Origin of the sequence: Haliea sp. E1-2-M8 (genome assembly GCF_030649675.1) — a bacterium.
Classification (GTDB): Bacteria; Pseudomonadota; Gammaproteobacteria; order Pseudomonadales; family Halieaceae; genus Haliea.
This window is the reverse complement of record NZ_JAUTDR010000004.1, coordinates 172351-230021: the sequence shown is the minus strand read 5'-3', so window position 1 is coordinate 230021 and position 57671 is coordinate 172351. Positions and strand designations below refer to the sequence as shown.

Annotated in this window: 54 protein-coding genes and 1 tRNA gene (2 of these 55 only partly in view); 37 read left to right on the top strand and 18 right to left on the bottom strand. The window is 60.5% G+C overall.

All coding sequences use genetic code 11. The features are described 5' to 3' along the window. Positions 1 to 80, top strand: the 3' end of a protein-coding gene (locus Q6D67_RS05235) for a glycosyltransferase family 1 protein (protein WP_304704528.1). It extends 1108 nt beyond the left edge of the window; 80 of the gene's 1188 nt are visible here — the last part of the coding sequence; its start codon lies beyond the left edge, outside the window; its stop codon occupies positions 78 to 80. Here Q6D67_RS05235 and Q6D67_RS05230 read toward each other — a convergent pair. After that, positions 77 to 868, bottom strand: coding sequence for an ABC transporter ATP-binding protein (locus Q6D67_RS05230; RefSeq protein WP_304704527.1), 792 nt, complete (start codon positions 866 to 868; stop codon positions 77 to 79). The two genes, Q6D67_RS05235 and Q6D67_RS05230, sit on opposite strands and share 4 nt — an antisense overlap. Continuing rightward, positions 865 to 1641 carry an ABC transporter permease gene (locus Q6D67_RS05225; RefSeq protein ID WP_304704526.1) on the bottom strand — a complete coding sequence of 259 codons (777 nt, stop codon included), beginning with the start codon at positions 1639 to 1641 and terminating at the stop codon, positions 865 to 867. Before Q6D67_RS05225 ends, Q6D67_RS05230 begins: the two co-directional genes overlap by 4 nt. 102 nt (positions 1642 to 1743) lie before the next feature. On the opposite strand from Q6D67_RS05225, the gene rsmA reads away from it, so the two are divergent. The 4 genes from rsmA to Q6D67_RS05205 are packed head-to-tail and all read left to right on the top strand — an operon-like array spanning position 1744 to position 5021. Continuing rightward, complete coding sequence (rsmA, locus tag Q6D67_RS05220; protein WP_370551923.1) at positions 1744 to 2544, top strand: 16S rRNA (adenine(1518)-N(6)/adenine(1519)-N(6))-dimethyltransferase RsmA; 801 nt, start codon at positions 1744 to 1746, stop codon at positions 2542 to 2544. 5 nt (positions 2545 to 2549) lie between these two features. Beyond that, positions 2550 to 2948 (top strand): Co2+/Mg2+ efflux protein ApaG, encoded by a 399-nt coding sequence (gene apaG / locus Q6D67_RS05215; protein ID WP_304704524.1) that lies wholly within the window; start codon positions 2550 to 2552, stop codon positions 2946 to 2948. Between the two features lie 10 nt (positions 2949 to 2958). Then, positions 2959 to 3795, top strand: a complete 837-nt coding sequence (locus tag Q6D67_RS05210; protein ID WP_304704523.1) for a symmetrical bis(5'-nucleosyl)-tetraphosphatase — start codon at positions 2959 to 2961, stop codon at positions 3793 to 3795. After that, a complete protein-coding gene (locus tag Q6D67_RS05205) occupies positions 3792 to 5021 on the top strand; it encodes a multifunctional CCA addition/repair protein (protein ID WP_304704522.1) in 1230 nt (409 codons plus the stop codon). Before Q6D67_RS05210 ends, Q6D67_RS05205 begins: the two co-directional genes overlap by 4 nt. A 45-nt stretch (positions 5022 to 5066) precedes the next feature. On the opposite strand, the gene folK is transcribed toward Q6D67_RS05205, so the two are convergent. From folK to tsaD, 3 genes are read right to left on the bottom strand one after another with little or no spacing between them, the layout of a single operon-like run. Further along, positions 5067 to 5570 (bottom strand): 2-amino-4-hydroxy-6-hydroxymethyldihydropteridine diphosphokinase, encoded by a 504-nt coding sequence (gene folK, locus Q6D67_RS05200; RefSeq protein ID WP_304704521.1) that lies wholly within the window; start codon positions 5568 to 5570, stop codon positions 5067 to 5069. Then, the gene (gene folB / locus Q6D67_RS05195) at positions 5567 to 5926 is read right to left on the bottom strand and encodes a dihydroneopterin aldolase (RefSeq protein WP_304704520.1); all 360 of its coding nucleotides are present in this window, start codon (positions 5924 to 5926) and stop codon (positions 5567 to 5569) included. The genes folK and folB overlap by 4 nt, the downstream gene beginning before the upstream one ends. A gap of 2 nt (positions 5927 to 5928) precedes the next feature. Continuing rightward, positions 5929 to 6972, bottom strand: a complete 1044-nt coding sequence (gene tsaD / locus Q6D67_RS05190; RefSeq protein ID WP_304704546.1) for a tRNA (adenosine(37)-N6)-threonylcarbamoyltransferase complex transferase subunit TsaD — start codon at positions 6970 to 6972, stop codon at positions 5929 to 5931. Positions 6973 to 7216: 244 nt separating this feature from the next. On the opposite strand from tsaD, the gene rpsU reads away from it, so the two are divergent. The 12 genes from rpsU (at position 7217) to Q6D67_RS05135 (ending at position 21890) form a co-directional block, all read left to right on the top strand. Further along, positions 7217 to 7432 (top strand): 30S ribosomal protein S21, encoded by a 216-nt coding sequence (gene rpsU, locus Q6D67_RS05185; protein ID WP_304704519.1) that lies wholly within the window; start codon positions 7217 to 7219, stop codon positions 7430 to 7432. 54 nt (positions 7433 to 7486) lie between these two features. Then, entirely contained in the window at positions 7487 to 7942 is a 456-nt protein-coding gene (locus tag Q6D67_RS05180; RefSeq protein ID WP_304704518.1) for a GatB/YqeY domain-containing protein, read from the top strand. A gap of 77 nt (positions 7943 to 8019) precedes the next feature. Continuing rightward, positions 8020 to 9873: a DNA primase gene (dnaG, locus tag Q6D67_RS05175; protein WP_304704517.1), complete on the top strand. Its 1854-nt coding sequence runs from the start codon at positions 8020 to 8022 to the stop codon at positions 9871 to 9873. 209 nt (positions 9874 to 10082) lie between these two features. Then, on the top strand, positions 10083 to 11897 hold the full coding sequence (gene rpoD, locus Q6D67_RS05170; protein ID WP_304704516.1) for an RNA polymerase sigma factor RpoD: 1815 nt from the start codon (positions 10083 to 10085) through the stop codon (positions 11895 to 11897). A gap of 10 nt (positions 11898 to 11907) precedes the next feature. After that, positions 11908 to 12453 carry a hypothetical protein gene (locus Q6D67_RS05165; protein WP_304704515.1) on the top strand — a complete coding sequence of 182 codons (546 nt, stop codon included), beginning with the start codon at positions 11908 to 11910 and terminating at the stop codon, positions 12451 to 12453. A 122-nt stretch (positions 12454 to 12575) separates the two neighbouring features. Further along, a tRNA-Ile gene (locus Q6D67_RS05160) sits at positions 12576 to 12649 on the top strand. Positions 12650 to 12848: 199 nt separating this feature from the next. Next, a complete protein-coding gene (locus Q6D67_RS05155) occupies positions 12849 to 14081 on the top strand; it encodes an integrase arm-type DNA-binding domain-containing protein (protein ID WP_304704514.1) in 1233 nt (410 codons plus the stop codon). 622 nt (positions 14082 to 14703) lie between these two features. After that, on the top strand, positions 14704 to 15225 hold the full coding sequence (locus Q6D67_RS05150) for a hypothetical protein (RefSeq protein WP_304704513.1): 522 nt from the start codon (positions 14704 to 14706) through the stop codon (positions 15223 to 15225). Further along, complete coding sequence (locus Q6D67_RS05145) at positions 15212 to 17146, top strand: AAA family ATPase (protein WP_304704512.1); 1935 nt, start codon at positions 15212 to 15214, stop codon at positions 17144 to 17146. The genes Q6D67_RS05150 and Q6D67_RS05145 overlap by 14 nt, the downstream gene beginning before the upstream one ends. A 171-nt stretch (positions 17147 to 17317) precedes the next feature. Then, positions 17318 to 17662 (top strand): HGGxSTG domain-containing protein, encoded by a 345-nt coding sequence (locus Q6D67_RS21730; RefSeq protein ID WP_370551921.1) that lies wholly within the window; start codon positions 17318 to 17320, stop codon positions 17660 to 17662. Between the two features lie 295 nt (positions 17663 to 17957). Further along, entirely contained in the window at positions 17958 to 18584 is a 627-nt protein-coding gene (locus Q6D67_RS05140) for a hypothetical protein (RefSeq protein WP_304704511.1), read from the top strand. Between the two features lie 450 nt (positions 18585 to 19034). Then, positions 19035 to 21890 (top strand): DNA methyltransferase, encoded by a 2856-nt coding sequence (locus Q6D67_RS05135; protein ID WP_304704510.1) that lies wholly within the window; start codon positions 19035 to 19037, stop codon positions 21888 to 21890. Between the two features lie 904 nt (positions 21891 to 22794). On the opposite strand, the gene Q6D67_RS05130 is transcribed toward Q6D67_RS05135, so the two are convergent. The 3 genes from Q6D67_RS05130 to Q6D67_RS05120 form a co-directional block, all read right to left on the bottom strand. Next, complete coding sequence (locus Q6D67_RS05130) at positions 22795 to 23001, bottom strand: hypothetical protein (protein ID WP_304704509.1); 207 nt, start codon at positions 22999 to 23001, stop codon at positions 22795 to 22797. 190 nt (positions 23002 to 23191) lie between these two features. Beyond that, a complete protein-coding gene (locus Q6D67_RS05125; protein WP_304704508.1) occupies positions 23192 to 23692 on the bottom strand; it encodes a hypothetical protein in 501 nt (166 codons plus the stop codon). An 11-nt stretch (positions 23693 to 23703) separates the two neighbouring features. After that, positions 23704 to 24537, bottom strand: a complete 834-nt coding sequence (locus Q6D67_RS05120; protein ID WP_304704507.1) for a hypothetical protein — start codon at positions 24535 to 24537, stop codon at positions 23704 to 23706. A gap of 1118 nt (positions 24538 to 25655) precedes the next feature. Here Q6D67_RS05120 and Q6D67_RS05115 point away from each other — a divergent pair. Then, positions 25656 to 26402, top strand: coding sequence for a hypothetical protein (locus Q6D67_RS05115; protein ID WP_304704506.1), 747 nt, complete (start codon positions 25656 to 25658; stop codon positions 26400 to 26402). Positions 26403 to 26625: 223 nt separating this feature from the next. Here Q6D67_RS05115 and Q6D67_RS05110 read toward each other — a convergent pair whose 3' ends face one another. The 5 genes from Q6D67_RS05110 to Q6D67_RS05090 form a co-directional block, all read right to left on the bottom strand. Then, a complete protein-coding gene (locus Q6D67_RS05110) occupies positions 26626 to 28365 on the bottom strand; it encodes a hypothetical protein (RefSeq protein WP_304704505.1) in 1740 nt (579 codons plus the stop codon). 368 nt (positions 28366 to 28733) lie between these two features. Next, the gene (locus tag Q6D67_RS05105; RefSeq protein WP_304704504.1) at positions 28734 to 29282 is read right to left on the bottom strand and encodes a DUF2058 domain-containing protein; all 549 of its coding nucleotides are present in this window, start codon (positions 29280 to 29282) and stop codon (positions 28734 to 28736) included. A gap of 66 nt (positions 29283 to 29348) precedes the next feature. Beyond that, positions 29349 to 30137 (bottom strand): universal stress protein, encoded by a 789-nt coding sequence (locus Q6D67_RS05100; protein ID WP_304704503.1) that lies wholly within the window; start codon positions 30135 to 30137, stop codon positions 29349 to 29351. Between the two features lie 108 nt (positions 30138 to 30245). Next, entirely contained in the window at positions 30246 to 31097 is an 852-nt protein-coding gene (yghU, locus tag Q6D67_RS05095) for a glutathione-dependent disulfide-bond oxidoreductase (protein ID WP_304704502.1), read from the bottom strand. 34 nt (positions 31098 to 31131) lie between these two features. Then, a complete protein-coding gene (locus Q6D67_RS05090) occupies positions 31132 to 31914 on the bottom strand; it encodes a hypothetical protein (RefSeq protein ID WP_304704501.1) in 783 nt (260 codons plus the stop codon). Between the two features lie 203 nt (positions 31915 to 32117). Between Q6D67_RS05090 and Q6D67_RS05085 the strand changes: the two genes are divergently transcribed. The 3 genes from Q6D67_RS05085 to Q6D67_RS05075 all read left to right on the top strand — a co-directional run bounded on the left by Q6D67_RS05085 (position 32118) and on the right by Q6D67_RS05075 (position 35346). Then, complete coding sequence (locus Q6D67_RS05085; protein ID WP_304704500.1) at positions 32118 to 32834, top strand: YebC/PmpR family DNA-binding transcriptional regulator; 717 nt, start codon at positions 32118 to 32120, stop codon at positions 32832 to 32834. Between the two features lie 98 nt (positions 32835 to 32932). After that, a complete protein-coding gene (locus Q6D67_RS05080) occupies positions 32933 to 33886 on the top strand; it encodes a cyclase family protein (protein WP_304704499.1) in 954 nt (317 codons plus the stop codon). 74 nt (positions 33887 to 33960) lie between these two features. Further along, the gene (locus tag Q6D67_RS05075) at positions 33961 to 35346 is read left to right on the top strand and encodes a glycerophosphodiester phosphodiesterase family protein (protein WP_304704498.1); all 1386 of its coding nucleotides are present in this window, start codon (positions 33961 to 33963) and stop codon (positions 35344 to 35346) included. Between the two features lie 16 nt (positions 35347 to 35362). Here Q6D67_RS05075 and Q6D67_RS05070 read toward each other — a convergent pair whose 3' ends face one another. After that, entirely contained in the window at positions 35363 to 36373 is a 1011-nt protein-coding gene (locus Q6D67_RS05070) for an NADP-dependent oxidoreductase (protein WP_304704497.1), read from the bottom strand. A gap of 316 nt (positions 36374 to 36689) precedes the next feature. Here Q6D67_RS05070 and Q6D67_RS05065 point away from each other — a divergent pair, with 316 nt between their 5' ends. The 3 genes from Q6D67_RS05065 to Q6D67_RS05055 are packed head-to-tail and all read left to right on the top strand — an operon-like array spanning position 36690 to position 41166. Then, positions 36690 to 38753 (top strand): BCCT family transporter, encoded by a 2064-nt coding sequence (locus tag Q6D67_RS05065; protein ID WP_304704496.1) that lies wholly within the window; start codon positions 36690 to 36692, stop codon positions 38751 to 38753. Continuing rightward, positions 38754 to 40070 (top strand): hypothetical protein, encoded by a 1317-nt coding sequence (locus Q6D67_RS05060; protein ID WP_304704495.1) that lies wholly within the window; start codon positions 38754 to 38756, stop codon positions 40068 to 40070. It begins immediately after the preceding gene. A gap of 4 nt (positions 40071 to 40074) precedes the next feature. Beyond that, positions 40075 to 41166, top strand: a complete 1092-nt coding sequence (locus tag Q6D67_RS05055) for an ABC transporter substrate-binding protein (protein ID WP_304704494.1) — start codon at positions 40075 to 40077, stop codon at positions 41164 to 41166. Here the strand turns inward: Q6D67_RS05055 and Q6D67_RS05050 are convergent. Next, positions 41163 to 42386 (bottom strand): lytic murein transglycosylase, encoded by a 1224-nt coding sequence (locus Q6D67_RS05050; RefSeq protein ID WP_304704493.1) that lies wholly within the window; start codon positions 42384 to 42386, stop codon positions 41163 to 41165. The two genes, Q6D67_RS05055 and Q6D67_RS05050, sit on opposite strands and share 4 nt — an antisense overlap. A gap of 163 nt (positions 42387 to 42549) precedes the next feature. Here Q6D67_RS05050 and Q6D67_RS05045 point away from each other — a divergent pair, with 163 nt between their 5' ends. The 3 genes from Q6D67_RS05045 to Q6D67_RS05035 all read left to right on the top strand — a co-directional run bounded on the left by Q6D67_RS05045 (position 42550) and on the right by Q6D67_RS05035 (position 44742). Next, entirely contained in the window at positions 42550 to 43731 is a 1182-nt protein-coding gene (locus Q6D67_RS05045; RefSeq protein WP_304704492.1) for a PQQ-dependent sugar dehydrogenase, read from the top strand. Positions 43732 to 43819: 88 nt separating this feature from the next. Further along, a complete protein-coding gene (locus Q6D67_RS05040; RefSeq protein ID WP_304704491.1) occupies positions 43820 to 44068 on the top strand; it encodes a TIGR02647 family protein in 249 nt (82 codons plus the stop codon). A 77-nt stretch (positions 44069 to 44145) separates the two neighbouring features. Beyond that, on the top strand, positions 44146 to 44742 hold the full coding sequence (locus Q6D67_RS05035) for a hypothetical protein (protein ID WP_304704490.1): 597 nt from the start codon (positions 44146 to 44148) through the stop codon (positions 44740 to 44742). 7 nt (positions 44743 to 44749) lie between these two features. On the opposite strand, the gene Q6D67_RS05030 is transcribed toward Q6D67_RS05035, so the two are convergent. Both Q6D67_RS05030 and Q6D67_RS05025 read right to left on the bottom strand, forming a co-directional pair. Further along, complete coding sequence (locus Q6D67_RS05030; RefSeq protein ID WP_304704489.1) at positions 44750 to 45313, bottom strand: SDR family NAD(P)-dependent oxidoreductase; 564 nt, start codon at positions 45311 to 45313, stop codon at positions 44750 to 44752. A 98-nt stretch (positions 45314 to 45411) separates the two neighbouring features. Further along, a complete protein-coding gene (locus tag Q6D67_RS05025) occupies positions 45412 to 45615 on the bottom strand; it encodes a DUF2892 domain-containing protein (protein ID WP_304704488.1) in 204 nt (67 codons plus the stop codon). 139 nt (positions 45616 to 45754) lie between these two features. Between Q6D67_RS05025 and Q6D67_RS05020 the strand changes: the two genes are divergently transcribed. Both Q6D67_RS05020 and Q6D67_RS05015 read left to right on the top strand, forming a co-directional pair. After that, the gene (locus Q6D67_RS05020; protein WP_304704487.1) at positions 45755 to 46606 is read left to right on the top strand and encodes a class I SAM-dependent methyltransferase; all 852 of its coding nucleotides are present in this window, start codon (positions 45755 to 45757) and stop codon (positions 46604 to 46606) included. An 8-nt stretch (positions 46607 to 46614) separates the two neighbouring features. Next, positions 46615 to 47181: a YaeQ family protein gene (locus Q6D67_RS05015; RefSeq protein ID WP_304704486.1), complete on the top strand. Its 567-nt coding sequence runs from the start codon at positions 46615 to 46617 to the stop codon at positions 47179 to 47181. Here the strand turns inward: Q6D67_RS05015 and Q6D67_RS05010 are convergent. Beyond that, positions 47157 to 48491, bottom strand: coding sequence for an alkaline phosphatase (locus Q6D67_RS05010; RefSeq protein WP_304704485.1), 1335 nt, complete (start codon positions 48489 to 48491; stop codon positions 47157 to 47159). The genes Q6D67_RS05015 and Q6D67_RS05010 overlap by 25 nt on opposite strands. Positions 48492 to 48591: 100 nt before the next feature. On the opposite strand from Q6D67_RS05010, the gene Q6D67_RS05005 reads away from it, so the two are divergent. The 8 genes from Q6D67_RS05005 to Q6D67_RS04970 form a co-directional block, all read left to right on the top strand. Further along, positions 48592 to 49095, top strand: coding sequence for a GNAT family N-acetyltransferase (locus tag Q6D67_RS05005; RefSeq protein WP_304704484.1), 504 nt, complete (start codon positions 48592 to 48594; stop codon positions 49093 to 49095). A 5-nt stretch (positions 49096 to 49100) separates the two neighbouring features. Then, positions 49101 to 49751: a thermonuclease family protein gene (locus tag Q6D67_RS05000; protein ID WP_304704483.1), complete on the top strand. Its 651-nt coding sequence runs from the start codon at positions 49101 to 49103 to the stop codon at positions 49749 to 49751. A 108-nt stretch (positions 49752 to 49859) separates the two neighbouring features. Then, complete coding sequence (locus Q6D67_RS04995) at positions 49860 to 51782, top strand: GGDEF domain-containing protein (protein WP_304704482.1); 1923 nt, start codon at positions 49860 to 49862, stop codon at positions 51780 to 51782. Positions 51783 to 51821: 39 nt separating this feature from the next. After that, positions 51822 to 52844 carry an ABC transporter permease gene (locus Q6D67_RS04990; protein ID WP_304704481.1) on the top strand — a complete coding sequence of 341 codons (1023 nt, stop codon included), beginning with the start codon at positions 51822 to 51824 and terminating at the stop codon, positions 52842 to 52844. A gap of 3 nt (positions 52845 to 52847) precedes the next feature. Beyond that, complete coding sequence (locus tag Q6D67_RS04985) at positions 52848 to 53915, top strand: ABC transporter permease (protein WP_304704480.1); 1068 nt, start codon at positions 52848 to 52850, stop codon at positions 53913 to 53915. A 25-nt stretch (positions 53916 to 53940) separates the two neighbouring features. After that, positions 53941 to 55908, top strand: coding sequence for an extracellular solute-binding protein (locus Q6D67_RS04980; RefSeq protein WP_304704479.1), 1968 nt, complete (start codon positions 53941 to 53943; stop codon positions 55906 to 55908). Positions 55909 to 55915: 7 nt separating this feature from the next. After that, entirely contained in the window at positions 55916 to 56887 is a 972-nt protein-coding gene (locus tag Q6D67_RS04975; protein WP_304704478.1) for an ABC transporter ATP-binding protein, read from the top strand. Continuing rightward, positions 56884 to 57671 carry the 5' portion of an ABC transporter ATP-binding protein gene (locus Q6D67_RS04970; RefSeq protein ID WP_304704477.1) on the top strand. The gene runs 190 nt beyond the window's last position, so the window shows 788 of its 978 coding nt (coding positions 1-788); the start codon lies at positions 56884 to 56886; its stop codon lies off the right edge, out of view. The genes Q6D67_RS04975 and Q6D67_RS04970 overlap by 4 nt, the downstream gene beginning before the upstream one ends.

Sequence of the window (57671 nt, the reverse complement as noted above, 5' to 3'; positions counted from 1 at the left end):
TCCAACGCGCTGGCCACTACTCCTGGCAGAACTGTGTCGCCAGTACCATAGAAGCCTACCAGGAGCTGCTCAACCGCTAGCGCGGCCGGTCATTCGATGCGTTACCTCTGCGACTAATTGCTTCTGAGGCCGGCCCCGGCGGCCGATACTGCTTAAGCACCCTCTCCGGATCCCCCTCAGCCCTGACAGCACCCTCCTCTATCCAGACCACCCGGCTGCACAGCTTCTTAACCTGACCCTCCGCGTGGGAGACGAACACCGCGGTGCGGCCGCCGGAGAGGCGGTCGCGCATGGCCTCCTCGGCCTTCTGGCGGAACTCGGCATCGCCCACGCTCAGCACTTCGTCGATCAGCAGGATATCAACCTTGTTCAGCAGGGCGGTGGTAAAACCGAGCCGGGCGTTCATGCCCGAAGAGTAGGTTTTCACCGGCTCATCAAAGGACTGCCCCAGTTCGGAGAACTCCCGGATTTCCTCCAGACGGGACTCCGCCTCGCGCTTGCTGAAACCCTGCAGCATGGCGGAGAGGAGCGCATTGTCCCTGCCCGAAAGCTGGGGCTGAAAACCCAGGCCCAGGCTCAGGAGGGAGACACTGGCGCCGGGCTGGCGCAGGATCTTGCCCGAGGTGGGCGCGAAAATACCGGCCATAATGCGGAGCATGGTCGTCTTGCCGGCACCGTTGCGACCTATGATGCCGAGGGTCTCACCCTCCAGCAGCTTGAGCGACACGCCGTCCAGCACCTGGTGCACGCCGTGTTCAAAGCTTTCCTTGCGCGCGTGGAAGCTGTGGCTGACGTTGCGCAGTTCCAGCATGACCCGTCTGCCGTCTTCCGCCTGGGGTGCCACAGCCTGGATGTCGTCGGCAGTCATGCGGTCAGCACCTTGAGGGCGAGGAAGCGGCTGGCGCGCCGCAGCAGCAGCACCATGCCCAAAGCGAGCAGCCCGAAGCCGGCACCGATGCCAAGCAGGTGCCACGCATCCGGCGCCACCCCCACCATGAGTATCTGCCGATAGGCATCAATCACGAAGGCCAGCGGGTTCAGCAGGAGAATGAGATCCGTGGCCGCCGGGTCCGGCAGGTCGCGCGGGTCCCAGAATATCCCGGACACGAACAGCAGGAAGATGGTGCCCAGCGACACCATGACGATGAAGTCGAACACCAGACACACCAGGAAGGCGCAGACCAGGCAGGAAGCGACAATGACAATGTAGTTGACCAGGATCAGGGGGATCAGCCAGAACCAGGCCGTGGTAATGGGGTAACCGTTGAACAACAGCACCACAAACAACAGCAGGAATACGCTCAGCTGTTTGTACAGGCCCTCCTGAACCATGGCCATGGGAAACAGGCTCTTGCTGATGTTGGCCTTGCTGATCAGGCCACCGCTGTTGACGATACTCCGGGCAGCCTGGTTTACCGACTTGGAAAACCAGATAAAGGTGAGTTTACCCACCATCAGAAAGACCAGAAAGTCCTCCTTCCGGTTCTGCAGGATAAGCTCGAACACCACGTAGAACACCAGCACATACAGCAGCGGCTCCAGCACCCACCAGATGTAGCCGAAGAAGTAGCGCGACGCATCCGCCTTCAGCGACATGCGCGCCATGGTGTCGATCAGGGAAAAATACTGGGTAAGATTCATAAACCCGCGCGGGAGTGCTGCCCGTAGAAACCAGCGGGGGAGTTTATCAGTGCCGGGAATTTTCGGCTACAACAGCTGCGCCCGGGCGCGGGGCCAAGTAAACTGCCGCGCATGACTTCCAAAACCCACACCCCACGCAAGCGCTTTGGCCAGAACTTTCTCCGGGACGATGGTGTGATTGCCGCTATCGCCAACGCCATCCACCCCCAGCCGGGGGAACACCTGGTGGAAATCGGGCCGGGCCAGGGGGCGCTGACGGCGGCGATGATCAGCCGGGAGATCCGCCTGGATGTGGTGGAACTGGACCGGGACCTCATCACCAGCCTGCTGGCCGCCTTCAGCATCTACCCGGGGTTCAAGCTGCACAGTGCGGATGCGCTCAGTTTCGATTTCGCGGCCCTGGCCCTAGACGGCGTGCCCCTGCGGGTGGTCGGCAACCTGCCCTACAATATCTCCACGCCGCTGCTGTTCCGGCTGCTCGAGTTCGCGCCCCTGGTCCAGGACATGCATTTCATGCTGCAACTGGAGGTGGTCAACCGGCTCGCAGCCAGCCCGGGCAACAAGCACTGGGGGCGCCTGGGGATCATGGCGCAGTACCATTGCGCGGTGGAGCACCTGTTCGATGTGCCGCCGGAAGCGTTCTTTCCGCCCCCCAAGGTCCAGTCGGCGATTGTCCGCCTGACCCCCTACCAACGCTCTCCCTGGCCCGACTGCGATGTGCGCGGGCTGAGGACCATCGTCCAGGCCGCTTTCGCCCAGCGCCGGAAGACCCTGCGCAACAATTTGAAGGGTATACTCGACGACACCGCGCTGGCAGGCTTGGGGGTAGACCCCGGCTGCCGGGCTGAGACCTTGCAGCTCGAAGACTTTATCCACATGGCCAATTATCTGGGCAACAACTGAAACACATGAATAGCCAAACAGTCAGCATCGACGTCTTTGCCACCTATCTCGCCCGCCACTCGCGCCCTGAGGACAATCAATATGCGTTTGCCTACACCATCACCATCAGCAATGAGGGTGACGTTCCGGTGCAGTTGCTGTCCCGGTACTGGGTCATCACCGACGCCGATGGCGAGGTACAGGAGGTGCGCGGCGAGGGCGTGGTGGGCGAACAGCCGGTTATCCAGCCCGGCAGTTTTTTCCGCTACACCAGCGGCGCAACGCTGCCGACGCCGGTCGGCTTCATGCAGGGCAGCTACACGATGATCGTACTGGACGGCGAGGATACCGACCCGGGCGCGCTGCCCGCCTTCGAGGTGCCAATCCGCGCCTTTACCCTGCACACTCCAACGGCGCTGAACTGAGGCCGCGGCTATGGCGACCTATGCTGTAGGAGATATCCAGGGTTGTCTGCAGCCCCTGAAATGCCTGCTCAAGCGAGTCGACTTCAACCCTGACCGGGATGTCCTCTGGTCTGTCGGCGACATTGTGAATCGGGGCCCCAAGTGCCTGAAAACCCTGCGCTTTCTTTATGACATGCGAGACAATCTGGTGATGGTACTGGGCAACCATGACCTGCATCTGCTGGCCGTTGCCGCCGGGGTCAGGACCCCTTCGCCCTCGGATACCCTGGGCAAGATCCTGGCGGCACCCGACCGCGACAAGCTCCTGAACTGGCTGACCCACCGCCCGCTGCTGCACTATGAGCACGGCTACACCATGGTACACGCCGGTATCCCGCCGCAATGGAGCGTCGAGGATGCCATGCGCTACGCCTGGGAAGTGGAGGAGGTTCTGCAGAGCCCGGACTGTGTGGAATTTCTGCGCACAATGTACGGCAACGAGCCCGCGGTCTGGTCCGATGATCTCACCGGCATGGTCCGGCTGCGGGTCATCACCAACTACCTGACGAGGATGCGTTACTGCACCAAAAAGGGAGTACTGGACCTGGTCAGCAAAGGCCCCAGCCCCAATCCCCAGCCGGAGGGTGACAGCAAGAAGGTGTCGCCCTGGTTCAGCCATAAAGAGCGCAAGTCCGCCAACGAGAGAATCATCTTCGGGCACTGGGCCTCGATTGAAGGCCACACTGACAGCCCCAACAGCATCGCCCTCGACACCGGCTGCGTCTGGGGCGGCGCCATGACCCTGTTCAATCTGGACACTGGCGAGCTGACCTCCTGCCGCTGCAAGGGCGGGCGCGCGCGAGAATGAAAACCTACCTGGTCGGCGGCGCGGTCCGCGATGCTCTGCTCCGCTACCCGGTCTCGGAAAGAGACTGGGTGGTGGTCGGTGCCACGCCTGAGCAGATGCTGCAACAGGGCTACCAGCAGGTGGGCAAGGACTTCCCGGTCTTCCTGCATCCGGAGACCAGGGACGAGTACGCCCTCGCCCGCACCGAACGCAAGCAGGGCCACGGCTACACCGGCTTTGCCGTCCACTGTGATCCCGCGGTCACCCTGGAGGAAGACCTGCTGCGCCGGGACCTCACCGTCAATGCCATGGCGCAGGACGCGGACGGCACGATTATCGATCCCCATGGCGGCCAGCGGGATCTGGCCCAAAAAGTGCTACGGCACGTTTCCGCGGCCTTTGTGGAGGACCCGCTGCGAGTCCTGCGCACGGCCCGTTTCGCCGCACGCTACGCCCACCTGGGCTTTACCGTGGCGGCGGACACCATTGCCCTGATGGCGGAGATCGTCGCCCAGGGAGAGCTGGCCCACCTGCCCCCGGAAAGGGTCTGGGTGGAACTGGAACGCGCCCTGGGCGAGCGCAATCCAGAGGAATTCATCGCCGTGCTCCGCGCCTGCGGGGCCCTGCAGGCGTTGCTGCCGGAGGTGGAGTCCCTGTTCGGGGTGCCGCAGAGCGCTGAACACCATCCGGAGATCGACACCGGCCTGCACACCCTGCTGGTGCTGCAGCAGGCCGCCCGCCTGAGCCCGGCAACCGACGTTCGCTTTGCCGCTCTACTGCACGACCTCGGCAAGGGCCTGACCCCGGAGACGGAGTGGCCACGCCACATCGCCCACGAGCAGCGCGGGCTGGCCCTGGTGCGCCGGGTGTGTGAGCGCTTGCGTGCGCCCAACCAGCACCGGGACCTGGCGCTGCAGGTCTGTGAGTTCCACCTGCTGGTACACCGCGCCCGGGAACTGCGCGGCAAGACTCTGCTGAAATTGCTCCGCGCCACCGGGGCCCTGCGCCAGCCGGAACGGCTGCAGGCCTTTGTCCAGGCCTGCGAAGCTGACGCCCGCGGGCGCAGCGGGATGGAGGAGCGGCCCTACCCCCAGGCGGAGTATCTGCAGCGGGCCCTGAGGCTGGCGCAATCTGTAACTGCGGCGCCGTTTGTGGCACAGGGAATAAGCGGCAAGGCCCTGGGCGACGCGATTGCGGCAGAGCAGGTTCGACTGCTGGACCGTCTCCGCGCCGAGCACGGCAGTTGAGTGTAGCGGTCCCGGCGGCCTGGCAGTGCGCTCCTGGCCGAGCCGTTAGATCCAGCGCCCCCGCCAGCTAAAGTCCACCCGGTGCAAAGCCTGGCTGCGCTGATCAAACTCCGCCCAGAGTTCCGCATAGCTACGTCCGTCCACGGGGTGGCGCGCACGGGGTGCCAGCTCCGCCAGCGGCCGCAGCACAAAGGCATTTTCCAGGATTTCCCCCCGCGGCAAGGTCACCCCGCCAAACTCGCCGACCAGGTTGCCATAGGTGAGAATATCGATGTCCAGCTGCCGGGCGGAGAAGCGGGTCGCGTTGGCGGGACGGCCGTGCTCGGTTTCGATGTGCCGCAGCCGGGAGGCCAGCTCAGCCAGGGGCAGGCCGGTACTGGCACCCACCACCATGTTCAGGAACGGCTGGCCGTCAAAGCCGATGGCGGGGCTGTCGTACACCGGCGACAGTGCCAGCTCGCCGAGCAGTAGCTGCAACGCATCCAGCCCGGCCACGAGGTAGCGTTCGCGCTCGATATTGCTGCCCAGACCAAGGTAAACGCAGGTCATGCGGGCCTTGCTCCGCGCTCAATCAGCACACCCACGTCCCGCGCCTGCTGCACCGCACCGGGTTTGCACAGGCGCAGGCGCAGCCAGGGCACACCAAACTCGGACAGCACCAGCGCCGCCAGGTTTTCGGCCAGGGTTTCCAGCAACTGGTAGCTGCTACCTTCTATATACTCAATAACCCGGCCGGAAACAGCCGCGTAGTCCAGAGCCCTGCCGATGGTGTCGCCCGCCGCCGCGGGGCGGTTGTCCCAGGCCATTTCCAGGTCCAGCACCAGAGTCTGGCGAATGCTCCGCTCCCAGTCATACACGCCAATGACCGCATCGGCGCGCAGCTCGCGAATGAAGACGGTATCCACAGTCAGCTCACCCCGGATAGCCGCAATGGCGGCAGTTCAGTCATGGGCCAGCGCGGGCGCACGGTCGTTTCCGGGCCGTCGTGCTGCCCAGCCTGCAGGCGCTGGGCACCCGCATAGGCAATCATGGCGCCGTTGTCGGTGCAGAACTCTGGCGCCGGGTAGAACACCTTCGCGCCGAGCTTGCCCAGCTCCCTTTGCAGCCGGGCCCGCAGGTTGCGATTGGCACTGACGCCGCCCGCCATCACCAGGGTGTGCAGGCCCTCCTGCTCCAGCGCGCGACGGCACTTGATCACCAGAGTCGCCACCACCGCCTCTTCAAACGCGCGGGCGATGTCACATTTGTCCTGCTCGGTGAGGCCGGTTTCCTCGCGGCAGGCAGTGACAGTATTGAGGGTGAAGGTCTTGAGGCCGCTGAAGCTGAAATCCAGCCCGGGCCGGTTCACCATGGGCCGCGGAAAGTCGAAACGAGCCGGATCGCCGGACTCCGCCAGCCGCGCGATATGGGGGCCGCCGGGGTAGGGCAACCCGAGCATCTTCGCGGCCTTGTCGAAGGCCTCGCCAGCGGCGTCGTCCAGGGATTCGCCCAGCAGCTGGTATTGGCCAATTCCGTCCACCCGCACCAGTTGGGTATGGCCACCGGACACCAGCAGGGCAACAAAGGGAAATTCCGGGTGCTCATCCTCCAGCATGGGGGCCAGCAAGTGCCCTTCCATATGGTGTACGCCCAGAGCCGGAATACCCCAGGCCCAGGCCAGGGACTGGGCGAGGGTCGCGCCGACCATCAGGGCTCCGACCAGGCCGGGGCCGGCGGTATAGGCAATGCCATCGAGCGCCGAGGCCGCGACACCGGCATCGTCGAGCACCTGCTGCAGCAGCGGCAGGGCCTTGCGAATGTGGTCGCGGGACGCCAGCTCGGGCACCACGCCGCCGTACTCGACGTGGATATCCACCTGGCTGAACAGGGCGTGCGCCAGCAGGCCGCGCCCGGTGTCATACAGCGCCACAGCGGTCTCATCGCAGGAAGTTTCCAGGCCCAGAATCAGCATCGTCGTCTTCAATACAGCAAAGGAGCGCATGATAGCCGCTTCACCCGCCCGGAGTCAGCCCCAAGGATGTAGGAGCCCGCTCCGCGGGCGATGGCCCTTATCGCCCGCGGAGCGGGCTCCCACACTGCGCTCCTACAGGGCTTTGCAAATACCATCAACTGGGTATAGAATGCGCGACCTTTTAAAGCTCTGGTCGCCGCAGAGGCCGGCTGGCGCACTACTTACTGAAACGGGTAAAGAATTAATGCCGCATATCAAGATCAAGGAAAACGAGCCTTTTGACGTCGCCCTGCGCCGCTTCAAGCGCTCCTGCGAAAAAGCCGGCGTTCTGGCCGAAGTCCGCAAGCGCGAACACTACGAGAAGCCCACCACTACGCGCAAGCGCGCTGCCGCAGCGGCGGTCAAGCGCCACCTGAAGAAACTGTCCCGGGAAAACCGCAAGCGCGTCCGCCTGTACTAGGCAATCCCCGAACAGGCGTTCCCAACCAGGCGTCCCCACTAGGCGTACCCCACCATGAGCGATGTCCCGCTGACTGAAACCATCAAGGCCGCCATGAAAGCGGCAATGAAGGCGCGGGAAAAGGAACGCCTCGGCACCATCCGGCTGATCCAGTCGGAAATCAAACGCATCGAAGTGGACGAGCGCATCGAACTAGATGACGCCCGCGTGCTGGTCGTGCTCGACAAGATGATCAAGCAGCGCCGCGACTCGGCACAACAGTACCACGCTGCCGGCCGCGACGAACTCGCAGCCCAGGAAGAGCGGGAAATCACCGTTATCCAGGAGTTCCTCCCCGCCCAGCTCAGCGCTGCCGAACTGGAAGCCATGGTCGACGCCGCCGTGGCGGCCGCCGGCGGTTCCGGCATGCAGGCAATGGGCGCGGTGATGGCCGAACTCAAGCCCAGACTGCAGGGCCGGGCCGATATCGGCGCCGTCAGCAAGCTGGTCAAGGCCCGCCTCACCGCCTGACCCCAGCCGGCCCTGACAAGACCCCCGCACCGTGCTTCAATAAGCGGTCTCCCCAAGAGCACTGCTGACACCCCCTGATGGCTGGACGTATTCCACAAAAATTCCTCGACGACCTGCTCGACCGGGTCGACATCGTCGAAGTCATCGACCGCCGGGTAAAACTCAGGAAAACCGGCAAGAACTACAGCGCCCGCTGCCCCTTCCACGAGGAGAAAACCCCCTCCTTCAGCGTCAACCCGGACAAGCAGTTCTACTACTGTTTTGGCTGCGGTGCCGGCGGCAATGCGCTCGGCTTTGTCATGGACTACGAGAACCTGGACTTCCCCCAGGCGGTGGCGACGCTGGCCGGCAGCCTGGGTCTGGAAGTGCCGCGGGAGGAGACTCGCGGCGGTGCAGCCCAGGCGCAGCGGGAGGACAGCAACAAGGCGCTTTATACCCTGCTGGAGCAGGCTGCGCGCTTCTACCAACAGCAGCTGCGCTCGCACCCGGAGGCTCACCGCGCGGTGAGCTACCTGAAGCAGCGTGGGTTGACCGGGCGAATCGCCAGGGATTTTGACCTCGGCTTCGCCCCGCCGGGCTGGGACAACCTGCTGCAGGCGCTGGGTCAGGACGAGCATCAGCGCAAGCTGCTCTTGGAGTCCGGCATGCTGGTGCAAAACGACGCCGGGCGTACCTACGACCGCTTTCGTGACCGGGTGGTGTTCCCCATCCGCGACCAGCGCGGGCGCGTCGTCGCCTTCGGCGGCCGGGTGCTCGGTGACGACAAACCAAAATATCTCAATTCACCCGAAACCCCCGTATTCTCCAAGGGCCGCGAGCTGTACGGTCTGTACCAGGCCCGCCAGGCCAACCGCAAGCTGGAGCGGGCGCTGGTGGTGGAAGGCTACATGGATGTCATTGCCCTGGCGCAGCATGGCATCAGCAATGCCACCGCCACTTTGGGCACCGCCACCAGCCAGACCCACCTGGAGCGTCTGTACCGGCTGACTCCGGAAGTGGTGTTCTGCTTCGATGGCGACGCTGCCGGGCGCAAGGCCGCGGTCCGCGCCCTGGAGGCGACCCTGCCCTGCATGGAAGACGGTCGCCAGGCCCGCTTCCTGTTCCTGGACGAGGGGGAAGACCCGGATACGCTGGTACGCAAGCTGGGGGAGGATCGCTTCCGCGAACTGGTCACCGGCGCCACGCCACTGGAAACCTTCCTCTTCGACGCGGCAGGCGACGGCCTGGATACCAGCACCCTGGACGGCCGCGCGCGCCTCAGCAAGCTGGCACTGCCCTACATTCGCCAGCTACCGGAAGGGGTGTTCCGGCAACTGATGTTCCGCGCCCTCGCCGAGCGCACGGGGCTGACTGTCGCCGAGCTGATGCACCTGGAGGCCCCGCCTCCCCCACCCCCCGCACCTGAGCCGCCAGCCGAATGGGAACAGGCGCCCGATTCCGGCCAGCCCACCCCGAAGCAGCGGGCAGCCAGCGATCGGGCACGGGCGGGGTTTTCCAACCTGGCTCAGGCCGCCATCGCCCTGCTGCTGCACCAGCCGGACATGTCCACCCGGGTGGACCCGGAACCACTGGCCACGCTGGAGGGCGACGACGTCGCCCTGCTGCGGGACTTGCTGGCCCTGTTGCAGCGACGCCCGGACTCCAACACGGCCATGCTGCTGGGCCACTGGTATGGCACCCCTGAAGGCGAGTTGCTGGGACGCCTGGCGGGCCAGGAGCGGCTGATTCCACGGGAGGGCATCGAACAACAGTTCAGCGACACTCTGGCCGCGCTCGCGCAGTTGCCACAGCGGAGCCAGTTGTCTGCACAGGTCGACAAACTTAAGGTCACCAACTACGCTGACATGAGCGATGCGGAGAAACAGAAGCTGAGAGAGTTGTTAAAACAAAAACAGAGCATGGATGAGGCCCGCAACAAGCGCAAGCCCTGAGGGAATCCGCCGCCACGCCGCAAGCACCTCGGCGCACAACTTGTAACGGGCACCCCATGGCCCCATATATATGGGTACAGTCGTCCGTAATCAGGCGCCAGCGGGATCAGGAGCCGTACATAACAGGGATATGACTGGATAAGTCACTGATTTTCCGGTTATAATCTCCGGCTGAATTTTTTTTGCATTTTTTCGAGGGTGTCTGCTGAATGACCAATGTTGCCCAACAACAGTCCCGGCTCAAGGATCTCATTGCCCGCGGCAAGGATCAGGGTTACCTGACCTATTCCGAAGTCAACGATCACTTGCCGGAGGACATTTCCGATCCGGACCAGGTCGAAGACATCATCCAGATGATCAACGACATGGGCATCCAGGTGTTTGAAGTCGCCCCGGATGCTGATGAACTGTTGATGACCGAGGGTGACAGCGCCGCCGACGATATCGCCGCCGCTGAAGCCGCCGCTGCCCTCGCCGCAGTGGAAACCGAAGCTGGCCGCACCACCGACCCGGTGCGCATGTACATGCGCGAAATGGGCACCGTTGAGCTGCTGACCCGGGAAGGCGAAATCGTTATCGCCAAGCGTATCGAGGAAGGTATCCGCGAGTTGATGGCGGCCCTCGCCCACTACCCCGGCGCCGTGAAGCAAGTGCTGGACGAATATGAACAGGTGGTGAAGGAAGAACGCCGTCTGGGCGATGTGCTCATCGGCTACCTGGATCCGGCGGAGCACGTCCCTTCCGCCGCCGAGGTCGCCGCGGAAATAGCCGAGTCCGCAGACGCAGACAACTCCGATGAGGAAACTGAATCCGGCCCCGATCCGGTGGAAGCCAAGAAGCGCTTCACCGCCCTCAAACGCCAGTTCAGCAAGACCGAGAAGGCCATTGCCACCAGCGGTCGCAATGACAAGGCCGCGATCAAGGAGATGGAAAAGCTGGGGGAACTGTTCAAGTTCTTCAAGTTGACGCCGCGCGTCTTCGATCCGCTGATGGAGAAGCCCCGCCAGGTCCTGTCTGCCGTGCGCGACCAGGAGCGCCAGATCATGACCATCGCGATCCGCGATTGTGGTATGCCGCGCAAGGACTTCATCACTTCATTCCAGGGCTCGGAATCTGACGTCAAGTGGATCACCCGGCAGACCAAGGGCAAGAAGGATTACGTCGCCAAACTGACCGCGCAAAAGGAAACTATTACCCGCCTGCAGCGCCGCATCATTGCGGTGGAAGACCAGTGCGGCCTGCCGGTCAACGAGATCAAGGAAATCAACCGCCGCATGTCCATGGGCGAGGCCCGTGCCCGCCGCGCCAAGAAGGAAATGGTCGAGGCCAACCTGCGCCTGGTGATCTCCATCGCCAAGAAGTACACCAACCGCGGCCTGCAATTCCTGGACCTGATCCAGGAGGGCAACATCGGCCTGATGAAGGCGGTGGACAAGTTCGAGTATCGCCGCGGCTACAAGTTCTCTACCTACGCCACTTGGTGGATCCGGCAGGCCATTACCCGCTCCATCGCCGACCAGGCGCGCACCATCCGCATCCCGGTACACATGATCGAGACCATCAACAAGCTCAACCGCATCTCGCGGCAGATGCTGCAGGAGATGGGCCGCGAGCCCACCCCGGAAGAACTGGGTGAGCGCATGGACATGCCGGAAGACAAGGTGCGCAAGGTGCTGAAGATCGCCAAGGAGCCGATCTCCATGGAGACCCCCATCGGTGACGACGAAGATTCGCACCTGGGTGACTTCATCGAGGACGCTACCATCAGCTCACCGATTGAAGCCGCCACCGGCCAGGGCCTGCAGGAAGCCACCACGGAAGTACTGGCGGGCCTCACCGCCCGCGAGGCCAAGGTACTGCGCATGCGCTTCGGCATCGACATGAACACTGACCACACCCTTGAGGAAGTGGGCAAGCAGTTCGATGTAACCCGCGAGCGCATCCGCCAGATTGAAGCCAAGGCCCTGCGCAAGCTGCGCCACCCGACCCGCTCGGATTACCTGCGCAGCTTCCTCGACGAGTAACAGCGTCTGGATGATTACCCCGCAGTTTCGCTCGGCAGAGTCCGAATTCCACGTTGGCTGGATAGGCGCCTACCAGTCCGCCGAAGATTTTGGCGCCAGCATGGACAAATGGGTCAATGCCTCGGGCAGCGTGTCGCAGACATATTCAGACACGCTGGACTGCACTCACGCCTTGATGGCCTCATACACCGTGGGCGCCCCCGAGGGCCCGCCCGAGGACGGTTTGGTGTGGTTCTCCCGCTGCTCGCTGGCGGATGACGCCAGCTTCGCGGACGCGGCCGCCAGCCACGCCAAGGTCACCGCCATGATGCGGGAGATGGGGGCAAAGGGTTCCAGCTGGATCCTGGTGCCGGGGCTGGGTTCTGGCGACGCCGAGTTCGATTACTATCAGGTGGGCGCCTGGCCTTCCTACCCGGTCTTCGCCAGCGCCTGGGAAATCTTCATCAACGGCGGCGGCATGGCGAAATCAAATGCACTTCAAGACGGCGTCACCCGGTGCAAGAGTCCGAATGTGTATGATGCCAAGCTGATTCTGGCGCCGCCCGCGGCTGATTGAAACAGAAGCACTGAAAGGCTCAGCGCCGACTTCCGGGGGCTGTGCCTCTCCCCCTGCCCAACCAGGGGCCAGGGGCTGTGCCTGCGGCCGCTTCTTCTCTATAATCCCCCATCCCCTGTTGCGGGCCCATAGCTCAGTTGGTTAGAGCATCCGACTCATAATCGGCAGGTCGAAGGTTCAAGTCCTTCTGGGCCCATTACTTACCCCTCCAGCACCATCCAACAATGTCCGAACGCCCCTGTATTTATTGAGTTTTTACCCTATACTGACTCCATTGCGGTCCGGGGGCGTCCATCAACATACCCCCAAAAGCGGGGGTATGACCGGGGGTACAACTGCCAGCCCCGTATCTCATACCCCCAAATGGGCATACCCCAGGGTAGAAGGAGTGCGGCATGGGCAAGCTGACGGCAACCGAAGTTAAACAGGCCAAACCGAGCGCCAAGGACCGAAAGTTGTCGGATGGGGCCGGATTGTTCCTACTCGTCACCAGCACCGGGGGCAAACGCTGGCGCTATAAGTACCGCTTTGCCGGTAAGGAAAAGCTGCTGGCACTGGGCACCTACCCCGACATTAGTCTGGCAGACGCCCGCAAGCACCACCAGGAGGCCCGCGAACGGCTGGCCAAGGGCATCGACCCGGGCGAGGTGCGGAAGGTGGAGAAGCTGACCCGGCACCTGGCTGCAGCTGAAAGTTTCGAGGCAATAGCCCGCGAGTGGTTCAACACGAAAATGCTGGGCCACTCTGAGGGCCACAAGGCGCGCACCATGCGTGCTCTGGAGAAGGACTTGTTCCCGGTACTCGGGGGCCGGCCGATTGCCTCAGTATCCTCACAGGAGCTACTGGCCGCCCTGCGCCGCATCGAAGCCCGCGGAGCGATTGATACCGCGCACCGCGCAAAGCAAACAGCCGGGCAGGTATTCCGGTACGCCGTCGCCACAGGCCGGGCGGAGCGCGACCCATCCGGCGACCTGAAAGGCGCACTGAAAAGCGCCACCACTAGGCACAACCCCGCTATTACTGACCCTGCCGGAGTCGGCCGCCTTATGGTGGCTATCGAAGGGTTCCAAGGCACCCCCGTAGTTAAAACCGCCCTGCAACTGTCCGCCCTGCTGTTCCAGCGCCCCGGAGAAATTCGCGCTATGGAGTGGGCGGAAATCAACTGGGAGGCAGAACGCTGGGAGCTGTCCGCCGATAAAATGAAAATGAAGCAACCGCACATTGTCCCGCTATGCCGGCAGGCGCTGGAGCTGCTTCGGGAGCTGCACCGATTGACAGGCCGGGGGCGCTACGTATTTCCCAGCGCCCGGGGTGGCAGCCGCCCACTGTCTGAAAATGGTGTACGCACCGCCTTGCGGACTATGGGGTATGACAACGACACCATGACCCCGCACGGATTCCGGGCAATGGCCCGTACCCTGCTGGATGAAGTGCTGGCCTATCGGGTGGACTGGATAGAGCACCAGCTGGCGCACGCTGTAAGAGATGCGAATGGCCGCGCGTATAACCGTACAGCACACCTCAAGGGGCGCACAGAAATGATGCAGGGTTGGGCTGACTATCTGGATGTGCTGCGACTGGAAACCCGCGATGCGGGCAATATCAGAAGCCCGTTTAAAAGCGAGTAACGTTTTCAAATGAAGCCGATCGGGAAATTGTCAGTAACTTACAAAAAATAATTTCAAGTCCCTAAGTAAAGCTAACTATATGTTTCTAAAGTCCATTCTTGTGGCAACAAGTTATGGAGAACACGAGAGACAATTCAAGCGGATCTGTGGTTGCCAACCCTCTGCAGGCTCCTATAGTATTGGACAGGAAGACTGCAGAGCCGCCGCCGATCAACGGCACTGGGTGTAAGCACAGCCCTTGGCGCACGTTTAGTGCTTACTGAGCAGTAGCTCAGCCCCCGAATTCGTCTCCCGGGGAGCAAGAAGCTCACTCTTTTTATAGTGGGATTTTTTGTTCCTTTTTGGAGACGAATTTTATGAATCACATTATTTTAAAACTGCCCGCCGTACTTGGTGCTCGGGCACGTTCGCGTAGCGCCCACTATTCAGACATCCAGCAAGGTCTCTACACACCTCCTGTTCCTCTCAGCAGCGGGGGGCATTCCGTCGGGTGGCCTGAGCGCGAGGTTGAAATACTGAACGCCGCCCGAATTGGCGGGATGAATGACGATGGCATCAGAGCACTAGTTAAAACCCTCCTAGCAGCCCGCAAAGCATTGTTACGCGATGGGGGGGTGCTCCAGTGAAAACTTCAAACAAGTGTCACCAAAGCTACAACCATGGATTGGCTGAGCGTGGAAAATATGCTTTCTACGATGGTAGCGGCTACAAAATTAAAGAGGCATATTGCTTCGCTCAAGACCTCCCAAGAAATCTAAAAGCTATAGGAATAAACAGGGCAAGCAAAGGTAGGATTCAAACCGATATTCAACACTGCCTGCCATATGAAGCACACACATGGGTTAAGAAGCTTCCCGAGTCACTATGTAGGGAGCTGGCTTTTAATGTAGTAGGCGCAATAGAAGCTCTCTCAAGGGATGGAGTCAGCCCATCGAAGATAAAAATCATTCGAGGCATGTTAAGTTCATGGACTCCGCACTTCATTACGCGCGCCGACGCGGCACGACTTCATGCTAAGTCCAGTTGGAAAACAACGGTACTTGATCTGAGAGCCGGCGTTGGGCCTGTACATGAATTAATTGAAGACTTTCTGATCATGATGGAGTGGTTAATGGAGGAGGCGGGCATCGATGACGACCTCTGAGATTATCCGCACCGCAACAGCATCAGATTTCACCAAACCCGTTAAAGCTAAGTCCATTACGTGGCAGATGCTCGAAGGTTACCTTTGCAAACCAAAAGTCGGGCCTAAGGAGGGAAACGGCTTTGTCGCAGCCGCTATAGATGATGGTCCAAGAAAAAATGAACGAGTTGGCTCTGTATCACTTCTCGTTTACGACTTAGATAATAAGAACTCAGTGGTTGTGGCTGATGAACTTCGGCATAGAATCGAAAGCAAAAGATATAGGGCGATAATACATTCGACACACAGTCACACGCCCGATAAACCAAGATATCGGCTAATTCTTGCCGTTAGCGAGCCGATCATGCCCGCAGACCATAAGCAAATCTTGATAAGCGTAGCTGCCCGGTTAGGTATCTCTGATGCGTTGGACATGAATGCAACCGACCTATCCAGATTTTTCTACCGTCCAAGGTGCCCCGTTGAGCAAGTTGGAAACTATGTATTCATTTCTGTGCCTGGGGCCGCTGTAGATATCGGAAGTCTGCGCAGTATCGCTAATCAAAATGTCATTGATCTATGCGCTTGGAGAGGCGTGGACTCGGTTAATAGAAATCTAGCAGGTGTACAAGACTTGTTAGAGACGGACCAGAACTATGAACTCGTGCGGAAGATGCTGTCGTCGGTACCGTCCGACTGTGACCGTGATAAGTGGAGGAATATAGTCTGGTCGGTCATCTCGCTGAACTGGAGTACGGGCAAGGAGCTTATCAGAGAGTGGAGCATGCGGTCCGATGCGCATTGGGGCGACCCGATAAATGCGAGAAAGGCCAGTGCCGACTTAGATAACGTGGTCGCCGATTACGATCCTATGAGTGGAACTAGTATTGGTACTCTGTTCCACCATGCTACAGAAAGCGGCTGGAATCGGACCAAGCCCAACTCGGAACCAGCACCGGAGCGCTTCATCTTCCACACAGCCAGCGAAGTCGCGAGCCTGCCACCTCCTGAGTGGAGAATCAAAGGCCTCCTCCCAAGGCAGGGGGTAGCAGCTGTCTACGGCCCCTCAGGGTCTGGGAAATCGTTTCTGGTCCTCGACATGCTAGCTACCCTAACGCAGGGCGGCGACTGGTTTGGGCACGCGCTGAAGCCCTGTCCGGTGATCTACGTGGCTCTTGAAGGTACCGCGGGTATACGTAAACGTCTTCAAGCATGGTCGCGGCATCACGGGCAGAAATTGCCAAAACCATTCAAGATTGTGACCCAGAACTTGTCGTTGCTCAGCGCCAGCGTTGTGTTGTTCGCGGAGGACATACGAAACGCCGGGCTTTGTGGTGGGGTTATCGTAATTGATACGCTGGCTCAGAGCGCTCCAGGGGCGGACGAGAACTGTTCCAAGGATATGGGGACCATCCTTGCACACGCGCAGCTTCTGCAGCGAGAGACCGATTCCATGGTCTTGCTGGTACACCACGCCGGCAAGGAAGCGAGCCGGGGGATGCGTGGGCACAGCAGCCTACATGCCGCGCTGGACACGGTCATTGAGGTAAAACACCCCGTATCGGGGCGCGAGTGGCAGGTCACGAAGTCAAAAGACGGCGAGGGGGGTATATCGTGCCCCTTCCGCCTGGAACCAGTCCAGCTGGGGCACGATGGGGACGGCGATAAGATAACGTCCTGTGTGGTGATCCACGACCTATTTAGGCAACCGGCATTGAAGGAGCCTTCCGGCAAGAACCAGAGGGCTATTCTGGTAGCCCTACGGGAAAGTGCAGCTGGTACCGGGACAATCGGAGTCGAAGAGGCTTTTGCAGTTGCGACCGATGCGCTGCCATCTGACGTCTCTGATCGAAGAAGCAAAGAGCGTGTCAAAGGTGCTCTTCAGCGCCTCGAAAAACTCGGCCATTTAGTCCGGGATGATGACAGTTATGAAGTCAAATAACTTCCCGATATTTTGCGCCCGTTTCCCCCCCCTTATAGGGGGGGTGGGAAAAACGGGCAAGGGCCACGCCCGAAAATGTCCATTTCGGGCAGTTTCGGGAAAACGGGCAAGGTTCCGTCTTTGAGGTCCTGTGCATGATTAACTCCCCATCTGGTCAGGCCACGGTTTACGATGATTGATCAGCCAGACTCAGCCGAGAATTTCATCCTAGCTTACGGTGGCCGTACCCGGTGCCGACGGTGCGCGGCCAAGTGCAAGAGCACTCAGGAGCGCTGCCGAGCGCCCGCTATGGCTGGTAGGCGTGTCTGCCGTCTTCATGGTGGCAAGTCCACTGGACCTAGGTCAGACGAAGGTAGGAGCCGCTGTGCGGGGGCAAAGACCGTCCACGGGCGCGAGACAAGGGAGGTCAGGCGGAAGCGGGCCATAGCGTTGGCTGAGCTGAGGCAGATTGAGGAGATTGGATTCGAGTGTGGGTTGCTGGAGGGCAGGCGCAGTCCAGGGCCGAAGCCGAGATGACACGTCATGCTCGACAAGTGCTCCAGCATCTGCTATCAAAACAAAGTGATGTTGGTTGAATTTCCGTTGCTTGTCACTGGAAAGGGGGCATCACTTGTGGAGGTACAACCTACATTGGGATTAGTAACCCGAAGCGGGTCCGATGTGCCGGCATCATTGGGACACCTAAACTTAGAGCAGGAATTCCACGTCAACCGAGGTGATGTGCACTGGCGCTGGTCAGCAGAGATTGCCATGTAGAATTAATATTCAAGGCCTAGCAACTTCTTTTTGCTGAATTAAATGATGGATAGTAATGCGGGACGAAATGATACGTTTAAAATTAGGCTTTCATAAGATGATTAGCTTTCCAAGGAATAAGAGCCGAAAAGGTATATTCGGCCTTCTTCTTGCGACTTCAATGCAAGTATCTCACGCCGACGATTTAGACCTTAGCTTGATATGCTCTATAACTCACAATGAAGTCACAGCAATTATCCATGGAGAGTCTGTCACAGAAAAAAATCATTATTCGTCGGCGGATGTTGGATTAACAATTGCGTTCCATCCGTTTGATGTGGACGCTATAGGTTATTCTGAATCGGAAGGGAAACGACAACAGTTTAAGTTTGCAGGGAATTACCAAGCCAAGATCACTGGTTCATTCCCTTTTTCAACTCCGGTCCTTTACGCTCTCGATGAATCGGCGGTGCTCTTGGATTTTGATTCTTATGTGCGGGGTGAGGGAAACTACCTTAAAGCAACTCCCAGCAACATTCTATTTTGGGCAAGAGTAGAGGATTATTTTCTCTCCAAGGACAATACATACAGGATAGAACTAGATCGCATGACAGGGAATTTTTTTGTAAGTTTCCGGGACGCCATAGGCTTTCACTATAGTTATAATGGAAAATGTAAGCCTGCGGACAAAGCTTTGTTTTGACATTGACTGAGGTTATGGCCGGTGTTTGGCTCTCTGGCAGCGGCAACCGGAGACGGAGCTGGATAGTGCATTCAGACCGAGGCTCCAACTCCGTCGGCAATGCATACAGTCGCTTACTGCAAGCCAGAAAAAGCATTTGCAATCCCATCTGAATGAATTTCCGTAGCTTATTTATTTGTCTTCAATTTCTAGAGTGAATAGTTGGTTTAAAAAGCATTTGTTACGCCTGTACTTGAGTAGTGGCTTGAAAGCTTACCCGAGCAAAGTGCCATACCTGGTATCAGACCGTACGGTGGGGCGCACTAATGGGCGTCTTTTTCTAAAAAACTGCTGTATATTATCTTCAAAAAAGGGGAGGCACATGCAAATTCCGGGTTATCAATTATCTATGCGACAGCATCCACAGTCTGTTGTTTTGACGTGCAGCCTGACGCATGAGCTACCAACCATATGACCCCAGAAGCCTTCGTAACCAAATGGTCTTCGTCCACAACCAATGAACGCGCTGCCGCTCAAGAGCACTTCATCGATCTATGTAGGCTCTTCGAGGAACCCACGCCCAACGAGGCCGACCCAACCGGGGAATGGTATGCCTTCGAGAAGGGAGTAGAAAAGACCGGTGCTGGACGTGGCTGGGCTGATGTTTGGAAACGTGGCCACTTCGGATGGGAATACAAGAGCAGGGCCGGCGGCCGAACAAGTACGATGCGGGGTGCACTGCAGCAACTTCAGCTATACGCACTTGCGCTGGAATCCCCACCACTTCTGGTTGTATCCGATATAGATACGATTGAAATTCACACTGCGTTTCAGAATGCCGTTCAGGAAGTCCACATTATTGAGCTGGAGGACATTCTACAGCCCGATAAGCGCGACATACTCCGAGCGATATTTCGTGACCCTGGGCGCCTCAGACCAAGCCGCACGCGTAATCAAGTAACCTCTCAAGCGGCAGGGCAGTTCGCCCAACTCGCATTTGCTTTACGCAGTGATGGCCATGACCCCCAAAGAACTGCTCACTTTTTAAACAAACTTCTCTTCTGTATGTTTTCAGAGGATGTTGGAATACTAAAAACCGGATTGTTTACAGACATTGCCGAGAAGGGCGTGACTCACCCCCAACACTTTAATCAGTTTATCCAGCGTTTATTTCAGGCAATGCACAAAGGGGGCCCATTTGGTACTGAAATCATCGATTGGTTCAACGGTGGGCTGTTCGACGACGACGATACCCTGCCGCTCACGTTGGCACAGATTCGCACTGTCCGCGATCTAGCCCATATGGACTGGAGCCAAATTGAACCCGCGATATTTGGAACATTGTTCGAGCGTGGGCTGGACCCGAGTAAGCGCAGCCAGCTGGGCGCACATTACACAGATCCGCAATCGATTATGCGGCTCGTGATCCCGACCATCGTAGAACCTCTTCTCGAAGAATGGTCGGGAATTAGATCCGCTATCGCCGATTATATGCAGCGCATGGAAAAGGCAAAATCGGTTCTTGCCACCAAGAAAAATCGGGCTGCGGCTGAAGGTTTATTGCAGGGCTTCCTCGAAAGGTTGCGAAACTTCCGAGTACTCGATCCTGCGTGTGGTTCAGGAAACTTCCTATACCTTTCGTTGCAAGCGCTCAAAGATATTGAACACAGAGCCAATATTGAGGCCGAGGCATTGGGTCTTCAAAGGTATGCGCCAATGGTAGGGCCGGAAGTTGTTCACGGAATAGAGCTAAATGCATATGCGGCTGAGCTTGCAAGAGTAACCGTGTGGATCGGAGAAATTCAGTGGATGCTTAGCCATGGTTACTCCATAAATACGAATCCAGTTCTCAAACCTCTAGATAATATTGAGCGACGTGACGCCATTCTCAGTGAAGATGACATTGAGCCAGACTGGCCGACGGCCGACGTCATTGTCGGCAACCCCCCATTCCTCGGAAGTCAGCTTATGCTTTCTGAACTCGGGGAAGACTATGTGGAGAAGCTGCGTCGTAGCTACGCTGGGCGAATTTCGGGCGGTGCTGACTTGGTGACCTATTGGTACGAGAAATCCTTATGCCAACTCAAACAAGGTCGCGTTCAGAGGATAGGTTTGGTAGCCACCAATAGCATTCGTGGCGGGAGAAATCGTGATGTTTTGAATCGGATAGTAGAAGATGGGACTCTGTATCACGTCTGGTCTGATGAATCGTGGATAAATGAAGGGGCGGCAGTTAGGGTTTCGCTGATTTGCTTCCGTTCAAAAGGGCACACGGGACAAATCGTACTAAATGGTGCTCCAGTTGACCTAATTCAGGCCGATTTATCTAGCCGGGGCGAGAGTGGAGAATTGAACCTCTCAACGGCTAAGCGGCTCTCGACAAACCGCGGATTGACTTTTCAAGGTTCGGTAAAGGTGGGGAAGTTTGACGTTCCGGGAGATGTAGCAAGAAACTGGCTCATACAACCAAACGCTCACGGGAGCCCAAATCGCGAGGTCCTGAGGCCACTCTCAAATGCCATGGATATCGTTCGCCGGCAGAGGGACATCTGGATTGTTGATTTCAACAGGATGTCGGAGACTGAAGCTGCGCAGTATCAAGCCCCATTTGAGTACATACTAAATTACGTGAAGCCGGTTCGGGAGAACAATCGAGATAAGAGCCGCAGAGAAAAGTGGTGGCTACATGGAAGAACGGGCGACGACATTCGGGCGGCAGTTAGCGGGATGGGAAGGGTAATAGTTACCCCTAGAGTGTCCAAATATCGCATATTCGTCTGGCGCAGTCCCGTAGTGTATTGCGACGATGCGACTGTCACGGTGGCAAGTGAGTCCGACGTCGTCTTCGGCGTGCTTCATTCAAGGTTCCACGAAATATGGGCACTGGCTATGGGCACTTGGCTGGGGGTGGGTAATGACCCAAGATACACACCAACCTCGACTTTTGAAACATTTCCCTTTCCTGTTGGACTTGAACCTAACCTGGACCCAAGAGACTATGCCAATGATAACGCTAGCGATATAGCGCAGGCTGCTGAACAGTTGGATAGACTTAGGAACAACTGGCTAAATCCTCAAGAGTGGACGGAGCTGTATCCGGCAGATGCTCCCGGCTATCCTCCCCGAATCGTACCGAAGCTGGGCCACGAGGCAGATTTAAAGAAAAGGACTTTGACCAACCTTTACAACGCAAGGCCTAGATGGTTAATGAATGCCCACAGAATATTGGATGAAGCTGTCGCTTCGGCCTATGGGTGGTCTATCGATCTTAAGGATGATGAGATCCTTACAAGACTACTCGAACTAAATCTTGACCGTGCGCCCTGATCCCGGATCACATACGCGGCCAACGATGCTTGCCCTGCAGGGTCGGGTATTCATAGCCGCCAACTGCTACTTCGCAGTTTCTATTAGTTATTACCCGTCGCGCGGGACGACAGCAACCACCAAGCCTGCCCAGTCGACGGCTAAACTCTACGCTCGACTATGCCAGCCCAAATGATTACGACTCAGAATTGTAGAAATGAAGAAGGCGGATCAACTTGGTTGCCACAAAGTGTGTCGACCACTCCAAACTGGCGGAAAGTATCAATTTTAGCGTAGAGAATCGTGCAGAATAGTTCACTAAGGGAATGCCAGGAGTCACAACTTCAGAACGGGGGGTGCCCCGGGGGTGGAGTCTGGAGATTGGTGGCTGAAGACTACAAGATATTATCGACACATGCCGAAAAGTCTGACGTGTACCTAAATCTGCTGAGGGACAAGTTTGGGCTCAAGGTATTCTATGAGAAGCATTTACCCGACGACTCTGAATAGCCGATCATACGGAATGAATGACCCGGGAAGTCGTTAAGGGCAACGTGCCATCTTGCAGTGGTCAGCGCAAATAAATTGGGGGCAGACCTATGAAGTATGCATGTCGTATACTTTTCTGCCAAGTCGACAAAGGTGATGAATCTCTCAGCGAAGGAAACTGGTTTGTCCATGAGGGCGAGTGGGCACAATGCGCGGAGGCGTTAGAGAAGGAAGGCAATTGGCTTCTATACTTTAGTTATGCAATGGCAAGCAAACCGCATGACTTGGAGCCTGAAATGTTACCCCATATTGGGGTATGTATGGCTCGCGTCGCTGATTATTTTGCATCGCCTGTCGTAGAGGTTACACCTGCGGAGTTTCCGCCGCCCGATGCACTATAACATTGGTAAAATGGTCATGTTTCAAAACGCAAAACCTAGACTTCGATCCCTCCGCAGGCCACTACCACGGTAGATTCCGTCTGGAGGTAATGCCAACTCGCGCCCGCGACGAAGCCAAGCATGAGACCGACGGTCAATGTCATCAGATAAGTTTTCCAGTCTCTACGGCTCAATATTTCTGCTGAATTAGCGATGTCGTCGCGAGCTTCTTTGATCCTTTGGAGCTTGCTTTCAAAATCCACTAGGCTCCCTCCCTGAGTGGGGCAGCAAGCGTAATCGCTTGCTGGTGCATGTGGCGCCATAAAGCTCGCCATCGTTTTGTGTACTATCGAATAAATTGGCTCACAACTATTTCCGGTTTGCACGCTGTTTCGCGTTTAAGCTTCGGCACTGTCTTCAAGCTCAAGAATCTTGGTGGTGTTTTATCAACGATTATGCGGCTTCGTTAAAAATATCTTCAGCGTCACGCCAATTACTGAGCGCCACATATAGCTCAACCATGAACAAAGTCATATGGCACAGCAAATAAAGCGCGAATCCCATCAAAATTGAAATTATTCTTTCACCTTCTGAGAAGGGGAATCCAATCATGAAAGTCACCACTAGGATTCCGAAGAAGTAGATTACCATCAATGTTGAGTTTGCTTTCACTTTCTCGATTACGTTATCTAAAGACGAGCAGATAACATTTTTGTCCTGAGATGTGAACTCGTCTGATCCACGTATTTTTTTCTTATCCTCATTAATCAGGCGCATTATTTGATAGGCGACGGGGAGTGAAACTGTCAGCATAACAATGGCGATACTTATGATATCAGGCGTGACGAGTTGAATCATAAATTGGTTCTTGGATATTAGCGTGGGATCGCACACCGTCGCCGCTACAACGAATACCCCGAGAATGCTCAACCCTAACCAGCTTGCCCTTTCCATACCTCACCTCGCTACTGTAGCTTCGATAACACTTCGGCTACTTTGTCCTTTATGTTAGCTACAGAATCCGAAATCCCCTCAATCGTCCTGGTGCGAATATTTTTGACTTGTTGGGAGTCGTACCGCTTTACAAACCGCCTCTTCCCGCGTCCGGGATTATCCTGCTCAGAGTAAACAGCCACCCTAGCGCCAGACTGCGCGGCTTCATCGAGTGCAGAGGATAGGTCCTCTTGGTCGGTATCCAGCGCCCCATCCTCACTAATGGCTTCGACTTTTAGTTTCCCACCCGCTTTACCGATTTTGCTCCGAACATCGGCGAGAGACTTATTTATTCCAGTGGGAAGGTTCGCTTTTGGGAAATCTAAACTAATTTTGTTGACCTTACCACGGTACTTACCAAGTACTTCCTCAAGCTTCGCACGATCCAAAATCGGATCAATTGAAACGCGCCAGCCTTCATTTGCCCGAGCGTTTATATGGTTCTCTATGGCGCGAGCAAAAGCCTTCTGAGCACTTCCTCTTTTACATTCTAAAAACAATCTCTGCCCACCGGTAACCTGGCGAGGATTAAAAACCAGTACAAATGGCTCCCATACTGGCATGGATTCTGGCTTCCAGCCATCGGCAGGGCCTAAATTGATGGTGGTGTCTTTCGGGCTTCCGAATACTCCAGAGATGAGGCCGTCAACCTCCGAGACGAAATCGTATACGTAATCGGAGTATCGACCCCTAGCCTCAATACGCCCGCTAAACAAACCTTGAAGGAAAGCTTTCTTGGTGGTGATGTTGTCGGTAAGGAGGTCTCGCATCGGATGAGCTGTCACGACGTATTCGGCAAAGTCCATTTTTGTTCCCCATACACGTTCAAAATATTCGAGCCTGGCACCGAGGGCGTCGGGATGAGTCCCGATCGTTAAGGGTGCGTACCCAGTGGGTGCAGTGCGGTATATCCACGCCCTGCACCGCTGTATTTTTTTGTTGAGCATGTATTAAAGCGATCACCGACGGCAATGTCTACTACCGCCCGCCAAATCGAATAACTGGTATCAGATTCGGCCTTGACCACTCCAAACTGGCGAAAAATTTCAATTTTATAGTGAATGTTCGTCCCGAATAGTTCAATAAGGGAAGGCTAGGAGTCCCAACCTCGAAACGGGGGGTGCCCGGGGGGTGGGGTCTGAATATCAGCGGTTGAAGAAAACAAAATATTATCGACACTTCCGATGCTAGTTGTTCAGTCGGAGCATGAGAAGTTGTGGTACACGATTAGGCTCTTCGGTGGCAATTGGTCAAAGTCGCTGAGACATTCCGTCCAGTGTGACAGGAGCGCCGAATAACCCGAACTGAACGATCCCAACGATCTGCACTGACGAGGTGGTTTGGTAGTTCTGTTCTGCTTATTGTTACGGTGGCCTTCGGTATCACAGTGCCGAGAGAAAGTCTTTCAGGCTGTGTGCTTCGGAGAGGTCCCCATAGAGCACCTTGCGACGGCCCGAAGCGTCGATTAGCATCAAGGCGGGCGCGGCGATGATTCAGCGGATGGCCTGTTGCGATTCACGCAGCACGTCAATGACAGCGGTCTCGTCGAGGCCTGTGCCGTCGAGGGCTGCGGCCAGCTTGCGATGGGCACGGCGAGTATTAAGAGCGTATTTTAATAAATTCAACCATCTAACGGAACGAATAGATTGACAGTCGCCAAACGCTAAAAAGACTGGTGTAACAATTCTTTTTGGGGGTACTTACGGGGGTATTATGGATCGGTCCAATAATTTTAAGTTATATATATCAGTGATTTAGAACAGGAAATCAAGTCCTTCTGGGCCCATTATCTACGCTAACGTACTAATTCTCCTCATTCAGTCGCTCAACCAGGTAGGTTGTCCGCAGCCGACGTCGGTCGCAATCCCGGGTCTGTGGCACCTTCAGGGACAAGGCGAGAAAGAATGGCGCACTACCAGGTTTTGTGGTACTTTCCGGCGGCGGTGCATTTAAAACCCAGAAGCAAAAGAAAATGCTCGAAGCGGCGACACATCTACCAGGTAGCGTGGTCATTATTCCTGCTGTTCCAGCTGGCGCTCTAGAAGCGTTCAACAGCGACGACAAGGAAGGGTGGTGCGAATTTGTCGAGACGCACGTTGACCCACTTGGAATCAACTTGCGCGAGAAGTTACCCAAAAGCATGTTAGATCCAGTAACTGAGCTTTATGATAGACAAACACCGATAAGCGGATCACTTGTATCACTGCACTGGTTTGATCTTGATACAAAATACGTTCTCGGTGAAGTTCTCAGACACCAACTCGCAGACACGATTATTGATGGAACACTTGGCGAAACTGCTTGGCAGTACGACAAGATAAAAAGCAGTTTCTGCGCATCGATTCGACTCTTTTGGGAACAAGCGAGCTGGCTAGCTTTGCACTTGGTCACCGAATACGAAATGGATTATCCTCTTGAGCAAGCTGCTGATGGATACTTTAACGTCGTTGATCCAATGCTTGCACAATTTATGTTCGATCGCGCCTTCAGTCAAATTAGCGCTGATGATCGTGCGCCGCATCATGAGGCACTGCAAGATATCTATGAAGCCAAATTTGGAAAAGCACTAGATAGTAGAAGCCTATCAGGCCTTGATAATCGTCTAAAAAAATTGATATCCGATTACGTCAAGGTCAGCGCTGATTTTTGGAAGCTGGCAGGCTGCAAGTAGGCACAATTAGCTCTCTATAACGACGCAGCGGGCAGCATCGGCGTCAGACAGAACTTCACAGCCTAATCAAAGAGATGGCCAGGCAGATCGCTTCGATTGGAACTGCGGCCCATCGACATTCGGTGTTTGACACCCGCAAGGCCGCGCGAATGAATCCGATCGATGCCTTGCGCCATGAGTAGGCTGTATCCCGGGAGTGGCATCAAGCCCCGCTCATGAGTGGCTAGTTGCCGGGAGGCGGCTGCATGCGGGTCACATATATACCTGCCCAGCCTGCCTCTTCAACACCCATACTGGCGCTGATGGCGAGCCAACCACCCCGAAATGCGTCGCGCTCCAGTGCCAGAGATGTGATGGGCAGTGGCACCAATTCCCCTCCCTCGTTCAGTACCGCTTCGGGGTCGAGAACGTTTCCGTCCATGCCAGTCCTGACCAATGGCGTGATCGCGGGCGCAGTCGCACCCAACACTTCCCCAAGGTAAATTCCATCGACCGTGTTCTCATACACGTTTTCGGCATTGGTTTGGCCGTTCCGGGCCAAAAAAGCTATCCGGAAGTTGGCACCACCCCGACCGGATACAGCCTGGAAGGCGGCCGAGCGCCAGCGCGGCGGCTCCGCATCACCGTCACTCACCCCTGGAGGCGCCCCGGAATAATTCCAGTAAAGGAAATCATCGTATTCGCCGTCTGCGCCGGCGTTCGCCACCATCCGCAACCTGCCTTTGCCGGTTGTATCGTAGACAAAGAAACCCTGATTGACCGGGACCTGTTTCTCCTGATAGCACAGATCAGAACTGTCGCTGGTATCGTCGCAGACACTCAAGGAGTCCCCGGGTGCGGTACCCGTAACCGGATCGAACTGCCCGATGTTATTGCAAAAGTCCCTGCGGTCCCTGTTACCCTCCTGCGGGCAGTAAAGCCGCACGGTCCTGATCTCTTCGCCCCAAGCGCCCCAGAAGCTGACGAAGCGGCCGTCGTAGGACAATCCCTCGCCGAGTTGGACGAAGGTTTCGCCACTCTGACCTGGCACCGCCTCCTCGATTCCCACCAGTGTGCTCAAGGAAGAGCCGGGGAGCAGCGGGGCCATATAAACGCCGCCGCAGGTGGGATCGTCCTCGTTATCGAAGCCGACAAATACCATTTGGCCACCCGCGGCGCTGGGGGGGGCGGTGGATCCGAAAGTGGTGCCAGCGACGCAATTGCCCGGGTTTGGCACCAGGGTATCCGAGTTCGCCACCAGCTCTACAGCTGCGCTTCCGCCGGCCTCCTCGGCCATGATCTGGCGATAGAACACGCCGGTCTTGCCGGCGCCATTGGTAAAGTTACCTTTGAAGGCGACGACGCCGGCATCGGTAATGGCCGGCGCACCGGGGAAGACATCAAATTTTGTCGCCGGGTCCACGCCGGGAACGGCAAAAATATCGGCAAACGCCGGCACCTCTCCCAGCAGGCTGGCGCCGGTAACCAACGGGCTGCCCGGCTGCCCGGCGTCCAGATTTACGTAGGCGCCGCTCGTCCCCGCGCGGGTTGTTTTCTCTTCGCCCTCCTCGTCGGCTGCCAGCTGTGCGGGCACGGGATAGGTCCACACGGGCGGATGGTTGCCGCGGGAAGCCACCGCGTTCCTCGTGAGCGCGATCCGCGGGAACGAGGGAAACTCATTAAAGGTAGCGAGTGCATCATCGGCTATGCATGCAACAGGCGCTTCCTCCTCCCCCTCTGCCGGGCCGGGTGTCGGGTAGCAGGTGTTATTCGGCCAGGGGACATCGGTATCCCGGTCGGCAATCACGTTAATGGTTGCGCCCTCTTTGGCCATGTCGCGGGTGTAGATACCGCTCACCGGCCCCTGCGACCGGCCGGTGCTGCGGGCGCGAAACACCACCAGGGCGCTGGCATTGATTGATGGCGGGTTGTAGCTGTTGTAGTAGCGACCCGGGTTCCGGGGAACCTCAAAGCCATTGTTCACTACTGTGGCCCAGATAAATGTGGGCTCAGGGTTCGCCGGGGGTTGAGGCGTTACCTTTTTCGCGGCTGCGACCGGGGTGTTGACCGCGAGCGCAATCGCCCCGCAAAGGACAGCGCCAAGGGCGCATGCCTGTAGTGACACCTTCACAATTATCTCCTTCTGCGCGGGGTGCGCAGGATGGGGCAGAAAATCGGGAGACAGTTGCGCACCGCCTGTAAGCTCAAATTCGCGGGCGCCACCCCGGGCTATGCACTCTCGTTTACCGCTCTCTTCAATGACCGGATTTGACCTTGACCTATATGTTAATAGTTGAACTTCTCTGGTAGTGCAAGGAGACGCGGCGCTAATCTCGGCAAGGTGCTCCCGGCTCACCACATCAGGTCATCGGGCACTTCGTAGTCCTTGTACCACTCCTGCTCTTCAGCCGTGAGGTCCGGGGCCCCCGCCTCACTGCAGACGATCACCCGGCTGCTGTCGCGCTCGGCGATCTTTGCGGCAATGGGCCAGGGTAACAGCTCGTACTGGTCACCCTGCTTGGCGATGGCCAGGTTGCCGGCGGCGAGCTGCTTCTGCTCCATGGCCGTGATGTATAGCTTCTTGACCTTCTTGCCGTCGGTGAAATTGAAGCCGACGTCACCGCGCCCGCGCGGCAGCCTGTGATTTTCGATCAGCTGCTTGATCTGGGCGTTGATCGCCTTGCGCAGGGCATCGGCATTGCGTACTTCGTTGAGTTCGCGCCCGCGCCGGGCCTTCTCGGCCAGCGCCTCGCGAGCCGCCTCCTTTGTCTCCGCCCCTAGATCCACGCCGGAGCGGCGGGCCACCTTGGCCTGCTTGCGCTTTTCCTTTTCCAGCTTCTTGGCCTTGTCGGTATCCGCCAGCCCGGCCTTGAGCAACTGGTCCTGAAGTGAGCCTGCCATATATCCTATCCCTGTCCCATCACGAAGCACTGGGAAAGAGTATAAACCACTATCTGCCGAGAACCCTCAGGCGGGCAGCAGTAGCACCGGCTGTCGGCATTTGCGGACCACGCCCTCTGCCGTCCTGCCCAGCGGCAGGTTTTCGATCGGCGTGGTACCGCGGCGGGCGATTACCAACAGGGCGACATTGAGCTCATCGGCCGTTTCAACCAGCTTGTTGACCGCATTACCCTGCAGGTGCCGGCAGGTCACGCCAGAGTAGGTACTCGTGAGCACGGCCAGTGTCCGGTGTGCCTCCGCCTCGTCGTCGTGGCGATCGGAGTCCACCCAGACTGCGACACCGTCGCGGCCTGCCTTGACGAAGCGTTCAAACCAGTCCCGGGCGACACGCGTTGCCGCGGAGCCGTCGGTGGCGAGCATGACCGGGGCGCTCTCGGCCGCGACCACACCATCGCTGCTGACCACCACCAACGGTACATGGCTGAGCCGGGCCAGGTTGAGCACGATATTGCCCATGAAGAACTCGCGGGCTGAGGAGTGGCTGCGATTCAGGGCGATAATGCCGTCCACCTGCCGCAATTTTGCCACATCCACGATCTGTGATGCCGCAAAGCCCGAACGCACTTCCCAATCCACCGCGATCTGCAGCTGGTCACAAATCCGACCGGCGATGTCCTTCAAATTTTCCTCAATGACCTCGGGCGCATCCTCCCCAGACTTGCGTTTGAACACCTCGACCACATGTACCAGCGTGAGTTGTTCGCACTGCAACAGCGCCAGCAGGCCCGGCAGGTAGTCGAGGGTGCGCGCCCAGTCCCCCGAGTAGTCCACGGTCAGGACACAGTGTTTCAGCATGGCCATTTCTCCATTTTGATTAAGCTTTGCTACTTGTTTGCATTTTAACCTACTGCCAGAACTGGACGTTGGCCTGCATCAAGCACCCCGGCGGATTACCCCGGCAATCTAACCATCGAAATCGCTGGCCGCGTGCCGTTCCGGCAGCTGTTCTTCTTCCGGCCCCCAGATGCGGTTGACCCGGCGCCCACGCTGCACGGCGGGGCGGGCCTGGATTTCCCGCGCCCAGCGGTTCAGGTGCTGGTAGGAACCGACGTCGAGGAACTCCTGGGCATCGTACAAGGTATCCAGCACCAGTCCGCCATACCAGGGCCAGACTGCCATGTCGGCGATAGTATAGTGGTCGCCGCACAGATACGTCCGCTCCGCCAGGTTGCGGTCCAGGACATCGAGCTGGCGCTTGACCTCCATGGTGAAGCGATTGATCGGGTATTCCCATTTTTCCGGCGCGTAGGCATAAAAGTGACCGAAGCCTCCACCCAGGAAGGGCGCGCTGCCCATCTGCCAGAACAGCCAGGACAGGCACTCGGCGCGCGCGGGCGCAGCAGTCGGCAGGAAAGTCGAGAATTTCTCCGCCAGGTACACCAGGATCGCGCCGGACTCGAACAGGCGAGTCGGCGGCGAGGTGCTGTGGTCAAGCAGTGCCGGGATCTTGGAATTGGGGTTGATGGCGACGAAGCCGGAGCCGAACTGTTCACCCTCCAGGATATTGATGGGCCAGGCGTCGTATTCAGCATCACTTATCCCCAGGGCCAACAGCTCTTCCAGCAGCACGGTGACCTTGACTCCATTGGGCGTGGCCAGGGAGTAAAGCTGCAGCGGGTGCTTGCCCACCGGCAGCACCTTGTCATGGGTCGGCCCCGCCACCGGACGATTGATACTGGCGAAGCGGCCGCCGGTTTCCGTGTCTGCTGCCCACACGCGGGGCGGGGTGTAGCTGTTATCGGTGCTGTCATTCATAACCTGCCGGACTCCTTGCTCAATACATAGTGGGCTATTCAATACGCAGCGAGCGCTCGTAAACGCCCGCGTTGCCGGTGCTGATCTGGTAGGCGTGGACGACCATGTCGACAGCACCCGCGCCGGGCAGATCCAGCTTTCCGGCGAACTCGTTGTCGGTGCCGGTGAAACCCAGCGGCGCCTCCGCGACCAGCTCGCCCTGGCGGTAAAGCTGTACCGCCGCGCGGAAATCAGCGGCTGGCCACAGGCCCTCTGCGGTGATGGGGCAACCACAGATCATGGTGACACTGGCCGTGAGTGCCAGCTGACCGTCTTCCAGGGTGTATTTCAGTAGCTCGGTCACCAGCCCGGGGAGATGCAGGATCACCGGTTGTTCGATCCGGTCCTGCCCCGGGATCAACCACAGGGTGGCGGACGTGGACTGGATGCTCTGGGCAACCGCCAGGGGGCCAGTGACGCTTACCTCGACCCGGGTGGGCCGCGCCAGGCCCAGCTCCGCCTGAAAGCTGGCGGGATCGCCCAGGGTGGCGACGCGGCCGCGGACCTGGGGCGTCTGCATCAGCGCCTCGGTGTCCCCGGTGGGGCCGGTGATGGCGCCCTCGGCCAGCAATTCCCCGGTCGCCGCATCGCGGACGATGATGTTCAGGCCGCCAACGCCGCTGCCGATGAACTTGGCATCGTCCGCCCGCACCAGCACCTTCAAGCCGGTGGTCGCAACGGCCTCCTCGGCTGTCGCCCAGGGTGCCAGCACCGCGAAGCCAAGGGTAACCACCCCGACCATCAGGGCGGCAAAACGTTTTCCTGCTCGTGTGGACATGGTTAACTCCCTGCTGAACGCTTGAGTCGGGCACCCCGGTTTTTCCGTGATGCCCCGCCGACCAACGATACCATACCCCGCCACTGCCCTCTTGCGGCAACGCTGCAGCCGGTTTAGCCGCGCACCGGGGTTGACCGATGACTTGTCAGCCCCCCGGGGGAGAGACCTATAATGCCCGGCTGATTTGCTATTTGGAAACTCTCATGGGCCGCGCCTACCAGAACCGCAAGGAATCCATCGCCAAGACCTCTGATGCCAAGGCCAGGGTGTACAGCAGGTACGCACGGGAAATCTATGTCACCGGCAAGAGCGGCGGCACCGACCCGGACGCCAACCTGGCCCTGCGCAGCCTGCTGGAACGCGCGCGCAAGGACCAGGTGCCGGCCCACGTGATCGAGAAAGCCATCGACAAGGCCACGGGTGGCGGCGGTGAAGATTTCGCCCTGGCCCGCTACGAAGGCTTTGGCCCCGGCGGCAGCATGGTCATCGTCGAGTGCCTGACTGACAACCCCAACCGCACCTTCGGCGATGTCCGCCACTGCTTCACCAAGACCAAGTGCAAGCTGGGCACGCCCGGCAGCGTCAGCCACCTGTTCGATCACAGCGCTATCCTGGTGTTTGCCGGTGACGATGAAGACGCCGCGCTGGAAGCCCTGATGGAAGCAGACGTCGACGTGACCGATATTGAAAGCGAGGGTGGCAATATCAACGCCTTCGTGCCGCATACCGAACACTTCAAGGCCCGCCAGGCACTGTTGGACGCCTTCGGCGAGATCGAGTTCGAGGTGGATGAAGTGCAGTTCGTGCCCCAGGCATCAGTGACTCTGGAAGAGGACGACGCCCAGGTCATGGAAAAGTTGCTGGACATGCTCAACTACCTGGACGACGTGCAGAACGTTTATCACAACGCCGATATCTGAGCTCCATTGCCCGGCGGCTATTGATTTGCTCTATGCTGTTCAGGACATGCCGGCAACCAGTGGCCGGAAACGAATAAAAACACCCCGGGACCCATGCCATGACTTCACTGCGAATGACCTGTCTCACCCTGCTGTTCCTGCTGCTGACCGCGCTGCCTGTGTCAGGTGCCGATGAAGACGACAGCTGGTACCCCTCGCGCCACGGTGCGGACGACACTCTGGGCGCGATCAATTATCTGTCGCCGGAGAAGGTGCTGCAGGCCGCCAGTCTGGTGAAGACCGGCAAAACCTACGCCCTGGGGGTGAAGACCGGCCCCGAGTCGCCCGCCTATGGGCCCCGCAGCTACGCTCTCACCGTGCTGCAGCTGGACGATGGCGTTGGTGCGCCACTGGCCGCCAATCAGCTCACCTCCAATGATGACCTGCTGCAGACCTGGATGGGGATCGGCAGCCAGATAGACGGCCTCGGCCACCTGGGCATCAATCACCGCTACTACAATGGCAAGCATGCCAGCGAGTTCGTGACGGTAACCGGGCTTACCAGTTTCGGTATCGACACCCTGCCGCCGATCGTCACCCGCGGGGTGCTGATCAATATGGCCAGCCATCTGGGGCACGAGGTCCTGGATGCAGGCACCGTCTTCGGCAGTGCGGACATCAAGGCCGCGGCGGCAGCCCAGAAAGTCAGCATTGAGCAGGGGGATGTGGTCCTGTTGCACACCGGCTGGCTCGCCGTCGCGGATACTGATCCGGCTCGCTTCATGGCCGGCGAGCCGGGCCTGAGCCGGGAGGGCGCACGCTACCTGGCGGAATTGGGAGTGGTGGCGGTCGGCGCGGACACCTGGGGCCTGGACGCGATGCCGGGGGAACAGCCCGATGAAGTGTTTCCGGTCCACCAGGAGCTGCTGGCGCGCAATGGGGTATATATCCTCGAGAACATGGACACCCGGGAGTTGGCTGCGGACGCGGCGACTGAATTCCTGTTCGTCCTCGGCCAGCCCCGCTTTGTGGGCGCGGTGCAGGCAATCATCAATCCGGTCGCCATCCGCTAAACCAGGGCCGCCGCCAGCGCTGGCGGCGGTCATGAGACGCGTAGCCTTCGACCATGCCTTCAGGAGAATCTCCCGTGCGCCAGTCTCTCTTGCCACCTGTCCTGTTAATGGCCTCGCTGCTCGCGGGCTGCAGCGACGGGCGCGATCAGCCTCCGCGGGCGCCGGTTGCCCCTTCTTCCCTGACCATTGCGCCAACCGCGGTGCCGGAAGGCGCCCCGGGAGAAATGGCACAGCTGCGTTTTCGCGCCAGCATGACCGAGCCGCAGCCGGAACCGGTGCTGATTCGCTACAGCACCGAAACCGAAAGCGCCGTGGGGGATGTGGATTTCCTGCCCGCCGAGGGCGAAGTGACCATTCCCCCGGGCGCGCTGGCTGCGGAGATTACGGTTGAGGTCTTCGGCAACGCGGAGGATGAGCCCGCCAAGACCCTGCGCCTCAACTATGAGGTCGACGGCAATGCCGTGCCCACCGGCACGGCAGCGGTGGGCACCATCGCCAACGACGATGCCGTGTGTGATGCACCCTTCGCCAAGGAGCCCAATCCCTGGCGGGTATTCGGCGCCGACCCGCTCAATTACGCCCACCGCGGCGGCGTTATCGACTTCCCGGAAAATACCCTCTATGCCTATGCCGAGGTAGCGCTGGTGGGTGCCGATGTCCTGGAGATGGATGTCTACCAGACCCTGGACAATGAGCTGGTCATCCTGCACGACCTCACGGTGGACCGCACCACCAACGGCAGCGGCCGGGTAGTGGACCTGACCCTGGCGGAACTGCGGCAACTGGATGCCGCCTACTGGTTTGTACCCGGGGTCGGCACTCCCCGCGACCGGCCGGAGGAGGACTACGTGTTCCGCGGCATCGCCACCGGCGAACGGCCGCCACCCCCCGGCTACAGCCCGGAGGACTTCCGCATCCCAACCCTGGAGGAGGCCCTGCAGCGCTTTGCCGCCGAGCGGCTCAACGTGGAGCTGAAACCGGACCTGGACGGGGAGGGCGATTACGAACAGCAGATCGCCGGAGCCCTGTTGCGTTATGGCCGCATCGACGACGTTATCGCCGCCTCCTTTGTCGACGAAGCCGCCACTGCTTTCAAGGCCGCGGCGCCGTGTATTCCCACCTCGGTACCGCTGGGTCAGGGCACCAATCTGGTCCTGGCCGCGCTCGGTGACGGCACCATTCCACCGGTGCCGGAACACGTCGCCTTCCAGGTGCCCCCCGATACCAGCCAGATCACCGGCGACGGCCAGCTCCCGGAAGATTTTTTCCTCGAGGTGGTCACGAAGGATTTCATTACCGACTCCCACAACGCCAACCTGGCGGTGCAGGTGTGGACCATCAATGACTGCGAGGAAATGCTGCGGCTCATGGCGCTGGGCGTCGATGCCATCATGACCGACCGGCCGGTGCTCCTGCAGTCCCTGCTGGACACACCGCCGGAACAGCGCAGCTGTGACTAAAGACTAATATCGGGAGCTAGCTGACCTTCACCACCAGCTTGCCGACGTTGCCGCCGTCGAACAAGAGGTTCACCGCCTCGGGCGCGGATTCGAGGCCCTCGATCACGGTCTCCTCGTGCTTCAGCTTGCCCTCGAGGTACCAGGTCGCCAACTGCGTGGTGGCCTCAGTGAAGCGGTCCATGAAATCGGAGACAATAAAGCCGCGCACTGCGATCCGGCGCATCAGGATGGGCGCGAAATCCGCGCGCATGGGTTCGCCACTGTTGTAGCCGGAAATCATCCCGCACAGGGGCATGCGCCCGAACAGGTTCATCCGCCCCATCACTGCTTCCATGATTTCGCCACCGACGTTCTCGAAATTGACATCGATGCCGTCCGGCGTCGCCGCTGCAAGCTGCTGACGCCAGTCGGGGGCCTTGTAGTCCACCGCCGCATCGAAGCCCAGGTCCTCGACAATGTGACGGCACTTCCCGGTGCCACCGGCAATCCCCACCACCCGGCAGCCCTGAATTTTGGCGATCTGGCCCACCACAGAACCGACTGCGCCCGCCGCCGCCGATACCAGCACCGTTTCCCCGGACTGCGGCCGGCCCAGCTCAAGCAGGCCAAAATAGGCGGTAACCCCGGTCATGCCGCAGGCACCGAGCATCGTGGACAGGGGGATCGGCAGGTCCGCCGGCAGCACCGACATGGCGTTGGCGCCCTCGTCCGCAAGACAGTAGTCCTGCCAGCCGGTCAGCCCAAGGACGTGGTCGCCGGGCTGGTAAAGCGAGGAACTGGACTTCACGACTACGCCGATACCGCCACCGCGCATGACTTCGCCAATGGCCACCGGCGGCATGTACTGGTCCATGTCGCTCATCCAGATCCGATTGGTGGGATCCAGGCTGAGATAGAGCACGCGCACCAGCGCCTGGCCCGGGCCGGGTTCCGGTATCGTTGCGTCGACAAAATCAAAATGGCTGCGTTCGATGCGGCCTTCGGGCCGGGCTTTGAGAAGAAACTGGCGGTTCTGTAGGGCACTCATGGCGGCTCCGGTGATGCAGGCGATGGATGACGGTGTTGCGCAAGTCAGCAACAATAGCAGAACCAGTGTTGCCGACACAGCACCAACAGTAGGAGCGCGGTCCCCGCGCGATCGCCCGCGGAGCGGGCTCCTACAAGTCAGGAGGTGTGGGAGCGCGGTCCCCGCGCGATCGCCCGCGGAGCGGGCTCCTACAAGTCAGGAGGTGTGGGAGCGCGGCCCCACCCTACTCCTCAAAGGCGGCGTCTGGTACTCTTAAGCGCTAGTGGGACCGGTCTGAGGACCGCCTAATCATGCCCCGGATCGAGGAAACCCATCCATGAGCCAGGCGAAAACTGCCGCCGAATCGACCTCCACCATTCTGATTCCGGTGTTCGTTCCCGCGGTCGTCGTGATTCTGCTACTGGTGATCGGCACCATCAGTAATCCGGAACTGGCCGGGGAAGTGTTCAGCTCAACCCTCGCCTATATCACCTCGACCTTCGGCTGGTTCTACATGCTGTCGGTGGCCTTTTTTCTGGTATTTATTGTCGCCGTAGCCTTCACCAGTTGGGGCCATATCAAGCTCGGCCCGGACCACGCCGATCCGCAATACAGCTTCCCGGCCTGGTTTGCGATGCTGTTTTCCGCCGGCTACGGCATTGCGCTGCTGTTTTTTGGCGTGGCGGAGCCGGTGCTGCACTACGCGACTCCGCCGGCCGGGGCGGGGGAAACCGTCGACGCGGCCAAGCAGGCGATGCAGATTGCCTTTTTCCACTGGGGCTTCCACATCTGGGCCATCTATGGCCTGGTCGGGCTGGTGCTGGCCTACTTCGCCTTTCGCCACGGCTTGCCGCTGTCCATCCGCTCGGCGCTGTACCCGCTGATCGGTGACAGAATCTACGGCCCCATCGGCCACGCGGTCGACGTGTTTGCCATTCTTGGCACCATGTTCGGGATCGCCACCACCCTGGGGCTGTCGGTGGCCCAGATCAACGCCGGTATGAATTACCTGTGGCCCGGTATTCCGGTCAGCGTTACCGTGCAGATCATCGCCATCGTTGTGATCACCTGTCTCGCCATCGTCTCCGTGGTTGCGGGCCTGGACAAGGGCATCAAGCGCCTGTCCGTGCTCAACATGGTGCTGGCGGTTTCCCTGATGCTGTTCGTGTTCGCCGTCGGGCCCACCATCCACATCCTCGAGAGCTTCCTGCAGAACACCGGCAGCTACCTCAACCACATTGTCGAGCGCACCTTCAACCTGCAGGCCTACTCGCGCAGCGACTGGATCGGCAACTGGACCCTGTTCATCTTTGGCTGGACCATTGCCTGGGCGCCTTTCGTTGGGCTGTTTATCGCCAAAATCAGCCGCGGCCGCACCATCCGCCAGTTTGTGGTCGGGGTGATGCTGGTGCCAACCATATTCACCTTCCTCTGGTTTTCGATTTTTGGCGACACCGCCCTGAACCTGATCATGAACGAGGGTTACAGCACGCTGATCGCCGACGTCCAGGCAGACCACGCCGTAGCCCTGTTCAAACTCTATGAAATGCTGCCGCTGTCATCAGTCGTATCCTTCGTTACCGTGATCCTGATCGTCACGTTCTTTGTCACCTCTTCGGACTCTGGCTCGCTGGTGATCGACTCGCTGGCATCCGGTGGCGTGCCGATTACCCCGGCCTGGCAGCGGATTTTCTGGGCTGCCTCGGAAGGGGCAGTAGCCGCCGCGCTGCTGCTGGCGGGCGGCCTCAGCGCCCTGCAGACCATGACCATCGCCAGCGCGCTGCCCTTTTCCCTGATCATGATTGTGGCCGCCTTCGGCATGTGGCGGGCACTGGTCATTGAGGGCCACCACCACGCCAGCCTGCAGACGGACCTTCAGAGCCGCTTCTCCGGCACCTCCGGCAAAGGGCTCTGGCGGCGGCGCCTGGCCGGCCTGGTGAGCCATCCCGACGAGGCCCAGGTGGGGGAATTCATCACCACCACCGTGCGCAAGGCCATGTTCCGGGTGCAGCGGGAAATGGACAAGCAGGGCTGGCAGGCGGAGGTGCACGAAGACGAAGTACCCTTCCGTATCTGGCTGGAGATCATCAAGGAGGACCAGGTCGACTTCGTCTACGAGATCCGGATGCTGGAGCATGCATTGCCTGATTATGCGTTCCCGGAAATGGAGCGCGATCAGGAAAATGCCAACACCTACTACCGGGCTGAAGTATTCCTGCGCCGGGGCGGGCAGTCCTACGACCTGTTCGGCTTTGACCAGCACGATATCATCACCGACATCCTCGACCAGTTCGAGAAGCACCTGCATTTCCTGCATATCTCCCCCGCCAGCCTGCCCTGGAACATGGGGGAACACGATGCGATGCTGCAAGTTGACCCCGAGCCTTCCCGGGTGTCCTGAGTGAAGCGCCCAAGCCTGGCGGTAATGGTGGCGCTGTGTGCCGGCCTCGCCGGAGGCGCCGCACAGGCCGCCGAACAGGCTACGGTGGAGGCGTTGTTGCAGCGCATCGAGGCCCTGGAGGCCCGGCTGCGCGAGCTGGAGGCGAGGGAGCAACCGGTCACGCCCACACTGCGCGAGGTACGCGTCGCACAAACCATGCCGGAGCCTGGCGCGGAACTGACAGATGCGGTGTCCGGCTCCGAGCGGCTCGCCGCTGTCGAAGAACCGGTTAGCCCTGAGCCGGAGATTCATGCAGGCGGCGCCCTGCGCTTCAACCTGGTGCACCGGGACTTTGTCGACAGCTCCGAGGGCAAGCGCGGTGAGAGCGGGCTGGACGTGTTCCGGCTCAATGTGGATGGCAGGATCGACAACATCCTGGTGTCAGCGGAATACCGCTTCTACTCGTACATGAATACGATTCACCACGGCTGGCTGGGCTACGAGTTCGAGGATGCCAGCCAGCTGCAGATTGGCATTCACCAGGTTCCCTTTGGCCTGTTGCCCTATGCCGCCCACAACGCCTGGTTCGGCGTGCCCTACTACCTGGGGCTGGGTGATGACTATGACATGGGCGTACGCTACCAGCGTCAGGATGGCCCCTGGACCAGCCACCTCGCCTTCTACAAGAACGAGGAGTTGAACAGCCCGGGCGACCTGGATCGCTACTCCTTTGACCTGGTGCAGGTCGACGACCAGCAGAACGAGGAGATTAACCAGTTCAACGCCCGCCTGGCCTATACCTTTGGCCTGGGCAGCAGCTGCGAAACCGAAGTGGGCGGTTCCGGCCAGTGGTCGGAAGTCTACAATGCCGTCAGCGACCGACGCGGCGACCACTGGGCTGCCGCGGCCCACGTCGACAGCCGCTGCGGGCGCTGGAACCTGCAACTGCAGGGTATTCGCTATGCCTACGACCCGGCCAACCCCGTCGGCGTCGACAGCGCCGCGGTGCGGGTGGGCGCCTTCGGCGGCAGCTACGGCATCGCCAGCGAAGCGGACGTGGCAGTGGCCAACCTGGCCTACAACTTCGAGTCGCCCGTGCCCTGGATCGACCAGATTACCTGCTACAACGACTACTCGCGGCTGTTCAAGGACGAACCCGGCGCCATCGACTCGCAGATCAACACCCTGGGCTGCGCCATCGGTAGCGGCCCCCTGTTCACCTACATCGACTACATCCTGGCCAGCAACATGGCCTTCTTCGGCGACGGCTCCATGGCCGCCGGCGGCCGCGACGAATGGCGCCGCCGCTTCAACGTCAATATTGGCTTCTACTGGTGACCTCATGCTGACCCGCGCGCTGTCCAGACTCGGCATCCTCTGTGCCTGCGGCCTGGCCCTTCCGGCCCTGGCGCAAAACCCGCTGAACGTGGTGTCCTGGGATGGCGCCTATGTCAAAAGCCAGATCCTCGGTTTTATCCGCCCCTATGAGGATGCCACCGGTATCCGGGTCAACGTCGTGGAGTACAGTGGCGGGATCGAGGAAATCCGGCGCCAGGTGCGCTCCTGGAATGTGAGCTGGGATGTGGTGGACCTGGAACTGTTCGACGCCATCCGCGCCTGCGAGGAGGGTCTGCTGGAAACCATCGACCCGGACAGCCTGCCACCGGCCCCGGACGGTACCCCGGCCCGGGAAGACTTCATCAGCGTCAGCCTCATGCCCTGCGGGGTCGGCAACGTCGTCGGCTCGACAGTGGTCAGCTACCACCGCGACAGCATCGACCGGGCACCGGAACAGCTGGCGGATTTCTTCAACCTCAAGGATTTCCCCGGTCGCCGCGGTCTGCGGCGCAGCCCACAGGGCAACCTGGAGTGGGCGCTGATCGCCGACGGCGTGCAGCGGGAAGAGGTTTACCAGGTACTCTCAACCGAGCGGGGCCTGGAGCGGGCATTTGCGGTACTCAACCGCATCAAGCCCGCCATTGACTGGTGGCGCAGCGGCGCGGAGGCCATCCGCCTGCTGGAGACGGGCCAGGTTGCCATGAGCTCGGTCTATAGCGGCAGGATCTATGACGCGGTGGCGCGGGGTGTGCCGCTGGAAATCCTGTGGGATCACCAGGTCTGGTTTTACGATGTCTGGGGGGTGCCAAAAAATGGCCGCAATACCGCCCAGGCCATGGATTTCATCCGCTTTGCCACGTCCACCGAAAGCCTGGCGGGGCAAGCCAACCTCATTCCCTACGGCCCTGTGCGCCAATCCTCCATGCCGCTGGTGCGGGAGGAGGTGCGGGGAATCCTCCCCACCACCCCGGCGCGTCTGGCCACCGCCATAGAGCTGGACGCCCAGTGGTGGTCAGACAACATGGACCGGATCAACATCCGCTTTCAACGCTGGCTGCAGCGCCCGGTCATGGTACCCCGACAGCTGCCACGCTAGTCTTTGGGCTCGTCTGCGGCACCCTTGGCGGCCGCCTCCTGCAGGCCCTCCATGCTGTCTGCATCCGGGTAGCCATCCGCGACCAGACCCCGGCTGCGCTGAAACTCGCTCAGGGCGGCGCGGGTGCCGGAACCGAAAATACCGTCTTCTTCACCCGCCTCAAAGCCAAGCTGGTTGAGCTGCTGTTGCAGGACTTCCACATCACCCCGCGCCAGGGGGCGCTGACCCACGGGCGGTGACTGGCGCAGAGGGCCAGCGCCGGCAATCCGGTCCGCCAGGTAGCCCACCGAGACAGCATAGGATTCAGACCGGTTCCAGCGCATGATGACATCGAAATTGTCGTACACCATGAAAGCCGGGCCCGCGGCACCGGCCGGCACCAGGATTCCGGCCTGCAGTTCCGACTCCGGCAATGGCCCGCCGTCACTGCGGCGAACGCCCAGCTGCGACCATTCCAGCAGCGGGCGCCGCTTGCCGGCGTCGGCGCCGGCCAGGTCGAAGCGAAACTCCGGCTGCAGCCGGACTTCACGTCCCCAGCGCAACTCCGGCACCCAGCCCAGCTGGTTCAGGAAGTTGGCACCAGAGGCGAGGGCGTCCTGCTCGCTGCCCCAGAGGTCGATCCGCCCATCGCCGTCACCGTCCACGGCATAGCGCAGGTAGTTGCTGGGCATGAACTGGGTATGTCCCACGGCACCGGCCCAGGAGCCACGCATATGCCCGGGCTGCAGGCGCTCCCGCTCCAGAAGCTGCAGCGCGGCGACGAATTCAGTGCTGAAAAAATCGCTCCGGCGGGTGTCGCAGGCGAGGGTCGCCAGGGAATCCAGGGTCGGCATGCCGCCGAGGTAGCTGCCGAAATTGGTTTCCAGCCCCCAGAAGGCGACCAGGTAGTGTCCAGGTATGCCGTACTTCTGCTGCAACCTGCCCAGGAACTCACGGTGCTTGCGATACAGGGTGCGGCCCTCTTCGATCCGCGCCTGGGTAACCCGGGCATTGAGGTACTGGGCAAAGGTCTGGACAAATTCAGGTTGCTTGGCGTCGAGTTCCAGCACCCGGGCCTGCTGCTGCAGACCGGGCACGACATCGTCAACGATCCAGTCCGCGACGCGGGCCTGTCGGGCCTGGTCCTGCAGCGCTGCCAGGCAGGCGGGGAAGCCGTCATCGGCAAGTACCGGGGAGCAGGCGGCCAACAACAGCAGGGCAGATAATTTTCGCGGGCTCATGACTGGCTATATCCACAACACATGTTGACGGATACTTGCACCACCCCGCCCCGGACGCAAGACTTGACGCGAACACCATATCATCTGCTTGCGCGGCGACTTAGAGAGATTGCCGCCGAACCGCTATACTGAATGGCCATGTTCACGACACGGAGTTCCAGTCATGAGATTATTGGCAATCATGCTTACCCTGCTGCTGACCGCCGCCGGGCATGCCGCCGCCCAGCCGGCTGGCGCCGGGGAGACCCGCTATTCCGCCTTCCACGACTACCGCGTGGTGACCGTGGTCGACGGCCTCATCCGGCCCTGGTCCATGGCTTTCCTGCCTGATGGCGAGCTGCTGGTCACGGAGCAACCCGGGCGGCTGCGAGTGGTGCACGATGGCGAACTGTTGCCGGAGCCGGTGACCGGGATACCGGAGGTGTTCTACCAGGGTCAGGGCGGATTGCTGGATGTGGTCCCACACCCGGATTTTGCCAGCAACCGGCTGCTCTACCTGTCCTACTCCAAGCCGCTGCCGGAGGACGAGTCCACCACGGCCGTGATCCGCGGACGCTACCGGGACGGCGCACTGCAGGATGTTGAGGAAATCTTCGAAGCCCGATCCCGCGGCCGCGGTCACTACGGCTCGCGCATCGTCTTTGATGGCAAGGGGCATATTTTCGTCACCATCGGCGACCGCCAGGCGCCCCCCTCAGGCGAACTGGAGCAACACCCGGCCCAGCTGCTGTCGAATCACCACGGTGTCGTTGTGCGCCTGATGGAGGACGGCAGCATTCCTCCCGGCAACCCCTTTGTCAACGAAGACAAGGCTCTGGACGAGATCTGGAGCTACGGCCACCGCAACTCCCAGGGCATGATCATGAACCCGGCAACCGGCGACCTGTGGCTGACGGAACACGGACCCCAGGGTGGCGACGAGCTGAACCTGGTGGAAGCCGGCGCCAACTATGGCTGGCCGGTGGTAGGCTATGGCGTCAATTACAGCTCCGGTGCCGCCATCCATGCCGGCACCCACGCCGAGGGCATGACCCAGCCGCGCAAGGTCTGGGTGCCCTCAATCGCCACCTCCGGCCTGGCACTGTACAGCGGTGACGCATTCCCGCACTGGCGCGGCCATCTGCTGGCCGGCGGCCTCGCGGGCCAGCAAGTGGCCCTGCTGCAGCTGGACGGCCAGCGTGTCGTGCGGGAGGAGAGCCTGGTCAGAGGCCTCGGCCGAGTCCGCGACGTACGCCAGGGGCCGGACGGCTTTGTCTATCTCGCGATTGACGACCGCGGCGCCAAACCGTCCGCGATCGTGCGTCTGGAGCCGGTCGTTCGCGCGCCGCTGCCGGAGCCTGACTGACAGGCGCCCGGGATCGCCGGACCGCGGACTACAGCCCGGGGCGCAGTAATGCGCTATGCTTGCGCCATAACACTGCCAGGACGCTGCAATGACCTTGACCCCGGATCTGCTAGACGAAATTGACCTGCTGCTGAAGTTCGATCTGAGCAGTGCCCAGGTTGGACTGAAAATCCACAGTGATGCGGCGCCGGAGATCATCGCCGCCGCCAGCCGGCTCCACGCCAAAGGGCTGGTTGACCGTGAGGACGGAGGCTTCCTCACGCCGCTGGGGCACGAGGCGGCGGAGCACCTGCAATTCTTGCAGCAAATCCTTACCGCCGATCCAGCCGCAATCTGAGCAGTCCGCACAGGCAGCAACCGTCAGCTTTGCTATGCTTTGGTGACCGCACCGAGATTTCAGGGGAGGTTGCTGTCGTGAACCCGATCCGCACGCTTGGCGCCACGCTGCTGCTGGCCCTGCTGCCCGCCAGTCTCCACGCCCAGTTCGACCCCATCGGAACCATCACCGCGGTGGTCGACGGAGAACCCCGGACCTGGCACATCCCGGGCGCGACCATCGAGGATGGTGGCTCCGGTGCCATGTGGATGATGCTGGACGACAAGTCTGGCACTGCCGTTCTCGGGGGCTTCGATTCCCGGGATATCCGTTTCGGGCGCGACCCCGACACCGGCTACCCCAGTGTTTCGGGCAGCGGCAGCCAGATATCGATCTCCTTTGGCTTCACCCCGGGCACCAGCAGCAATCGCTACACCCTGCCCGCCCAGGGCAGCGAGGAGGCATCCATCCTGCTGCTGCCCCAGGCCGGGGTCTACAACGTCATGTATGACATGGACGAGGGCACCCTGGACGCCAGCCGCATCGACGCCAGCCGATCCGGCCCGTCGGCGTTTGCCGGCAGCTTCTCGGGCACACTGGTCGACAAGGACGGCGCTGTCGTCCACCGGATCACCGATGGTCGGTTCAGCGTCGACAACGCGATGTTTTTCGAGCTGGAGTCCGCCACTGACTAGTGTCGGTTCAGGGCTGGCGGCTGGCCACCGTATCCGCGGCCATCGCCTCCAGCAGCCGGAAGGTGCCGGTGGGGTCACTGCGCTTGAGCGCCAGCAGGTCCATCTCCGCACCCTTGCCGACGGCGATCTCCTCGGTGCCACTGGCGAATCCTTCCACAATCGCTGCCGCGCACTCGTCGACATCCATGCCGCTGTCGATATCTTCATCCGCCGCGCCGGTCGGCGCCCCGGTTCCGGTGAGAGCGTTGCGCGCGATATCCGTGCGGACAAAGCCTGGCACTATGGTAGTGACCCCAATACCCAGATGCGCCACTTCCGTGCGCAGGGCATCAAAAAAACCCATCACCGCGTGCCTGGCGGCACAGTAACCCGTGCGCAGGGGAACTCCCACCTTGCCCGCGACACTCGCGGTCACCGCCACATGGCCGCTGCCGCGGGCGGAAAGCACCAGCCGGGCTCCGCGAGCCGCGAGCTGCCTGGCCAGTGCCGCACCAATCCCGCCCGAGGCACCGGTGATCCAGACCACTTGGCCCTGAAAGTGATTGCCCTGTGCGGGGCCAGTATCAGCCATTGTTCCGCTCCTGTTCGTGCATTGGCCCGGCATTATCGGTGAACCCTGCGCAACAAAAAAGGGGCCCGAAGGCCCCGCTTCTGTTCATGGCCGAGTCCTCAGGAAAACGCAGTTCCAGTTCTCACACCGAGCTTTTTAAACAGGATTGCGGCGGGACAGAAACCGGTGAACGCGGCCTGCAGCAGGTTGGCACCCACAAAGGCGGTAAACCACAGCCAGTAGCTGCTATGGATCTGGGCCAGCACGAGGCTGAGCAAAATCATGCTGCCGGCAAAAGCCATTACCGCACGATCAATTGTCATAACATTCTCCTTCGGGTAAACCCTCCAAGCATGGAATTACATTAGTCTTTTCTTATATATTTGTCAAAGCGGTCGCGACATTGGCAGCGTCCAATGCTGTATCCTTGTGGCTAACAGAAAAAGAATCAGGAATCGGTTTATGAGTAACGCGGAACAGGTGGCCTACTGGAACGGTGAAGCGGGCCGCAAATGGGCAGACAACGACGCAATGATGGCGCACATGCTGGCCCCCATAGCGCAGGACTTGCTGCAGCACGCCAGGGTCGAAGGCGCCCGGCGCGTGCTGGACGTGGGTTGCGGGGGTGGCAGCGAAACCCTGATGGTGGCAGAACATCTCGGCCCACAGGCCACGGTGCTCGGTGTGGACATTTCCGCCCCGCTGCTGAACGTCGCCCGGGAGCGCGCCCGGGCGGCCGGTGGCGGCGGCAAGCAGGTCGACTTCCTGGAAGCGGATGCTTCGACCCATGCCTTCCCGCCCGCCAGTTTCGACCTGCTGTTTTCACGCTTCGGCGTCATGTTCTTCGACGACCCGACGGCGGCTTTCGCCAACCTGCGGCAGGCGCTCCAGCCGGGCGCCAGGTTGGCTTTCTCCTGCTGGCAGCCGCTGCAGGAGAACCTGTGGGCGCTGCTCCCGCTCAAGGCTGCGTTCCAGCACCTGCCGCCGCCGGAACCCCCGCCCCCCCATGCGCCAGGCCCGTTTGCCTTTGCCGATGCCGACTACACCCGCTCCGTACTGGAGGGCGCCGGGTTCACCGATATAGACATTGCGCCGCATGCGGTAACCATGGCCTGGGGGCGCGAGGACGACCTCGCCACTACCGCCCGGGACATGCTGAACATGGGCCCGGTAAGTCGGCTGCTGCAGGACTGCGACGCAGCACTCAGGGAAACCGTCCATGCCGCCGCCGTCGAGGCCATGGCCCCCTGGTTTAGCGAGGGCAAGATCCGCTTGCCCGGGGCGGTGTGGCTGGTGACGGCACGCAAGGCATAAGCGCAGGAATGGCGCTCAAGTCCACCATCTTCAAGCTCGACCTCAACGTCGCCGACCTGGACCGCCAGTACTACGCGGACTTTCCGCTCACCCTGGCCCGGCACCCCTCGGAAACCGACGAACGAATGATGCTGCGGGTGCTCGCGTTTGCCCTGAACGCGAGTGAGAGCCTCGAATTTGGCCGCGGCATCAGCACCGATGACGAGCCGGACCTGTGGCAAAAGGACCTGACCGGCAGCATTGAAACCTGGATTGAACTCGGCACCCCCGACCCGGACCGCCTGCGCAAGGCCTGCTCCCGGTCGCGGCGGGTCATTCTTTACGCCTACGGCGATCGGGCCGCGCCGGTCTGGTGGCAGAAACACGGCCCGAGCCTGGAACGGTTCAAACACCTGGAAGTCTGGCAGATCCCTGATGCCGCTGCCCGCGCGCTGGCTGCGATGGCGCGCAGCGGGCTGGAGCTGCAGTGCACGCTCTCCGGCGGCGAAGCCTGGTTGAATGGCGCCGGCGAATCGGTAACAGTGCGCCCGCAGGTTTTGAAAGAGGGCACTCAGGCCGCGATCACCACACGGTGAGAGCCACCCGGCTGGTAGTCCCGCTCACTGATGGTATCCACAAACAGCCAGTCTGCTTCCAGCGCGCCGGGCGTCACGGTCAGCAGCATGAAACCGCGCTGATGTAGATTGCAGTATTGCAGCTCTTCGACCAGCAGGGTCATCGCCTCCGCCAGCTGCAGCGCCTCCTCACCGGCCACGCTCAGGTATTTTTCCATGCCTGGAGATGACACGCTCGCCGTCGCCAGGTGCATTTTCGCCATCAATACCTGCTGGCCCAGCAGCTGCCAGCGGGCATTCGATGCGGCGAAGCGCTCACCCAGCCAGGCCAACTGCGACGCCCCCAGCAAGCTCCGCTCAGGGTTACCGAGGTCGTGCCTGAACCGGTCCTGGTCCATGTCACCGGTTGCGGAATCCACATAATCGCGATATTCCAGCTGCCGGTCGCGGCCGATGATGCGGGTGTCCAGCATGTGCAGGGACAGCAGGTCGGCGAAATCGAAGCTGCGGTAGATCTGTTCGTTGCCCTCTGCAATCGGGGGGCGCACCGGCAACCACTCATACCAGGCCCGCAGGGCCGCCAGCTTGCGTTCGCCGAAATCACCTTCCTCGGCCGAGTGGTTCTCTGCCCCGTCGAGCCAGGTATCATTGGCGATCTCGTGGTCATCCCACACCGCAATGCAGGGCGCGGCGGCGTGCATTGCCTGCAGATCCGGGTCCGTACGGTAGAGGGCGTAGCGCTTGCGGTAGTCCGCCAGACTGTAGAGCTCTTCGGCATTGTCAGCGGACAGGCTGCGACCCAGCTGCTCTGCGTTTTCTGTAGCATAGCCACCGGTGCCGTATTCGTAGAGGTAATCGCCCAGGTGCAGAAACGCGTCCAGGTTCGCCAGGCGGCTGCCTTCACGGTAAACATGGAAATAGCCCGCTGGATAATTGGAGCAGGAGAACACAGCCAGCCGCACCTGCTGTACGCCGCCGGCAGGCAGGGTTTTGCTGCGGCCCACCGCAGTCATGCTGTCGCGGGCGGCAAAGCGGTAAAAATACTCGGTGCCCGGGTTGAGATCGCGCACCTCGACCTTGACAGTGTAGTCACGCCCGGCATCGGCCCGAACTTCACCACGCCTGATCACCCGGTCGAAGGCGTCGTCCTCTGCCAGTTCCCAGGCCAGATCGAGGGCGAACTCGCGTGCGGGTGGCGTGGCCCGGGTCCACAGCAGCACGCTATCCATGCCTGGGTCACCCGAGGCGACACCGTGCTCGAATCGGGCGGCAGAGAGCACGCCCCGCGACTGCAGCGGCTGACAGCCGCCCAGGGCTGTGGAGACTGCCACAGCAGCCCGCGAGGGTGGAGGACAGGCGGAGAAAATGGCGGCGAGAAATCCTCGGGCGCGGTATCCTGAGCAAATGACAACAGACAAGGTTAAAGCACAGATGTTAAAGGCCCGTGACACCATTGTCCCCGACATACTGCCACTGAGTGACATGCCGCAGGCTATCGACATCCTCGCCGAGGCGCACCTGGCCGAGTGGCGGGAGCTGTACCCCGAGGATACGGTGGCCAGCTTTGCCGAGGACCTTGCCCACTCGCTGGGTACGGACCCGGTACCGTCGACCTGGGTGCTGGTGGCCGGTAGCGCCGTGATTGGTTCCGTCTCCCTGGTTGAACAGGACCTGGACAGCAGGCCGGAGCTCACGCCCTGGCTGGCCAACCTCTGGGTCGACCGGGAGTGGCGCGGCCGCGGGCTGGGCAAGCGGCTGGTGCTCCACGCCTGCGAACAAGGTCGCCTGCGCGGACTGGAACGGCTCTACCTGTACACGCCCGAGCATGCGGCTTTCTACCAGGCCCTGGGCTGGGAGACGCTGGCAATCTCCACCAAAAATGGTGTCCCCATCACCCTGATGAGCAAGCTGCTGCAGCGCGGGCCCCGGCAGTGAAACGCATGACCGCTCGATCCCGCACCAACCTGGCCCGCGTCGCGGTAATACTGCTGGGGCTGACCCTGTTCCAGTACTTCTTTGGGGGCGAAATCACCTGGCACCGGCAACTGCTGGCGACGGTGACTGGCGACGATGGCGCCGAACCCGGTTGGCGCCACGCTGCGGACAAGCTGGAACAGGCGGGAGCGGCGAAAGAGGGCACCCCGCTGCCAGAGTTCGACATTACCGGCCGCGTAGTCCGGGTGGCGGACGGCGACACGGTCTCCCTGCTGGACGCCAGCAACACCCAGCACCGGATTCGCCTGTACGGCGTTGACGCACCGGAGAATGGCCAGCCCCACGGCGACAGGGCCCGTGAGGTGCTTGCCGGAATGGTCGCAGGCAGGCGTCTTGGCGTGGTGGTCGTTGAGACCGACGACTACGGCCGACTGGTGGGCACCCTCTACGCCGACGGCAGCAATATCAACCTGGCGATGGTGCAGCAGGGCCACGCCTGGTGGTACCAGTACTTCGCCCGCCATGAACGGCTGCTGGAGGCTGCCGAGAGGGAGGCGCGCAGTGGCCGGCGTGGATTGTGGGCAGATACCAACCCGGTTCCACCCTGGGACTGGCGCCGGCGGCAGCGCCTGGGTAATAACCGGCAGGAGCGCTGAAGCTCTCGGCTGCCGGCCGGATGCCATCTTTACATGACTGGCGCTGGCACTTGCCTTGTCGGCTGGGGTAGCATCCAACCTTACTGTCAACCCGGGCGAATTCCTGCCGTGAAACAGATTCTATGCCTGCTCCTGCTATTGCTGACAAGTGCCGGCATTTCTGCGCAGCCCGAGCCGCCCGCCACCGCAGGAGGCCTCCGTGACAGGCTGAGTGCGCTTGAGGACGCCGGCTGGCGCGATCCCTGGCGCACCTGGGCAGAGCTGCAGACGCTTGAGCCCGAGCTGGATGCGGCAGGCAGTGAGGCCCGCCTGCACTTTTATCTGGTCAGCGCGCTGACCCTGCAGTGGCAGTACCAGCAGGCACCATTCCGGCGCAGCATTGAGGAGGGGCTGGCGCTGGTAACGGAGCAGACTCCCGCGGAGCGGCGGCTACTGCTGGCCACACTACAGGGCGTCAGCCTGCGGCGCGATGCGCTCTACGAGGAAGCCATAGCCGTCCTGGAGCAGACCGCCGCCGAGGCCAGTGCCCAGGGACAGGACTTTGCCTACGTGCTGTCCAAGACCGAGCTGGCTTTCACCCAGAGCCTGAATGGTCATCACGACACCGCTCTCCTGCAGCTGCAAAGCGCCTTCAGGACCGGGAGCGAGATGCGGGACCCCTTTTCGGTGGCCGTGGTGAACGAAACCTTCGGCGCGGTGTACGGCTACATTGGCGAGTATGCCGAATCCCTCAAGCACTACCAGCGAGCGCTGGAGACCTACTCTGCCCTGGGTTACCGGGGCTACGAGGCAGAGGCGATCAACGGCCTGGGCATCACCTGGCGTTATTCGGAGGAATGGGACAAGGCGATTGCCAGTTTCAAGCGCTACCGCGAACTGACAGAAAGGCAGGGCAGCGACCACAATACCTTTGTCGCCTTCTATGGCCTGGGGATGACCTACGCGGAACAGGGGGCCTGTGAATCCGCCCTGACAGCGATCGACAAGGCACTGTCTGTCGCGGGAATACAGGACTTTCGCGCCGAGCTGCTAAAGCGCCAGGCCGTGTGCCTGGCACAGGCCGGGGAAGCCCAGGCGGCGCTGGCCGCCATCGCCAGTGCGCGCGCGATTTTCAACGCCATTCCCGAACTCACGGGCACCAGCTGGCATCTCGATGTGGACCGGGCCGAAGCTCTGGTACATTTTCACCTGAACGAGCACGAGCGCGCGTTCAGCAAGCTGCTGGCCTTCCATGAGGACTTCACCGAGCTGCAGGCCCGCAGTGCCTCCGAACGGGTCATGCGCATGCGCGTCGACCTTGAGGATGAGCGCAAAAACACCGAAATCAGATTGTTGCGGGAGCAGGCACGGGCAGACCATCTGGAAATCCAGCAGCGCGAACAGGACATCCTGTACCAGCGCATCACTATCGCCTTCGCCGCTGGCATAGCGCTGCTGATATTGCTGTTCCTGGTTCTGCAGCGTCGCAACACGCTGCGGTTCCGCGAGCTTTCCCAACGCGACGCACTGACGGGGCTGTTCAATCGACGCTACATTTTTGCAATGCTGGACGAGATCACAGCCGGTTTGCCCCATGATCGCGGCTTGCTCGCCGTCATCGTGCTGGACCTGGACGACTTCAAGGACGTCAATGACCGTTACGGGCATCCCGTTGGCGACCGCCTGCTGCGGGCGATTGCGGAAATTGGCTCCGAGACGCTGCGCGCGGGGGACGCCATGGCGCGGGTCGGGGGCGAGGAGTTCCTGTGCGTATTGCCCCGTACCAGCACAGAGCAGGCGGCGGGTGTAGCCCAGCGGCTGGCGCAGCGTATCGGCGAGCACCATGTTACGCTGGATGACGGCCGCGAGGTGGGGGTCACCGCCAGCGTCGGGATCGCGGGTTTCAGCGCCCAATGTCGCGATGCCAACAGCATCTACGCCTGTGCGGATCGCGCCCTGTACGAATCCAAGACCAGCGGCAAGAACAGGGTTACGCTTGCTTTGCCCGAGGGGGGCTTTGTGGCACCATCCGGGGCTGCACTGGTTTATTGAACCGCAGCTGACGCGACCACAGGGGCCCTGAAGGCACACATGCGCGATTATTTCCTCCGACGCCTTCTGCTCGTCCCCCCTACACTGATCGGTGTCACCATCATCGTTTTCGCCATCACCCGCCTGGTACCCGGTGGGCCGCTGGAGCGGGCGATCATGGAAACCCAGCAAATGAGCATGTCCGGCGGTGGCGGATCGCAGATGGCGGGACAGGGCATGGCCATTTCCGAGGCCCAGCTGGACCGGCTGCGCGAATACTATGGCTTCGACAAGCCGGTGCTGCAGAGCTATTTCCACTGGCTGGCCAAGGTGGTCCGCGGCGACCTGGGCTCCTCTTACCGCTACAACGAGCCGGTGTGGGATGTGATACAGCAGCGCTTTCCGGTGTCCCTGTATTATGGACTGGTGACCCTGGTGATCACCTATGCGGTCTGTATTCCGCTGGGGATTCTCAAGGCCATACGCCACCGCACTTTGGTCGACAACATCAGTTCCATCCTGATTTTCATCGGCTACGCCATTCCCGGCTACGCCCTGGGTTCCCTGCTGATCCTGTTTTTTGCCGTGCGTCTCGAGTGGTTTCCCATGGGCGGCTTTGTCAGCTACAACTTTCAGGATCTGGGACCCGGGGAACAGGCGCTGGACCTGCTGAGCCACTCGGTGCTGCCGCTGACCTGCTACCTGGTGGGCAGCTTCGCCCTGGTCACCCTGCTGCTGAAGAACCACCTGATGGACAACCTCGCTGCCGACTACATCCGCACCGCGGTCGCCAAGGGTGTGTCATTCCGCCAGTCGGTCACCCGCCACGCGGTGCGGAACTCCCTGATCCCGATTGCCACCACCTTCGGCCAGAATATCACCCTGCTGGTCTCGGGCTCATTTCTCATCGAAACCATTTTCGACATCGACGGCTTCGGCCTGCTGGGTCTCACCGCGATTCTCGACCGCGACTATCCGGTGGTCATGGGCGTGGTCCTGCTCGCCAGCCTGCTGCTGCTGATCGGCAACATCCTGTCGGACATTCTGGTCGCCCTGGTCGACCCCCGGATCAGGTTCCAGTAGCCCGTGCCCGGCCTGAACCCCCAGACCCGCAAGAAGCTGCAGCGCTTCCGCAAGATCAGGCGCGGCTACTACAGCTTCCTGCTGCTCGCCGGGCTGGGTGTACTGCTGGCCTTCGGCGAACTGCTGATCAACAGCCGGGCGCTGGTGGTGAGCTACGAGGGCCAGCTCTATTTCCCGACCTACAGCGATTTCCGCCCCGGCACCGATTTCGGCCTCGATTATGCCTACGAGACCAACTACCGGGAGCTGAAAACCCACTTCCAGCAGCAGGAGGAGGGCAACTGGGTACTGCTGCCGCTGGTGCCCTACGACGCGTACGAAAACCACGCCCCGGGTGGGGTCTTCCGGCCCCTGCCACCCACCGCGGCAGAGCAGCACTACCTGGGCACCGACACCACCAGCCGCGACATTCTCGCTCGCCTGTTCTACGGCACCCGCATCGCCCTGGTCTTTGCCCTGATCTTTACCGCCTGCGTCTATGGCATTGGCATCAGCATCGGCTGCGCCATGGGCTATTTCGGCGGCATTTTCGACCTCGTATTCCAGCGGATTATCGAAATCTGGTCGAATGTGCCTTTTCTCTACATGGTGATCATCATCTTCTCGGTGATCCCCTCCAGCGTGGCCGTGACCACCCGGATCGGCATCCTGTTGCTGGTCATGGTGCTGTTCTCCTGGACCGGCATGACCTACTACATGCGCACGGAGACCTATAAGGAGAAGTCCCGTGACTACATCGCGTCGGCGCGGGTTATCGGCGCCTCCAACTCGCGGATCATCTTTCGCCACATCATGCCCAATGTGCTCTCGACCCTGGTGACCTTCATGCCGTTCACCATCGTCGCTGCGATTTCCGCCATCACCGCGCTGGACTTCCTCGGTTTTGGCCTGCCGCCACCCACACCCAGCCTGGGCGAGTTGTTGAAACAGGGCACCGCCAACCTGCGCACCGCTCCCTGGATCGTGATTGCCGCCTTTGGCACCCTGGTCGCGCTGCTCACTTTGGTGACCTTCATCGGCGAGGCCATCCGCGAATCATTCGATCCCAAAACCTTTTCCGTTTACCGTTAGCGATCCGTTAACCGAGGTCACTGCAATGAAAAAGACATTGTCCACACTGTTACTGACCTGCCTTGTGCTCCTCCTGGGAGGGTGCGGCAACTCAGATAATGAACGGGCCGCAGACGCGGCGGACGATGCGGCAGCGGCAGCCGGAGTCAATGCCGAGGTCGAAGCGTTCTACGCCGCCAACCCGGACTTTTTCGGGTTCAAGACCCCCGCGGACCTGCCGCCCGACCTGGCCTGGACCAGCAACGAGCACCTGCCGGAAGTCGGCTCGCCGAAGGCAAAAAAGGGTGGCACCCAGTACGGGGCCCTGCAGGACTTCCCGCGGACACTGCGCACGGTCGGCCCCGATTCCAACGGCAGCTTCCGCCCCTTCCTGCAGGATGATGTCGGCATGGGCCTGGCCCACCTGCACCCGGACACGCTGGAGCTGTTCCCGGGCCTGGCCGAAGCCTGGGCAGTGGACTGGGACAATCAAACCGTATACGCGAAGCTGGATCCGGCTGCGACCTGGTCCGATGGCGAGCCGATCACCGCCGACGATTTCCTGTTCATGTTCTGGTTCTACCGCTCGCCCTATATCATGGCGCCCTGGTACAACAATTTTTACAGCACCACCTATACCAACATCACCCGCTACGACGACCACATCATCTCGATAAGCATGGCGGAGTGGAAGCCCGATATGGACGAGCGCGCCCTGTTGCTGCGCCCCATCCCCCGCCACTTCTACCGTGAGATGGGCGACGATTTCAGCGAGCGCTACCAGTGGGCCTTTGAACCCACGTCAGGAGCGTATATTGTCCGCGACCAGGACATCCGCAAGGGCCGCTCCATCGCCCTGACCCGGCACGAGAACTGGTGGGCCCGGGACAAGAAGCACTGGCGCTACCGCTTCAACCCGGATCGCATCCAGCTCAGCGTCATCCGCGATACGCCGAAGATGTTCGAGGCCTTCAAGCGCGGCGACATAGACCAGTTCGGCCTGAATCTGGCCGAGTACTGGTACGAGAAACTGCCGGATTCCGACCCCGATGTGCAGGCGGGCTATATCCACAAGGTCACCTTCTACAACCAGCGACCGCGCCCGCCTTTCGGCCTCTGGATCAATACCGGGCGGCCGTTGCTGGACAACCGGGATATCCGCGTCGGTATCGCCCACGCCACCAACTGGGACATGGTGATAGAGAAATTCTTTCGCGGCGACAATGAACGGTTGAATACCGGCAACGACGGCTTCGGGGAATATTCCCACCCGACCCTCAAGGCCCGTGAGTTCGATATTGCCAGGGCGCAGGAGCACTTCGCCAGGGCCGGCTTCAGCCGCCGCGGTGCCGACGGCATCCTGGTCAACGAGGCCGGGCAGAAGCTGTCCTTCACCCTGTCCACCGGCTACGAGACCATGCGCGACGTGCTGACCATTCTGCGCCAGGAGGCCGCCAAGGCAGGGCTGGACCTGCGCCTGGAGATCCTCGACGGCACTGTCGGCTGGAAGAAAGTGCAGGAAAAGCAGCACGACATATCCTTCACCGCTTTCGGCCGTTTTCTTGAGGAATACCCACGCTTTTGGGAGCACTACCACTCCGACAACGCCTGGGACCGCGCTTTTCTGGAGGATGGCAGTGTCAACCCCGAGCGGCAGCCCAGGACCCAGAGCAACAACCTGGAAGCCTTCGCCCTGCTGGAGATGGACCAGCTGATCGAGCGCTACCGGGCATCTACCGACAGGAACGAGATGATTGCGCTGTCGCACCAGATGATTGAGCTGCACCACGAACACGCCTCTTTTGTGCCGGGTTTCTATCAGGGCTTCTTCCGGGTCGCGCACTGGCGCTGGGTGCGCTATCCCGAGGACTTCTCCTACAAGCATGCGGCGTCCCCCGGCGAACTGTTCGTCCACTGGATTGACACCGAGATCAAGGAAGAGACCCAGGCCGCCCAGCGCACCGGCAAAACCTTCGAACCGGTGATCAAAGTCTACGACCAGTGGGCTGAGTAGCGCGCCGATGGCATTGCTGGAAGTCGACAACCTGGTCACCGAGTTCGCCACCGACGAGGGCCTGGTGCGTGCGGTCGACGGCGTCAGCTTCAGCGTCGAACCCGGCGCCACGGTGGGTATTGTCGGCGAATCGGGCTGTGGCAAAAGCGTCACCGCGCTGTCCATCATGCGCCTGCTGCCACAGCCGATGGGCCGCATTGCCTCAGGCGAAATTCGTTTCCAGGACCGGGATCTGGCGCAGTTGCCCATCCCAGAGATGGAGAAAATTCGCGGCTGCCGCATCGGCATGGTATTCCAGGAACCGATGACTGCCCTCAACCCGGTGCACACCATCGGCCGCCAGCTCACCGAGGGCATGCTGCTGCACAAGATCTGCGAACCCGCCAATGCCCTGCGGGCGGCGGCGGATCTGCTGGACCGGGTGGGGATTCCCTCGCCGGAGGTGCGCCTCGGTGAGTACCCGCACCAACTGTCGGGGGGCATGCGCCAGCGGGTGGTGATCGCCATGGCCCTGGCCTGTCGGCCGAGCCTGCTGATTGCCGATGAGCCCACCACCGCGCTGGACGTTACTATCCAGGCCCAGATCCTGGAGCTGATCAAGGACCTGCAGGCGGAGATGGGGATGGCGGTAATCATGATTACCCACGACCTCGGCGTGATCGCGGAGACCTGCGACCAGGTGGTGGTGATGTACGCGGGCAAGGTCGCCGAACGCGGCACGGTATTTGATATCTTCGACCGCCCGGCACACCCCTATAGCCGCGGTCTGCTGCAATCGATCCCGCGGCTGGATACGGAACCGAAATCACGTCTCGGCGTTATCGAGGGCATGGTGCCCGGGTTACGTGACCTCCCCCTGGGCTGTCGCTTCGAGAATCGCTGCGAGTACGCCATGGACCGCTGCCGGGAGCTGGTGCCGGTGCTGGAACAGGTCGCGGACGGCCATAGCGTCAGCTGCATTCGTTGGCGGGACCTGTGAGCGCACCCCTGCTGGAGGTCAACAACCTCGCCATGCACTTCCCGGTCCGGGAGGGCCTGCTGCTGCGCGCCAGGGCCTTCAACCGGGCGGTCGATGGGGTCTCTTTCAGCATCGGGCCGGGGGAAACCCTGGGCCTGGTCGGCGAGTCAGGCTGCGGCAAGTCCACCCTGGGGCGCTGTGTGGCCCGCCTGTACCAGCCTACGGGCGGCAGCATCCGCTTTGACGGGCAGGACATCACCAGCATGCCGGCCCGCACCTTGCGCCCCCTGCGCCAGGACATCCAGATGATCTTCCAGGACCCGATGGAGTCCCTGAATTCACGCCACACGGTGGGGGATATCCTGGAAGAACCCTTCCTCGTGCAGAAGATCGGCGACCGGCTCTGGCGCCAGAAGCGGGTGGCGGAGCTGTTGAATACCGTCGGCCTGCCGGCGCGCTCGGCAAGCCGCTATCCCTTCGAGTTCTCCGGCGGTCAGCGCCAGCGGATCGGGATTGCCCGGGCCATTGCGCTGAATCCCAAGCTGGTGATCTGCGATGAACCGGTATCGGCGCTGGACGTCTCCATCCAGAGCCAGATTCTCAACCTGCTGGTGGACCTGCAGCGGGAGTTCAATCTGTCCTATCTGTTTATCGCCCACGACCTGGCGGTGGTGAAGCACGTCTCCGACCGGGTTGCGATCATGTACCTGGGGAAGATTGTGGAGACAGCGGCCAGCGAGACTATCTACCATCAGGCGCGCCACCCCTACACCAAGAGCCTGATAGCCGCCATTCCCGTGCCGGA

Excerpts from the sequence above, each read along its gene's own strand:
- Q6D67_RS05230 (WP_304704527.1), bottom strand. The coding sequence starts at position 868 with ATGACTGCCGACGACATCCAGGCTGTGGCACCCCAGGCGGAAGACGGC.
- Q6D67_RS05225 (WP_304704526.1), bottom strand. The coding sequence starts at position 1,641 with ATGAATCTTACCCAGTATTTTTCCCTGATCGACACCATGGCGCGCATG.
- apaG (WP_304704524.1), top strand. The coding sequence starts at position 2,550 with ATGAATAGCCAAACAGTCAGCATCGACGTCTTTGCCACCTATCTCGCC.
- Q6D67_RS05210 (WP_304704523.1), top strand. The coding sequence starts at position 2,959 with ATGGCGACCTATGCTGTAGGAGATATCCAGGGTTGTCTGCAGCCCCTG.
- Q6D67_RS05205 (WP_304704522.1), top strand. The coding sequence starts at position 3,792 with ATGAAAACCTACCTGGTCGGCGGCGCGGTCCGCGATGCTCTGCTCCGC.
- folK (WP_304704521.1), bottom strand. The coding sequence starts at position 5,570 with ATGACCTGCGTTTACCTTGGTCTGGGCAGCAATATCGAGCGCGAACGC.
- tsaD (WP_304704546.1), bottom strand. The coding sequence starts at position 6,972 with ATGCTGATTCTGGGCCTGGAAACTTCCTGCGATGAGACCGCTGTGGCG.
- rpsU (WP_304704519.1), top strand. The coding sequence starts at position 7,217 with ATGCCGCATATCAAGATCAAGGAAAACGAGCCTTTTGACGTCGCCCTG.
- Q6D67_RS05180 (WP_304704518.1), top strand. The coding sequence starts at position 7,487 with ATGAGCGATGTCCCGCTGACTGAAACCATCAAGGCCGCCATGAAAGCG.
- dnaG (WP_304704517.1), top strand. The coding sequence starts at position 8,020 with ATGGCTGGACGTATTCCACAAAAATTCCTCGACGACCTGCTCGACCGG.
- rpoD (WP_304704516.1), top strand. The coding sequence starts at position 10,083 with ATGACCAATGTTGCCCAACAACAGTCCCGGCTCAAGGATCTCATTGCC.
- Q6D67_RS05165 (WP_304704515.1), top strand. The coding sequence starts at position 11,908 with ATGATTACCCCGCAGTTTCGCTCGGCAGAGTCCGAATTCCACGTTGGC.
- Q6D67_RS05155 (WP_304704514.1), top strand. The coding sequence starts at position 12,849 with ATGGGCAAGCTGACGGCAACCGAAGTTAAACAGGCCAAACCGAGCGCC.
- Q6D67_RS05145 (WP_304704512.1), top strand. The coding sequence starts at position 15,212 with ATGACGACCTCTGAGATTATCCGCACCGCAACAGCATCAGATTTCACC.
- Q6D67_RS21730 (WP_370551921.1), top strand. The coding sequence starts at position 17,318 with ATGATTGATCAGCCAGACTCAGCCGAGAATTTCATCCTAGCTTACGGT.
- Q6D67_RS05140 (WP_304704511.1), top strand. The coding sequence starts at position 17,958 with ATGCGGGACGAAATGATACGTTTAAAATTAGGCTTTCATAAGATGATT.
- Q6D67_RS05135 (WP_304704510.1), top strand. The coding sequence starts at position 19,035 with ATGACCCCAGAAGCCTTCGTAACCAAATGGTCTTCGTCCACAACCAAT.
- Q6D67_RS05125 (WP_304704508.1), bottom strand. The coding sequence starts at position 23,692 with ATGGAAAGGGCAAGCTGGTTAGGGTTGAGCATTCTCGGGGTATTCGTT.
- Q6D67_RS05120 (WP_304704507.1), bottom strand. The coding sequence starts at position 24,537 with ATGGACTTTGCCGAATACGTCGTGACAGCTCATCCGATGCGAGACCTC.
- Q6D67_RS05105 (WP_304704504.1), bottom strand. The coding sequence starts at position 29,282 with ATGGCAGGCTCACTTCAGGACCAGTTGCTCAAGGCCGGGCTGGCGGAT.
- Q6D67_RS05100 (WP_304704503.1), bottom strand. The coding sequence starts at position 30,137 with ATGCTGAAACACTGTGTCCTGACCGTGGACTACTCGGGGGACTGGGCG.
- yghU (WP_304704502.1), bottom strand. The coding sequence starts at position 31,097 with ATGAATGACAGCACCGATAACAGCTACACCCCGCCCCGCGTGTGGGCA.
- Q6D67_RS05090 (WP_304704501.1), bottom strand. The coding sequence starts at position 31,914 with ATGTCCACACGAGCAGGAAAACGTTTTGCCGCCCTGATGGTCGGGGTG.
- Q6D67_RS05085 (WP_304704500.1), top strand. The coding sequence starts at position 32,118 with ATGGGCCGCGCCTACCAGAACCGCAAGGAATCCATCGCCAAGACCTCT.
- Q6D67_RS05080 (WP_304704499.1), top strand. The coding sequence starts at position 32,933 with ATGACTTCACTGCGAATGACCTGTCTCACCCTGCTGTTCCTGCTGCTG.
- Q6D67_RS05070 (WP_304704497.1), bottom strand. The coding sequence starts at position 36,373 with ATGAGTGCCCTACAGAACCGCCAGTTTCTTCTCAAAGCCCGGCCCGAA.
- Q6D67_RS05065 (WP_304704496.1), top strand. The coding sequence starts at position 36,690 with ATGAGCCAGGCGAAAACTGCCGCCGAATCGACCTCCACCATTCTGATT.
- Q6D67_RS05055 (WP_304704494.1), top strand. The coding sequence starts at position 40,075 with ATGCTGACCCGCGCGCTGTCCAGACTCGGCATCCTCTGTGCCTGCGGC.
- Q6D67_RS05050 (WP_304704493.1), bottom strand. The coding sequence starts at position 42,386 with ATGAGCCCGCGAAAATTATCTGCCCTGCTGTTGTTGGCCGCCTGCTCC.
- Q6D67_RS05045 (WP_304704492.1), top strand. The coding sequence starts at position 42,550 with ATGAGATTATTGGCAATCATGCTTACCCTGCTGCTGACCGCCGCCGGG.
- Q6D67_RS05040 (WP_304704491.1), top strand. The coding sequence starts at position 43,820 with ATGACCTTGACCCCGGATCTGCTAGACGAAATTGACCTGCTGCTGAAG.
- Q6D67_RS05030 (WP_304704489.1), bottom strand. The coding sequence starts at position 45,313 with ATGGCTGATACTGGCCCCGCACAGGGCAATCACTTTCAGGGCCAAGTG.
- Q6D67_RS05025 (WP_304704488.1), bottom strand. The coding sequence starts at position 45,615 with ATGACAATTGATCGTGCGGTAATGGCTTTTGCCGGCAGCATGATTTTG.
- Q6D67_RS05020 (WP_304704487.1), top strand. The coding sequence starts at position 45,755 with ATGAGTAACGCGGAACAGGTGGCCTACTGGAACGGTGAAGCGGGCCGC.
- Q6D67_RS05015 (WP_304704486.1), top strand. The coding sequence starts at position 46,615 with ATGGCGCTCAAGTCCACCATCTTCAAGCTCGACCTCAACGTCGCCGAC.
- Q6D67_RS05005 (WP_304704484.1), top strand. The coding sequence starts at position 48,592 with ATGTTAAAGGCCCGTGACACCATTGTCCCCGACATACTGCCACTGAGT.
- Q6D67_RS05000 (WP_304704483.1), top strand. The coding sequence starts at position 49,101 with ATGACCGCTCGATCCCGCACCAACCTGGCCCGCGTCGCGGTAATACTG.
- Q6D67_RS04990 (WP_304704481.1), top strand. The coding sequence starts at position 51,822 with ATGCGCGATTATTTCCTCCGACGCCTTCTGCTCGTCCCCCCTACACTG.
- Q6D67_RS04980 (WP_304704479.1), top strand. The coding sequence starts at position 53,941 with ATGAAAAAGACATTGTCCACACTGTTACTGACCTGCCTTGTGCTCCTC.
- Q6D67_RS04975 (WP_304704478.1), top strand. The coding sequence starts at position 55,916 with ATGGCATTGCTGGAAGTCGACAACCTGGTCACCGAGTTCGCCACCGAC.